This window comes from Pseudomonas sp. CFBP13508, assembly GCF_005233515.1.
Taxonomy (GTDB): Bacteria; Pseudomonadota; Gammaproteobacteria; order Pseudomonadales; family Pseudomonadaceae; genus Aquipseudomonas; species Aquipseudomonas mercuritolerans.
This window is the reverse complement of record NZ_QFZZ01000005.1, coordinates 115,344-171,326: the sequence shown is the minus strand read 5'-3', so window position 1 is coordinate 171,326 and position 55,983 is coordinate 115,344. Positions and strand designations below refer to the sequence as shown.

Sequence of the window (55,983 nt, the reverse complement as noted above, 5' to 3'; positions counted from 1 at the left end):
CACTCTTCCAGAACCAGCAAAGGCTACCGACTACTTGATCAATATGAATCTCAAGAAATACTCGACACTATTAAATCAGAACTAAAGCTCAAAAATTACGAAAAAATAATTACGAAATTGCAATCTGATGGGACTATTCAAACCCATGGCGTAAGTCGCGATTCCATTCGCGCTGCCCAGCAGTATCACAACCATCTCGTAGAGCACAAGCTAATTGATTTCGACTTAATACTAAGTACAGCCGCAGAAATACTAAAAAACCATCCCTCGATAGGTCAGAGACTATCACACCTTTTTGATTCAATATTCATTGATGAGTATCAGGACACCAATCAAACTCAATATGACATAATGCGGGAAATCCTAAAGCACGGAAGCACTAAAGTATGTTTGATCGGTGATATAGACCAAGCAATTTACACAGGGCTCGGTGCAATTGTAAAAAATAGCACTGAAATATGCGTGGAGTTTTCTCTAAAAAAAATAGAGACAATGACACTGTCTGGATGCTTCAGATCAAAGCAACAAATAGTAGATTTTTATTCTGAGTTCCAAGATCACAAAATACCTATCCAGTCCCTTCAGGATAAGAAATTCCCACTGGAAATTTTAGCGTATGACAAAGTTACAACCCGAGATGATTTACCGAAGGCTATTAGTTATATCGTCCAGAAGCATCTATCACTCGGTGTATTGCCAAGTGAAATCGCAATACTACATCCCCAATGGTACGAAGCAACATCTCTAGGTCGGGAGGTATCCAAAATTCTCCCAAATACTCCCTTCGATGCGCCGGGATTATCGCCAATACCGCACTGCCATGAAAACATATGGTACAAACTAATAAGACTGCACCACTTAAAAAAAAGCAACAAAAACTACAACAGAAGAACTCGACTTGCCAACGAAATTCTTCTAGCCCTTCAGGGAATGGCGGTCAACGTTGACGAAAACTTTGATGCACGATCACTACTCAGAACCTCGAACAGAATTCTGATTAATGAGGCCGATATCATTGGGTACATTCACTCGTTGACCCAAGCTTTCTGCGCAGCTCTAGGTATATTGGTATCCAATCATAGAGAACTTTCTGAACAGTATGACTCTCTAGTCAAGGCAACTAACACACGTATAAATAAAGATGGCATCGACAGGGATACTAGAAACCTATCAAAATACTTCAATGAATTGACCGGCGTTAAAGTAACTACATGCCATTCAACCAAGGGGGATGAATACGAGGTAGTTATATGTGCAGGTTTATTAGAAGGTAGAATACCTCACTGGGATGAAATAATAAATAAGAACCATAGCTACTCTACCTATATGGCAAGGCGCCTTCTTTATGTTATATCTTCTAGGGCTAAATCTGCCCTTTATCTGTTTTCCGAAAAAGGCATTTATACAGCAAGCAAAAATGAGTATATCCCCACAAAGCAATTAAGCATTGCAGCTTCAAAGCTCAAACTATAAGCATGCAAACGATAAACTAAAGCAACCAATTAAAACTTCTTCGGAATGCTTTTTTCGGCTGTTTAAAGCTCAAGGTATTGTCGTCAGGAATGAAGCCATGCACAATAAAGTGCGCCCCAAAAAATAGAGTTTCTTTCGACCATATCAAGATGCGACTTAATCAACGACTGTCGGGTTTTCATCGTTTGTCCCTCACTGCTGTTAGACGGCCGCAGCCCCAAGCATGGCGCTAGGTGAGTTAAGTCAGCGCTTCGGATGAAATAATTCTTAACGCCCGTTTTTCAAGAGAGTTAGGCCCATTCTGGTTCTACGAGCGAGCCAGCAAAACATTGCTCAATCCTCTTGGTGTCCTTTCTGGACTAGATAAGCAGCGATTGTGTTGGAAATGACGTTTATAGAAACAAAACGAACCATTTGCTGGGTTGCCATAAGCACTACACCGACAACTAATGGCTGTACATCGCCCGTTACACTTATATTCTCAGCCAAGTCAACAACAGGGGAACCACTGAAGCCTCGATAGTCTTGCTCTTTCCAATTAACCTCGGTAAGGCAGTAATGATTAGGAAATAATCCATCGTTCGATACCTTCCCATAAAACCCCCTTGCCTGAAGTCTGATTTCCCCTGCCTCATAGTCCACTTCTGTAGCGCAGTTAGGGTGATCATGAATTGGGTATCCAACTATGCGCAAATTGGTGCGGCGTATCAATGAAACATTTAATATGCTATCCACGTCGTCTTGATGCTGCAATGGCAGCGAGCGCTCACGCAATATTTGTATTCATTTTCAGGAATATCTTCAGAAACTACATATACGGCAATGTCTTCAAGCTCACCATCGTCCGCGCCATCAGTAGCAGTAACCATGACACCTTCAAATCGTACTGCTTTACTCGTACCAAACTCTATAGGGATCATAAGCCTGGTCTCAGATTCCTCTAGCAAAGTTTCTTGGATACAATGTCTGGCGGTAATATAAAACAAAGAGCAATATGGTGGAAACCTTACAAAAAAGCCAGTACCATAAATCCCTGGATAAGACTCTAGCCCTTTGCACTCAAGAATATTAGGGGAGATGCTCTTGTATGGCATATACACAGAAGTATTCATCATTTGCCCTTAAAAATTGTAGTGCGACGCCGCACCTATCGGATATAGTAATTAATTACTCGTAGAACGATAGGTGTTTTGATGTTGAATGTTTACAATCCTGAGCTCATCTAGCTTGATTTATCTCGAATCGAGATTGGCACTCAGCACACTCATAGGTGTGCGTATGCTCTGATACCGAACCGTCAGCACGGGTGTATCCAGATGAACGCATTTCATTTCTTGGAATATTTCGAAGATCACCTCTGCAAATTGGGCAAAACTGTATTTCCGGTTGCGGACCTGGCATATTAGTCATTCTAATTACCTATAAGACGGCTTGTATTATATATATTTGCGATTAGCATCTATCAATCATACGTATTATAACAATAGCTAAACGCCATCACAAAGTCCAATCTCAGCAAACGTTGGTGCACATTCGCTGACTTTGCAGGCTGTAAGCAATTGGTAGGGTGCCTAGGGATATTTTTAGAGATAGCAGGCTGAACTACAGAGAATAATAATCATAAAATTTAGATAGTTATGTTCTTTTTCGACTCCTGGTGCCGCACCATACAAAATAAAGCCCCTGCAGAAATGCAGGGGCTTTGTTGTTTCTGAGTCAGCCAAGAAGTCCACTACGGGGATCAGCAGTATACAAATCCCGCAACGCCTCAGGATGCTGACTTGCCACCCGCAAGAGAGTCTGCGCTGCACCCGTCGGCTGCCTGCGCCCCTGCTCCTAATCCTGCAAGGTCCGCAGACTGACACCGATCAGTTTGGCGAACGCAGTTTGTGAAACCCCCACCTTGGCGCGTGCTTCTGCTGCCGCAGAGAGCGGCACCTGTTTTACGCGCGCGGCCTTTCCGGCTTTCATCTGACGTACAGATTCCAGCAAGTCCTGCTGGAATTGCTCCAGTTCATCGACCATCGCTGATTTCCTCCTTCAGTTGCTTGAGGAAGGCTACGGGCAAGTTGTCGAGCTTTGCCTTGGTGTAGGCAATGAGCAACCAAATCGGGCCTTCAGCAAGCGAGTTGTAATAAATGATGCGTATACCGCCTCGCTTACCATGCCGCTGCAAGTGCAGCGCACCTTGCGCATACCTCCACTACCAGGCACGACATCAACAGCCACACCATAAACGTTAGTAGGGACAGACGAAATGCATGGAGCATGCCTTGGGAAATTTGTTGTTTCAGTCGCGCGCGATCCTCATCTTCATGCTTATGCCTCGCAGTATCTGCAGGAGCCAAGCAAGGCACTGATCGATGATGTGGTGAAAGTAATGGATGCGCCGCCAGACAAACCATTGATGTAAACCTTCATATAAAGCCCTCGTTGATGCGAGGGCTTTTTGCGTTTCAGGCCTGCCGAAAACATGCCCGTCTTCCCTCCTGCATCTATCCAGATAACCCGCCAGCCACTGGAGCGTTCTTGGCCAACGCATCGGCTGCCCAGCAGCCAACTGGAACTAACGCCGAGCGCAACACTCACTTACAAAGCGCGGCGCTGTGGAAGAGTCATCTCGCTTCATCACGTCAGCACAACGGACTGAATGCATGACATGGACCTAGAGACCATCGATGAACTCGACATCAAGAACGCCAAATGCCTCCCCACGTCCCCTCCACGTCAGGGACTTTGCTGACTGCCGAAATATCGCTCACGGCGCTGCATTCATCATCGTTTCGGGCAGCTCCGCGAAAGATTTTCCCATCGAACAGTTTGCCGACATCCCGATGATTACGGTGAACGGTGCGATATCCATGTTCATGGGAACAGGCATAAAGCCGTTTTTCTACGCATGCACCGATACCAGTTTTTCGCTACAACAACCTGAACTGTTTGCCTATGCGATGCGCACCAGTCAGCGTGTAGCTGTGTGGGCTAACCAGGCTCAGGAACTGATTGTTGAGCCGACAGGTGATCTCTATTTGCTCAAGAAAGCGCCCAAACCAACCTTGACTGAATGGCTACTGCGCAACAACCAGGATCTGGTACGTAATCGCGCTGTTTGGGGTAGTCGAAACCGCAGTATCGGGTTCAGCAAAAACCTGGCCCATGGTTTTTTTGATGCCCGCACAGTCTTGTATCTCGCACTCCAACTTGCCTATCACGCAGGCTTTTCAAAGGTGATTTTGGTGGGAGCGGACATGAACCAGTCCGCCGGGCGCTTTTACGAGACTGATGGAAGCTCTATCTCGCCGTGCGGCCTGGATCAGCATTTTCATTCCAGAATTCTTCCATCTCTGAAACTCATGTCCGACAAAGTCGTCGGCAAAGAGTTTGCCGTTTACAACTTGTCGCCCTCTTCGCGAATTCCTTCCAGCGTCATTCCGGGCAAAACACTCGACGAAGTCAAAGCGATAATTCAGACCTGACTGACCTCGAACACAAACGAAATTCTGCCCTCACTTGCGCTCCAGACATAGCGCAAGTGCTTGCCCTGCTTCGGAATCGATACCGCCGGCGGACGAAACGCCGCAACGCATTCATGCCCAGGCAACCGCACGCTGCTATAGAGCAAGCCCCACGACTCGGCGTCGCGCAGTTGCCGCGCGAACAGCTGTGATGGGCCATAGGCTTCAGGATCAGGCTGATGCAAATGATCAAAGCCATGGCGAACGTCATGCAGCGGTTTGACCACCTGATTGACGTAAGTGCGCATGGTCAGTTCGAGATCGGCTTCCTGTGTTGCCGCCAGGAAGCGTTGCTGGTGAAAACAGGTTTCAGCGATGGCCGCACTCTGGCTGCTGGCGGCGTAATAGACGCCGAAGGTGCCGTCACTGAAACGGCTGCGTTTGCCGACGTGAGTGAACGCGGCCATCACCGGGCTGGAACCGGGGCCGGACAGGCGATCTTCGGGACGTACGCGGGCAAGGACGCCGGCCTGTTCGACCAGCCGATCATTGGTCAGCGCTTCGATGGCGTATGCAACTTCAAGGTCTTCGGGGTCGAGGACGTCTTCGAACAGCGCGATCGGCGGGAAGCTGCTGTTGACGATGCGATACGCGCGTGGCCATGGCACATCGACCAGCTGCGGAGTTTTCAACCGCGGACTCCGTCGAGGTAGCGGCGCACATCCGCGATATCGACCACCCGGCCCGCCAGCATGTAATCAAGCGCGGTTTTGCCATTGAACGGTGCCGCGGTGTTCGGGCTGCTGACCCACTGGTAGGTGCGCTCGCGGCTATTGCTGAAGATGATGCTCAACGCCTTGTGGATGCCCATCAGATAAGAGATGCGCTCAAGGGTGTCGTGGGGCAGGCGTATGTTTGGCAGGTGTTTGTATTTATAGAATGTGGTGTTGCCGACTCCACCGAGCAGGGTGCGTTGTTGCTCAGCGCTACAGCCCCAATGCTCCATGAGGCTGAAGAAGAACTTCAACGCAACGCGGCCGGCTTCGGGGGCGTCGAGTTGTTCGTGTGGGGTGAGAACTGGGGATGAGGTAGGCATAGACGCCTCCTGATTTTTTGTCTTAGCTGAAGACTAGTACATAACTGTAATTTTTTAGTGTTTTGATACACAAACGAACGAATCGTAACAATCAAACGCAAAGAAGCCCGAGTTAAGCCGGCTTATGTATTTCTGCGCTATTGAAACAGTTCTGAATGACTCCCTAAATCCACGAACGTGATCAGGTCTGGACGTGTGTTCTAGTAAACCATCAGAAAATCGCCACCAATATGACACTCGCGGAATCCAGACCAACTCCAGTCAGCGCATGATCCAGATATTCTGCCGGTAACTGCTGCCCCAGGAACAACATTGCCATCACCTTCCGAACGTCGTTCATATCTCGCTTTCCGGCACGGTTATAACGATCCCAAGACTTCTTGAATTCAGAAGTCTGTGCACACTGTTTAGGTCGATCAGCGCGTTTTTGTGTTTTCTCCTGTTTCGCCATCAGCATTCCTCAGCATGTCGTCTATCGAGTCGAAACGCTGACGGATTTCTCGTGCTTCCATCATTGCGCGGGCCGTCTTTTCCGATGGAACTCGCACCTCGAAGGGAAGCCCCTGAGTAGCAACAACCTGTCGCAGAAAAAGTCGCATGGCGTCACTAATGCTCAGCCCGCAAGCGTTCAAGACTTCAGTGGCACGCGCTTTCAAATCCTCATCAATGCGGCAGCGCACATCGGTAGTTTTCAGTAGTGCAGCCATTTCAATTACCTCATCGTGGTTTTGTAGCTACATCAGCGCTACCTCTGCATTGTGTTCGGAGTGATTTTCGTCGGTCAACGCGAAGTTGATAGGTGGTTATCTACCACCATGGCTCGCATGCCAGACATCCATTTCAACTCCTTTGACTGTTGGGCGCTATCAGCTAAATCGTTACTTTACCCGAGACCTATCTGCGTATGACGCGGGCAAAAAGCTAGGGAGATGTAAGCTGTTTCTCTTCGAAAAGAATCTCCCCGCGCACCAAAACCACGCAATTTTTTGACCTTCATCACCCCCACTTCACCAAAAACCCCGATCCTCTGTCAGCCTCCAGCCATCGGCGGGGAAATCAATTCGCTACTAAATCCGCGACAACTATGCTCAGGTGCAGGAATATAGCCGGCATATGGCGCCGTTTCGGTCGTTTCGTAAACAACAATACCCAGCCCACTTCAGAGGGCATTACCCATGGATAGCAGAACCTTACGCAACCTCATGCGCATCGTGCAGACCGGCTCGTTGTCGGCCGCAGCCGAGCATTCGTGCCTGACCGTGCAGGCGTTGGCCGCACAGTTGAACAAGGTCGAAGAGCAGTTCGGTTTCCGCTTGTTTCGCCGTTCCAACAAGGGCCTGACGCTGACGCCACAAGGCACGGAGCTCACGCCCTACATCGACAAAGTGCTGATCGCCACTCGACAGATGGAAGAAAAGGTCGAGGCGCTGAAGGTACCCGGGCAGCGGACGTTGAAGGTGGCGTTGAACAACACCCTGTCACCTGACTTCAACCGGCGGATGATCGGACGGCTGATCGAGGTGTTTCCCGACTACCAGATGGAATTCAGCTACGCCGAGTCGATGGAAAACCTCAGCAAGCTGAGGAACGAAGATTTCGACCTTGCCGTGCTGATCGGCCCGCAGCGGCCGGGGCTGCCGAGCATCGTCCTGCCGGAGGTGCAGGTGCAGGTGGTCGGTGCGCATTGCGGTCAGGAGAACGATCCGCTGACGTTGCTGGGCAACAAGTTTCAGGTGCGTCCTGCGGAAGATTGTCCGTATTCCCACAGCTTCCTGCGTTTTCTCGACGCCGGGCTGGGCAATCACGAGAACGGCCAACGCATGGTTTATTCGTGCAGCGAAACCCTGACGCTGTCGTTGATCACGCAGATGGACGCGGTGGGTATGGTCTCGCGTGAAGCGGCTCAGAAGAACGGCCTGACGATTTTTCCCGGTTTCGAGGATTTCCTCGAAGTGCGCCTGGCGGTGAACAATCCGGAGTTGTCCCACCAGGCGCTGAACGATGTCGTTGATCTGCCGCTACATGAACGAGCCGAGCGCAATGTACGCAGCCGTCCCCACCGCCACACTGAGAAAGAGGTTTTTGCTGAAATACGCACATAGCAACGTCGGAATCGCGGCATAGAATTCCGGGCGATCGAGCTGAATCTGCCGGTCCTTGATCAACAGGGGCGTGAGGCTGATCGCAGCGACGATCGCCACCGGCAGATATTCCAGTGCGCGCGCCACGAACGGCGGCCAGTGTTCGGTGTTGATCTGCAGCGGCAAGGCGCGCGGCAGGAAGGTCACCGCCATCATCAGCACCACCACCAGAATCAGGAACGTTTGGTCAGGCATACACCCACTCCGCAGCCCACAAACGTGGCGATAAATACGTTGAAGGGCGAACTGCCGATCAGGCTCAGCGCACCCATGCAGACCACGGCGGCAGCGGCGGCAATCAGTTTGTTGCGCGTGTTGCACAGCGAGACCAGCACGTAAAGCATCATCGCCGTCAGCGCATAATCGAGCTGATATTTGATCAAGTGCGCCGCGTACTGCGCGCAGACCGCGCCAAGCAAACCGCCGAGCACCCAAGAGGTGTGGCAGAACAGGTTGAAGCCGATCAGGTAACGCACGTTGACCGGGGCGCCCGTGCCGAGCTTGACGCTATGAAAGGCGAAGGACTCATCGGTCAGGCCACCGGCGTAAGCCCAACGCTCCATGCGGCTCAAGCCCAGGGCGCGCAGGGCCTTGGCCATGTACACCGACATCAGCATGTGCCGCGCATTGATCAGGAAAGTAGTCAGCACAATGGTAGTCAGCGACGCGCCGCTGGAGATCAGCGCCAGCGCAGCGAACTGCGAGGCGCCGGCATAGACGAACAAGCACATCGCCACCGGCAGCCACATCGGCAGGCCGGCGTTGACCGCCATCAGCCCGAAGACAAACGACACGGTGAAATACCCGGCGACCACCGGGCTGGCTTCGGCAAACGTGCGCGACGGCTGATGAGTCGCCATCAGCGGCGCGCTGCCGGACCTTTCATTCATAGATCCCTCTCAAATGTTCGTTCGCCGTGAGGCTCGCAAAAACCCTGGGCGGTCCAGAATCGCTTGCCCGCGAGGTTAGCATCGTCGACGAACAGAAACATCCGCAACACCCCGACCCGTTTCATGTCGGACGACGCTGCTTCGACCAAACGCTGGCCAACGCCCTGACTGCGGTAACGCGGGCTTACGGCCAGATGGTTGATCGTGCCGCGACTGCCGAGCATGCCGCCGAGCACCGCGCCGACGATCTCGCCATCCACATCGAAAGCCAGATACGCCGTGGTGGTTTTCTGGATCAACACGCCGCGCAGGCACTTGGCGTCCTGCCATTCGCAGAACGACACTTCGTCGAACTGGCGGAAGAAGCGCTCCATGCGTTGCGCATCCTTGGCGGTGGCGCGGCGCAGTACCACCGGCGTCGAGCATTCGACGCCGTCGATTGGGGTGATCTGATTAGCGAACAATGTCGAAAGCGGTCCCGGGCCGCGAGAAGGAAATCGCCAGAATCTGCCGGTACGCCATGGCATGGGTGTGGGTATTGCGCGCCGGGGTCACGTAGTGGCGCATGTCGCGATCGAGGAAGTAGGTGGTGTCGAGAATTTCCTCGTAGGTGGTCGCCGCCAGTTGTTGCTTGTGGGTGTCGTACAAACGGCTCTCCGCACCCTCGACGTTATTGCGCCCCCAGAAGTGCACGCCGCTGAACGGATAGCCGTCGCAGTGAATACCTTCAGGGGTGATTTCCAGCTGTTTGCCGGGTTTGATCTCGATGCGGATCTGATGGATCTGGCACTGCCAGATTTCATCGTGCAACTCTTCCGGCAGCACACTTTTGTACACTTCGAAATCAGTGTCGATCAGGCTGCGCATCACCGGTGAAGAGATCACTTCCTCGGAAAAGTCTTGAAAGTGCCGCACCACGCCACCGACGTAAGCGTTGTTCTCTTTCGATTGCACATAGGGGCGATGCTCCAGTTGCTTGAGCTCGCGGGTTTTCGGGTTGTATTCAAAGTCGCTGTAACGACGGTAACGCATGCCGGCTTCGGCCTGACCGTAGTAGCTGTCAGGCTCCATGTTTTCCCAACTTTTGGTTAGTCTGACGAAGTCGGCAAAATGACCGTAGAGATTGAAGTCACCACCCTGGACGTTGACAAACTTGTCGCGCCGTAGCGATTCGCCCACTTCTCTGTTCAAAACGATCATTACCAAATTCTCCGCTGCGTTGAACGCCCTAATCTATGGGGTGGAGAATTTGCGTCCATGAGAAAGAATTTCAGGCATTTGAAGCTCTGCTTGAAACGGAATCTGCAGCCCTTGAAAAACGACTTTTACATGACAAGAACTCCGGTTATTTCCGGTTTTCACTGAAAAACCGTCGAAAAAAAACCCCGACCGAATCGGGGTTTTCTCATTTCTCTTACAGCGGATCGATCATCAGAAGATGTTGATCGGGTAGTCCACGAATACGCGCAACTCGTTACCGCTGACGTTGTACTCGCTGGATTTCTGCGACACGCGCAGGATCGAACTGCGCAACTTCACGCTCAGGTCTTTGGCCGGGCCACTTTGCACGACGTACTTGAACTGGTTGAAGATTTCGCGCTCGGTGCCGCCTTCGCTGGTGGACGTGGTGATGTTGTCGCCGCGCACGTAAGCGAAGTTGTAGCTCAGACCTGGAACGCCGAACGAACCAAAGTCCAGGCCATAGCCCAGCTGCCAGCTGCGTTCGTCTTCGGCGTTGAAGTCAGACCAGTAGGAGTTGGCCAGGTAGATAGAGTTACCACCGTCGCCGACACGACCCTGGTCTTTCTGATAGCCGCCGTAGGCATAACCCAGGTTGCTGTCGCCAGTGGAACGCTGGTGCGCCACGGTGAACGAGTGCGGGCCGGTGGCGAAGGTGGCTGCCAGGCTCCAGATCTTGTTGTCGCGACCGGTGACGATGCTTTCGCCCGGCACGGTGTTTTCGCGCACGTACGAGCTGTCCAGCTTGGTGCGATAGCCGTTGAAATCCAGGGTCAGGGACTGATCCTTGTTGAACGGAATCACGTAGTTGGCGTTCACGTACTGTTTCTTCAAGACGTCTTCAACGTCGGAGGCGTACAGCGCGCCTTTGAAATGTTCGGTGAACTGATAGCTGCCGCCCAACACGTTGATCGACTTCAGACCGCCGCTGTCACGGCCCTCATCGCTCTTGCGCGACTCGCCGGTGAAACGACCGGCGTTCAATTCCAGGCCTTGGATTTCACGGGAAGTGATCAAGGTACCGGTATAGCTTTCCGGCAGCAGACGCACGTTGTCGTAGCTCAGCACCGGCAGGGCCGGCATCTGGTCGCCATAGGTCAGTACGGTATTGGACACTCGGAACTTGACCGCAGCACCGCCCTTGGCGATGTCGTGGTTCGCGCGACCATCATTTTCCTGCTTGAAGAAGTCGATGCCGCCGGCGCCGCTACGGCCCTTTCCGCCGTCCAGGCGCAATGCGTACAGACCGAAAGCGTCCACACCGACACCGACGGTGCCTTGGGTGAAGCCCGACGAGAACGTACCGATGGCCGCTTGGCCCCATTCGGCCTTGTCCTTGTTACCGTCTTTGTAGTCACGATTGATGTAGGCGTTGCGCAACAGCACTTTCAGGCTGCTGTCTTCAACGAAACCCTTGGATTCGGCCTGGTCGTTAGCCATGGCCTGTGTAGCACTCAATATCCCCAGTGCGATCAGACTGATTCGCTTGTTCAACATTTTGTTTTCCTTATTACGGGTTGAAACGCGCTGTGTCGAACGGCTGAAACGGCGCTTTTGCACTCTTGTATTCACCCCGAAACAAAAAAGCCCGCCGACGTTAACGTCATGGCGGGCCTGCTCCTTATTTTGAGTCATGGCGGTTAGCCACAGGCGTTGGGCCGAATCGTAGCCGCGCCCTGAACAGTGTGTCAATTTCAAGAATCGTCTTTAAATAGGCGAAAAACGTCTAAGAAACGTAATTTTCTTGCTGGGCTATTGCAGAAAAATGAGGTTAAGCAGGGAGTTCTGAATTGTAGGAGCGAGCCTGCTCGCGAAATCGGTGGATCATTCGATGAAGTCATTGGCAGGGCTGACGTCTTCGCGAGCAGGCTCGCTCCCACCTTTGTATACCTGTGGATAAAAATCAGGCAAAACAAGCGCCACCATCCCGGCAGCGCTTTTACCAATCCCTATTGTTCTTATCCTTCCATCACATCCCACAAGGCTTCCAGCTCGGCCTCGCTGAACAGGCCAGCGGGGTAACGCTCGATCATCATCCGGCGCGGATCAGGTTGTCTGATCTGACGCGTTCCATTGGACTTCAACCAGTGCGCGACAAGCTGGAGCGATTCGCCGTTGACGGCCATGGGATGCACAGTCCGCTCGCTGATTACGTTCACTTCGGCGTTCATTTCAGCGCTCTCTCCCCGTTCGTGAGCGGCTACGTTATCCAAGGTTTGTGACAGAACTGTTGAAGTTCCCCGCCCTCCCTAGTGCATAAGGAGCAATACAAGAGCTATGCCAAGGCGACTCGAATGTCGACCGGCGGATACAAACAAGCCCGCGATCCTGACGGGCCGCGGGCTTGCTTTCATGCGTAGCGAGCTAATCATTGCCTCGCTGTTTTGCTAAACAACTCAAGCTGTTACGACTCAACTCACTCTTTGTGCGGCGCTGGCTGCTGTTGGGTAAGGCAGTGAATATTGCCGCCACCCAGTAACAGTTCGCGGCCCGGCACCATCACTACTTCATGATGCGGAAACAACTTCTGCAGGATTTCCCTGGCCGGGGCATCCATCGGGTCGTCGAAGCTCGGCGCGATGATGCCGCCATTGACGATCAGGAAGTTCACGTAGGAACCGGCCAGGCGCACGGACGGATTGCGCTCTTGCGAACCGTCCACCGCATCGACGCCGGCACACTCTTCTTCGGTCGCGTACAGCGGCCCCGGAATCGGCATTTTATGCACCGTGAACGGGCGGCCCTTGGCATCGGTGCTGCTTTGCAGCACTTGCATCGCGGCCTGACAGCGTGGGTAGTTCGGATCCTGCGGATCGTCGGTCCATGCCAGCAGCACTTCGCCCGGGCGCACGTAGCAGCAGAAGTTATCCACATGGCCGTCGGTTTCATCGTTGAACAAGCCATCCGGCAGCCAGATGATCTTGTTCACGGACAGGTTGTCACGCAGTACCGTCTCGATTTCTTCGCGGCTCAGGTGCGGGTTGCGATTGCGGTTGAGCAGGCATTCTTCGGTGGTGATCAGCGTGCCTTCGCCATCGACATGAATCGAACCGCCTTCGAGCACGAAACCTTCGGTGCGGTAGCGCGGGCTGCGTTCGATCTCGAGGATCTTGCCGCCGACCTGCGAATCACGGTTCCACGGCGCATACAGACCGCCATCGAAACCGCCCCAAGCGTTGAAATCCCAGTTCACGCCGCGCACTTCGCCACGGTTGTTGATGACGAAGGTCGGGCCGCTGTCGCGAACCCAGGCGTCGTCACTGGACATTTCCACCACGCGGATATTCGGCACATCGAGGCGCGCGCGGGCGTTTTCGTATTGGCCGGCGGAGACCGCAACGGTCACCGGTTCGAAACGGGCGATGGCCTTGGCCACCGCGGCGTGCGCAGCCTGCGCCGGTTTGCCGCCCAGACGCCAGTTGTCCGGGCGCTCCGGCCAGATCATCCAGGTCTGGGTTTGCGGCGCCCACTCGGCCGGCATGTAGAAGCCATCGGCGTGTGGGGTACTTTTCAATGTGGTCATCAGGACTCCAGGGAACCGTCGAGGGTTTTCAACGCGCCGTACAGATTCGGCCGGCGGTCGCGGAATGAACCCCACGCGCTGCGAATGTGTTCCAGCTCGTCGAGGTTGAACGTGTGCACAAGAATACCTTCTTCGGTTTTATTCAGCTCCTGCACTTTTTCGCCGAATTGGTTGGCGATGAAAGAAGAGCCGTAGAAGGTGATGTCGTAGCCGTCCTGCTCTTCATTGCCAATCCGGTTACTGGCAATCAGCGGCATCAGGTTGGCGCCGGCATGGCCCTGCTGCACCCGCTGCCAGTGATCGCGTGAAGAAATGGTCTTGTCGTGCGGCTCGCTGCCGATCGCGGTCGGATAAAAGAGAATTTCCGCGCCTTGCAAGGCCATGCTGCGCGCCGCTTCCGGGAACCACTGGTCCCAGCAGATGCCGACGCCGATTTTCGCGTAACGGGTGTTCCATACCTTGAAGCCGGTGTCGCCCGGGTTGAAGTAATACTTTTCGTGATAGCCCGGGCCGTCGGGGATGTGGCTCTTGCGATAAATCCCGAGGTTGCTGCCGTCGGCGTCGATGATCGCGATGCTGTTGAAGCGTGCACGCCCGGCCAGTTCGTAGAAGCTGATCGGCAGCACCACTTGCAGCTCTTTGGCGATTTTCCGGAAATGCTTGATGGCGACGTTTTCTTCAACCGTCGTTGCCAGTTGCAGGTAATCCGGATTCGGCTTCTGGCAGAAATACGGCGCCTCGAACAGTTCCTGGATGAGGATGATCTGCGCGCCTTTGCCGGCGGCTTCTCGGACCAGTCTTTCAGCGGTTTCGAGGTTGGCTTCCAGGTCCCACGAACAGGCCATCTGCGTGGCGGCGACGGTAACGATACGGCTCATGAATCATCTCCGGGCTAGTGCTTTGACGGTCGAAAAATTCGACCGAAAAGAAAACGCGCGCACCGGACAAGAGATCGCCATGCCGGAGCAATGGCAACTTTATAACCGATAAATATCGGTTTTAGAAGCTGTAAATAAAGAATCTCTCTGTCTTAACGCCAATTAACTCGATACAAATCGAACTTAAGACCAAAAACAAATGTGGGAGCGAGCCTGCTCGCGAATGCGCTGTGTCAGTCACCGCATGTGGCGACTGATACACAGCTTTCGCGAGCAGGCTCGCTCCCACAGGGGATGTGCCTTGCTTACAGGCCTTCGCTCAACACCCGTTCCAGCATTTCGACAAAGAAATCCACGCTCTGGCGCGACGTCACCATCGGTGGCTTGATTTTGAGGATGTTCAAGTCATCGCCCGTCGGCTGCATGAAAATCCCCAACTCGCGCAGGCGATCACACAGCAATGCAGTCTCGGCAGTTGCCGGTTCTAGCGTCTGGCGATTGCGGATCAGTTCCAGCCCGAGATAAAACCCGGAGCCGTGCACCGCGCCGACCAACGGATGTTTATCGATCAACGCTTCCAGGCGCGCCTTGAAGTGGCCGCCGACGACCTGGGCGTTCTCCCAGAGCTTTTCCTCTTCCATCACATCGAGCACCGCCATGCCGATCTGGCAACTGACCGGACTGCCGCCTGCCGACGAGAAGAAATAGCCCTCAGCCTCCAGCGCCTCGGCGATTTCCCGGCGAGTGATCACCGCGCCAAGTGGCTGACCGTTACCCATGCCTTTGGCCATGGTGATGATGTCCGGCACCACGCCCTGCTGTTCGAAGCCCCAGAAAAAATGGCCCATGCGCCCGTAACCGACCTGCACTTCGTCAGCGATGCACACCCCGCCCTGCGCGCGGACCTTTTCATACACCTGCGGCAAATAGCCCGGCGGTAAAGAAATACCCCCGGCATTGCCGTAGACCGGCTCGCAGATGAAACCGGCCAGTTGCCGCTTCTGCTCGGCCAGTTTTTGCAGATGATGCTCGACGCTGCGCACGTAATCCGGCGCCGAATCGGCGCCACGGAATTCGCCGCGATAAGTGTTCGGCGCCGGCACTGGGTGCACCCAGTCCGGGCGACTTTCCAGGGCCTTCGGGTTGTCGGCAATCGACGTCGATACCGCATCGGCACCGATCGTCCAGCCGTGATACGCCTCAAGCACGCTGATCATTTCGCGCCCGCCGCTGTAGGCCCAGGCCAGACGAATCGCCAGGTCATTGGCCTCGCTGCCGCTGTTGACCAGGAACACGCGATCCATGCCCTGCGGTGCAAGCTTCAGCAGGCGCTCGGAAAACTCGGCGACCGCCGCGTAGTTGAAGCGCGAATTGGTATTGAGCAACGACCACTGCCGCGCCGCGACCGCCGCCATCCGAGGGTGACCGTGGCCGAGCACGGCGACGTTGTTGAGCATGTCCAGATAGGATCGGCCGTGCATATCAATCAGGTGATTGCGCCAGCCGCGTTCAATGCGCGGCGGGTCAACGTAATAGTGTTTTTGCGTGCGGGCAAAACTGGCATCGCGGCGTTCGAGCAGGGTTTTCGCGTCCAGCTCAGGCTCGGCGTCGCAGGCCAGCCCTAGCAGAGTCGCCGGCGACGGGCACAACGCTTGCCACGCCGATGCACGGGACGGCGTGCAGAACAGCGGCGCGTCGAGCTCTGCTCCCCGGCACATCTGCACTAGCAGCGGCCCCGTGACCGCACCGAGCTTCTGGCCTCTATCCACTGCCACCCCATGTTCAAGAACAGGCGTCACGCCCCACAGGCGAACACTGAACTGCGGGCCATCGAGTTGCAGCGCACCGTTTGCCGCTTGCTTCAGAACGCCGGCGAACGGTGCTTGCACTTCGGCTCCAGCCGGCACACGCAATTCGACATGCAACGGGAACGTGTCCGGCTCAGTCGCGCTGTCTGGCCGAGTACGTGACAAGCGATACTGGCCATAACGCGTCGCCGCCAGCCCGTGCACCGCTGCGGCCTCTGTCAGCAAGCGCTGATCGATGCCCTGCTGCTCCCAGTTGCCCGCCTCGAAGTGCGGGCTCAACACGCCCAGATCGATCAGTGCGAATTCGCGCCCGACCAGCCCTGGCAACAATGGTGCAAATTCTGTGTTTTCGGCCTCTGGCACGGTCTGTCCCACGGCTGTGAGAATCGCCGCTTCCATCAGCGCCAGTGGCACCGAGGTCGCGACGCGAAAGATTTCCCACTCGTGACTGAGATTGTCGCGGCTATACGTATTGGTGGGGTCGATGCTCACCTGTTGCTCGCCACTGAGCACCAGCACCGCCGCCCGCGCCACGATCAATGGCCACAGCGCTTGCAGCTCAGCGTACTGCAACGGATTGACCGCGTGATAAGCCTTGACCGCCGGCAGGATGACAAACGGATCGCCATCGGCGTGATGCAGCAAAGCCGCACAGGTCACCGACAGATCGGTGATGCGCCAGGTGCGCACCAGATCACCGAAATCGATCACGCCCTGCAACTGCCAATGCCGCTGTGCATCGCGCGCCCATACGGCGTTGTCATCGGTGATGTCCATGTGAATCGCCTGCACCGGCAGTTTGTCCAGCAACGGCTGCAAACGGCGCTCGGCCTGCTCGGCGGCAGCGCTGATCGCCGCACCCTGCTGCGCGTCGGTGATCACCGGCAACAGATGATTGATCAACGCGCTGGCGTGACGCGCGTCCCACTGCAAGGTGCGTTCAAGGCCCGGGTGATCGAAGCCTGCCAGGGCCAGATCCATCTCGCCACAGAGTCGGCCAAACCCGGCGACCACGTCCTGGCCAAGATGATCGAAATCGGTCAACGGCTGGCCGTCGATGTACTCCAGCAAGCGCACATGCACCGTTTCGCCATTGGCTTGCAACGACAACAGATCGGCACCGTTATTGGCTGCGATGACGCGCGGCACCTTGATCGCCGAATGCTCGGCCAAGTATTTGAGCCCGGCGTGCTGGGCTTGCAGCTCCACAAGGGCGTAGTCGCCACGGCAGACTTTCAAGACGAAGCGCCCGCGCGCACTGTCGACGCGATAATTCAGATCCTGCTGGCTGCCCAGCGCCTGCAACGTGCCGCTGAACCCGTAATATTCGGCCAGCCATTGCAGCGCCTGCGCCTCTGAAACCTGCGGACCGGGCAAACTGGCGCGATGAATCAACGTGGCGAGCGGCATGAAACGACCCCTGAAATTTTATTAGGCGCTTATATCGCCATTGCATTGGCGGTTACGCAACCCCTCAAGACGTTGGCCGGTCGAACGGAAAAGGGCAATGCCGTCGCCGAAAGCCGTCCAGGCAAACTTTCCTACAAGACATTCAGATTGTGTTTCAGCGCAGCTCTGTGCAATCTGCGCCCCGAATTCACAGCACGGATGCAAGCCCAAGTCATGTCCCATCGTCGCCTCGCCCTTACCGACAAAAAGGTTCGCAACATCCCTCGCCGCTTACGTGCTTTGGCCGCTTGGGCCGCTGATTTCGAAGGTTACTTTCCAGCCAACCTGACTCTCGAGGATAAATACTGGAACTGGAAAATTCCGATTCACATGGCGATGGTCGAAGGAAAACAGGCAACGACCGATCTGAAAAGACAATGTGCCCAGCACTTGATCGACGCGGCTCAGCATCTACGCCTGGCTCGCCCGGAGCATGCGCTTGACTGCAGGGTGGTCGCAGCCATTTGTGTTCCCGGCATGTTTTCCAGCGAAATCTGTATCTATACGGATCTGGAATACCACCGCGGTCATATCCCTGCATCCGACAGCGAATACGTCGAAACCGGCAAAAGCCTGGCTCAAGAATGGGGTCTTGTGTTGCCACAGGGCATGCGCGAACGAGGTTTGCGCTACGAGGTTGAAGGCTGGGATGGGCAGACTTATGAAGAGGAACGCTGGTATTTTGGCGAGGTCGATTGACGCTCCGGCGTAGTCCGCACTCGCGCCCCGCAGCGCTTTGCGCAAGAATGTCGGCCATTCACACCTGTCTATGGAAATCCTCATGAATGTCATCACCACCGATCTGCCCGGTGTTCTGATCATCGAACCCAAGGTGTTCGGCGACGAGCGCGGTTTTTTCTACGAGAGTTTCAATGCCAAGGCGTTTCAGGACGCTACCGGTCTGGAAACGCAGTTTGTGCAGGACAACCATTCGCGCTCGCAAAAAGGCGTGCTGCGTGGCCTGCATTACCAGTTGCAGAACACCCAGGGCAAACTGGTTCGCGTGACCGCGGGTGAAGTGCTCGATGTGGCGGTGGACATCCGTCGCAGCTCGCCGCATTTCGGTAAATCGGTGGCGGTGCGCCTGTCGGCGGAAAACCATCGCCAGCTGTGGGTACCGGAAGGTTTCGCTCACGGTTTCGTGGTGCTGAGCGAGTTCGCCGAGTTCCTCTACAAGACCACCAACTATTACGACCCGACCTCCGAACGCAGCATTCGTTGGGACGACCCGGCGCTGGGCATCGACTGGCAACTGGACGAAGCGCCGAAGCTGTCGGCCAAGGACCAGGCGGCCGCGCTGCTCAAGGACGCTGACGTCTTCGCCTGAGGCCGGGCATAATGCGCCTGTCCCTACAGGCGTATCCGGCACATGAAACCACCGCTCCCCCGCAGACCTCGCTGGCGCAGCCTCGCACTGTTGGCCCTGTGCCTGGCGCCGCTACTGTGGCCGCTGGAACATCTTGCCGAGCGCTATTACCGCAGCGAACTCGCCGGGCAGAACCGCCAGACCCTCGATCTGTACGTGGCCAACCTGCTCGGCACCCTGCATCGCTACGAAGTGTTGCCGCAGATTCTCGGCGATCTGCCGGCCCTGCGCGCGGTGCTTGGTGCGCCGGACGACGGCGTGACCCAAGGCAACGCCAATCGCCTGCTGAAAAACATCGCCGCGCAGACCGGCGCCGAAGTCATGTACCTGATGGACACATCCGGCCAGACGCTGGCGGCGTCGAACTGGGACAAACGCGACAGCTTCGTCGGCCGCAACTTCGCGTTCCGCCCATATTTCAGCGAAGCCATGGCCGGGCGCCTCGGACGCTTCTTCGGCCTCGGCACCACTTCCGCCAAACGCGGCTACTTCTTCGCCGCTGCTGTGCGCAACGGCGAGAAAATCATCGGCGTGCTGGTGATCAAGGTCGACCTCGACCATACCGAAAGCCTGTGGGGCAAAACCCCGGAACAACTGTTGGTAACCGACCACAACGGCGTGGTCATTCTCACCTCGCGCCCGGAATGGCGCTTCCGCTCCACCCGCGAGTTGAGCGAAACCGAGCGCGCCGCGATCACTGCGATCCAGCCCTACCCGACCCGCGAACCCCGACCGCTGAATCTAAGCCCGGACGCCTGGCTGACGCAGACCCACGACATCGCCGAAACCGGCTGGAGCGTCAGCATCCTCGCCCCGCGCACGCTGATCGATCGTCCGGTGCGCACGGTGGTCGCGATCGGCGGCGCAACGCTGTTGGTGGTCATGCTGCTGGTGGGTTTGATGATGCAACGTCGCCGGCACTATCTGGAGCGCATCGCCTTTGAGGCCAAGGCGCGCCGCGAACTGGAAGGCCGGGTTGCCGAGCGCACCAGCGATCTGGAAGGCCTCAACCGCCGTTTGAAACAGGAAGTGCTTGAGCGCGAGCACGCGCAGCAGGAGCTGGTGCGCGCCCAGGACGATCTGGTCCAGGCCGGCAAACTGTCGGCGCTGGGGACCATGTCGGCAAGCATCAGTCACGAACTCAATCAGCCGCTGGCGGCAATTCGCAGCTATGCGGAAAACGCCGAAGTGCTGCTCGATCATCAGCGCACCGAGGACGCCCGGGGCAACCTCAAGCTGATCAGCGAACTGACCGGGCGCATGGCCTCGATTATCGCCCACCTGCGCGCCTTCGCCCGCCGCGATCGTCACGCACCGGAAAGCGTCGCCCTGCAACCGGCGCTGGACGATGCGCTGGCATTGCTGGCCAAACGTCGGCGCAGCATGGAGGTCGAACTGATTCGCGACTTGCCCGCCGCGACGCTGTGGGTCGAGGCCGGCGAAACCCGATTACGCCAGGTGCTCGGCAATTTGCTGGCCAACGCCCTCGATGCGCTGACCGAAAAAGGCCCGCCGCGCAAATTGTGGCTGAGTGCCGAAGCCACCGCCGACGGCGTCAATCTGTACATTCGCGACAACGGCCCCGGGTTCTGCATGGAAGCCCTTGGCCGCGCCAGCGAGCCCTTTTACACCACCAAGACCCGCACCCAGGGTCTGGGTCTGGGGCTGGCCATTTGTGAAACGCTGATGCGCGCCTTTGGTGGCGAGCTGTCGTTCGCCAACCACAAGCAAGGCGGCGCCCTGATCACCCTGCGCCTGCGCGCCGGTGCGCCCGGAGTCAGCCTGCAACCGTCCGAGGATCGAAGTGCATGACCATCGACAATCGCATCCAGGTAGTGTTGATCGACGACGATCCGCACTTGCGCCAGGCCCTCGGCCAGACGCTGGACCTGGCCGGCCTGAAAATCCTGCCGCTGTCCGAAGCCAAGGGCCTGGCCGCGCAACTTGAGCGTGACTGGCCGGGGGTGGTGGTCAGCGACATCCGCATGCCGGGCATGGACGGCCTCGAACTGTTGAGCGAGTTGCATGCACAGGATCCCGAGCTGCCGGTGCTGCTGATCACTGGCCATGGCGACGTACCGCTGGCAGTGCAGGCGATGCGCGCCGGCGCTTACGATTTTCTGGAAAAACCCTTTGCCAGCGATGCGCTGCTCGACAGCGTCCGTCGCGCCCTCGCGCTACGGCGGCTGGTGCTGGACAACCGCAGCCTGCGTCTGGCCTTGAGCGACCGCAACGAATTGAGCGCGCGACTGGTCGGCCATTCGACGCCGATGCTGCGTCTGCGTGAGCAGATCGGTGCGCTGGCGGCGACCAAGGCTGACGTGCTGATCCTCGGCGAAACCGGCGCTGGCAAAGAGGTGGTTGCCCGCGCGCTGCACGACTTGTCGAGCCGCCGCAACGGTCCGTTCGTGGCGATCAACGCCGGCGCGCTGGCGGAATCGGTGGTGGAAAGCGAGCTGTTCGGTCACGAACCCGGCGCCTTCACCGGGGCGCAAAAACGCCGCATCGGCAAATTCGAATTCGCCAACGGCGGCACGCTGTTTCTCGACGAAATCGAAAGCATGAGCATGGACGTGCAAGTGAAACTGCTGCGCATGCTGCAGGAGCGCGTTGTTGAACGCCTGGGCGGCAATCAGTTGATCCCGCTGGACATCCGCGTCATCGCCGCGACCAAGGAAGATCTGCGCCAAGCGGCGGATCAGGGTCGCTTCCGCGCCGACTTGTATTACCGCCTCAACGTCGCACCGCTGCGCATCCCGCCGCTGCGCGAAAGGGGCGAAGACGCACTGGTGCTGTTCCAGCACTACGCCGATGAAGCCAGCGTCCGCCACGGCTTGCCGCCCCATGAGCTGCAACCGGCACACCGCGCCCTGCTGCTGCGCCACACCTGGCCGGGCAATGTGCGTGAACTGCAAAATGCCGCCGAACGCTTCGCCCTCGGGCTTGAACTGGCACTGGACAACAGCGCTGATGGCAGCGGCGGCACGCCGGTAGAAGTGGTCAGTGGCGGCCTCAGCGAGCAAGTGGAAAACTTCGAAAAATCGTTGATAGCCGCTGAACTGGCGCGCTCGCACAGCTCGGTGCGCAGCCTCGCCGAAGCCTTGGGTATTCCGCGCAAGACCCTGCATGACAAGCTGCGCAAACACGGTCTGAATTTCGGCGACAGCAGCCACGGGGAAGACCACGAATGAGCAGCGCAAGCGAATACCTGCAAACGGTGCTGCATCACGACATTCCGCTGACCGCCGAGATGGGCCTCGAAGTGCTTGAGTGGCGTGAGCAGCAATTGAGCCTGCACCTGCCGCTTGCGCCCAACGTCAATCACAAGAGCACCATGTTTGGCGGCAGCCTCTACTGCGGCGCGGTGCTGGCCGGTTGGGGCTGGTTGCATTTACGTTTGAAGGAAGAAGGGATTGCCGACGGACATATCGTCATTCAGGAAGGACAGATCAGTTATCCGCTGCCGGTGACCGGGGACGCCGTGGCCATCTGCCCGGCGCCGGATGCGGCGGTGTGGAAGCGCTTTGTGGCGATGTATCGGCGATATGGGCGGGCGCGGCTGACGCTGGATACGCGGATACTGAATGCGGGAAGTGAGGACGAGGCGGTTAGATTTACCGGGCAGTACGTTTTGCACCGTTGAAGATCAACAGCCCCTCACCCTAGCCCTCTCCCGAGGGAGAGGGAACCGATACGGGGATGCTACAGATTTAAGTCGACCTGAAACTGCTTCGCCGAATCCACAATCGACTCGATCCTCCAGGTCCATGCATAGCGCCAGACAACTCGGTCGGCTCCCTCTCCTGGGGGAGAGGGAGCCGATACGGGGATGCTACAGATTTACGTCGACCTGAAACTACTTCGCCGAATCCACAATCGACTCGATTCTCCAGGTCGATGCATAGCGCCAGACAACTCGGTCGGCTCCCTCTCCTGGGGGAGAGGGAACCGATACGGGGATGCTACAGATTTACGTCGACCTGAAACTGCTTCGCGGAATCCACAATCGACTCGATTCTCAAGGTCGATGCATGGCGCCAGACAACTCGGTCGGCTCCCTCTCCTGGGGGAGAGGGCTGGGGTGAGGGGAATTGCGGATCAGGCAGTTAGCCTCGGGCCAACTCCAACAACCGTCCGCGCCACGCAGCCTTCGCCGGCAGCGCCAGAAAGAACTCGTTCAACAGTGATTCTCGCGGCGGATAACTGAACGCCTCGCCGCTCAGATCCAGCACCTCGCCCCCCGCGCCTTCCAGCACGCCCTGAGCTGCCGCCGTGTCCCACTGCGAAGTCGGCGCCAGGCGCGGATAGCAGTCGGCAGCACCTTCGGCCAACAGACAGAACTTCAAGGAACTGCCGATATTGGCCAGTTGCAACTCACCAAGACTGGCGCTCAACCCGGCCAGCAAACGCTCTTGCTCGGGACTTGAATGGCGACGGCTGGCCACCACAGTAAACGCCTCGCCCGGTGCAGGCACATCACGCACCTGAATCGCCGTCGGCGTACCACCTTCGTCGCCACGCCAGGCTCCAAATCCGGCACCGCCGACGTAAAAACGACCGTTGGTCGGCATCGTCACCACACCAAATACCACCCGGCCATTTTCGATCAGCGCGATGTTGACGGTGAATTCCTCGCTACCGCTGATGAACTCCTTGGTACCGTCCAGCGGATCCACCAGCCACCAGCGCTGCCAACCGGCGCGCACGCTCTGCGGGATATCGGCGTCCTCTTCGGACAGCACTGGAATGCTCGGATCAAGGGCCGTCAGCCCCGCAACGATAAGGTGATGCGCAGCCAGGTCGGCGGCCGTCACCGGCGAATCATCGGACTTGGCCGTGACTTCAACGCCTGCACGCCAGAATGGCAAAATCGCCTCGCCAGCCTGCAATGCCAGCTCAACCACTGGTGCCATCAGCGGATGGGGAAAACTCATCGACGTCTCACTCATCGCTGAATACCCCGCGCTGGCTCAGCAGATCACGGGTCAAATATAGTGCCGCCAATGCGCGGCCTTCGGTGAATTGCGGATTGAGCGCCAGCGCCGACAGTTCGCGCAGGTTGACCTTGTCGACCCGCATCGGCTCCGGCTCATCGCCTTCCAGCCGTTCTTCGTAGAGGTCGGTGGCCAGTACCACTTGGATCTTCTGGCTCATGTAACCGGGCGACAGCGACAGCTCGGTCAGATGTTCCAGTTGACGCGCGCCATAACCGGCCTCTTCCTTGAGTTCCCGCTCGGCCGCCGCCAGCACGTCCTCGCCCGGCTCGATCAGGCCTTTGGGCAGAGACAGTTCGTATTCGTCGGTGCCACCGCAGTATTCCTCGATCAGCACTGCATGTTCGGCATCAAGCATCGCGACGATCATCACCGCGCCGTAGCCAGCGCCTTTGCCAACCAGACGCTCGTAAGTGCGCTCCACGCCATTGGAAAATCGCAGCTTGAGTTCTTCGACGCGAAACAGGCGACTGGTGGCGACGATCTCGCGGGCGAGTACGGTGGGTTTCTGGCGCATGCAAAGCTCCTTGGCGTGAACGCGCTACTATAACGCGGCTTTCCCGATTGTTTGCGTCGGATATCTTTTCACCGTTCGAGACGTTGCCATGCCTTCTTTACCGTGGTCCGACATCGATACCGTTCTGCTCGACATGGACGGCACGCTGCTGGATCTGCACTTCGACAACCATTTCTGGCTCGAGCACCTGCCCCAGCGCTACGCCGAACTGCACGGCATCAGCCGGGCCATGGCCGAGCTGGAATTGCAGCCATTGTTCGAGCGCCATGCCGGCCAGTTGCAGTGGTACTGCCTGGATTTCTGGAGCGCGGAACTGAAATTGTCGGTGCGTGAACTGAAACAGGAAACCGCCCACTTGATCGCCCTGCGCGCGGATGCCGATACCTTTCTCGACGCAATCAAACGCGCCGGCAAACGGGTGATCATGATCACCAACGCGCACCGCGATTCGCTGTCGTTGAAACTGGAACGGATCGAACTGGCACCATACTTCGAGCGGCTGATCAGCTCGCACGACTATGGTTATCCCAAGGAGAACCCGCAGTTCTGGGATGCCTTGCAGGCCGACATCGGATTTGATCCGGCGCGCAGCCTGTTTATCGATGACACCTTGCCAATCCTGCGCAGCGCACGGGGTTTTGGCGTGGCGCATTTGCTCGCGGTTAAGGAACCGGACAGCCGCAAAGGGCCGAAGGACACGGCAGAATTTGCCGCAGTCGAAGACTACCGCGATCTCATTGCCGGACTCTGATCCCTGCAGGAGCTGCCGAAGGCTGCGATCTTTTGATTTGCGTTTTTTAAAGTCAAAGTCAAAAGATCGCAGCCTGCGGCAGCTCCTACATGGGCAGCGCGTTATTTTGGAATGCGCAGCTTTTGCCCCGGATAAATCTTGTTCACATCCTTGAGCATCGGTTTGTTGGCTTCGAAAATCTTCTCGTACTGGTTGGCATTGCCATAGACACGCAGGGAAATCGCACTGAGCGTGTCACCTGCTTTGACCTCGACAAACTCTGCCGCAACCACCACCGGCCCGGTCACGGTGATCTGATCATCCACACTGCCCACGCCAGCAATGTTGCCCACCGCGAGCACAATCTTTTCCTTCTCTTCCTGACTCGCCACCTCACCGGTGATTGTCACTTTGTCCCCATCCACGGTCGCCTGCACATTGGGATTGCCCAGTCCGACCTTGCTGATATGTTCCTTCAACTGCTCGCTGGCATTGGCGTTTCCGGGAGTCAACAGATCAAGCAGTTTCTCACCGGCTTCTTTGACAAAACTCAAAAGGCTCATTGCATTCACTCCATGTAATAAAGGGTCAGTCGTCCAAGCCTAGACCACCCTGGCCAAACCCGGTTCCAGTCCGACCAATGACGCTGCCGCGCCGCAGACGGTAGAATCGCCACACCCCGCCAACCGCCCGGAGCGAAGATGGACATCAAGCAACTGAAATTCCTCATCGCCCTCGACGAAACCCGCCATTTCGGCCAGGCCGCCGCGCGCTGCCACATCACCCAGCCGACCCTGTCGATGCGCTTGCGCAGCCTCGAAGAAGAACTCGACCTGCCATTGGTCAATCGCGGCCAGCGCTTTGAAGGCTTCACCGCACCGGGCGAACGCGTGCTGGCGTGGGCGCGTACGGTGCTGGCGGCTTACGACGGCTTGCAGGCGGAAGCGGCGGCCTGTCGCGGCAACCTGATCGGTACGCTGCGCCTGGGCGTGGTGCCGCTGTCGAGCTTCGATCCCTTGCCGCTGATGCAACGTCTGCATGCGGCGCACCCGGACCTGCGTTTCGAGCTGTCTTCGCTGAGCTCCGAACAGGTGCTCGAACACCTGGCGAACAACCGCATCGACATTGGCGTTTCGTATCTGGAACGTCTGGACAGCGAGCGCTTCGATTCGCTGGCCTTTAACGAGACGCGCATGGGCCTGCTCTATGACGAGCGCTCGTTCAACTTCGGCGAAGAACCCCTGAGCTGGGAATCGCTGATCGAATTGCCGCTGTGCATGCTCACCAGCGGCATGCACTTTCGCCAGTCCATCGACCACAACTTCCACAGCCGCGGCCTGACCCCGCAGCCGCTGCTGCAAACCGACGCCGTGCATCAACTGCTGCAAGCGGTACACGGCGGCTTTTGCTGCGCAATCATGCCCCTGGACGGCGGCGCGGAAACCCTCGCCGATCACCTGCGCCTGCAACCGATCGAGAACGCCCACACCCTCGCGCCGCTGGGGCTGATCATGCGCCGGGGCGCGCCGCGTTCAGCGCTGGCGGAAGCTTGTTTCGCGCTTTATCAGAAATCGCCAAAAGACGCTTGATCGACGGCATCTATCGGTAGATCGGTAATAGCGATTAGACGCGACAACTTGCCGCGCCTAGTCTTGACCTAGATCAAACCGTCGGTGATGCCATGAACGCCAAGCGCCCAGCCTGCGCGGCGCCAGCAATTGAAACGCCCGCGCCTGCCGCCAGCCAGACCTACAGCTACAGCGATTTACCCCTTGAGGCATCGGCCAGCACCGCGCTGGCCGAGGAAGTCGCGTTGGCGATCGCCTACAACGGCATCAGTCAGGCAGTGATGCTGGTTACACCGACCGATCTTGAAGATTTCATCGTCGGTTTCAGCCTCGGCAGCGGCATCATCGAAGACGCCAGCGATATCTACGATCTGCAACTGACAGGCTCAGGCTCGGCGCAATACGCGCAGGTGACCATCGCTAACCGTGCGTTCTGGAACCTCAAGCAACAGCGTCGGCAGTTGGCCGGCACCAGCGGTTGCGGATTGTGCGGCGTCGAAGCCGTCGAACAGGCGCTGCCCGATCTCAAGGTATTGCCGGGCGCAGCCTTGCCACCGATCGAATGGCTCGACGGTTTGCGCCAGCGCATCGGCGCGTACCAGCCGCTCGGTCAGCACTGCGGCGCGGTGCATGCGGCGGTGTTCATGAATGCCAGCGGTGAATTGCTGCTCGGCCGCGAAGACATCGGCCGCCATAACGCCCTCGACAAGCTGATCGGCGGGTTGATCCGCCAGAAGATTTCCACCGAAGGCGGCCTGGCGATTGTCACCAGCCGTTGCAGCCTCGAATTGATCCAGAAAGTCTTGCGTGCCGGCATCCAGACCCTGGTCAGCCTGTCGGCACCCACCGGCCTCGCCGTGCAATGGGCCCGGCGCCACAACCTCAATCTCATCCACCTGCCGCAGAAAAGTGCGCCGCGGGTGTACAGCCCCGCGATGGAGAATCAAGCGTGAGCCAACATCATCAAGCCGACCAGAAACCTGTCCCGCGCTACAAGCCTTACAAAGGTGCCGCTGGCGGCTGGGGCGCCCTGATCAGTGTGGCCCAGGCGTGGCTGACCAGCGACAACGCCCTGAAAAACCTGCGCATGATGCTCAAGACCAACCAGAACGGCGGCTTCGACTGCCCGGGTTGCGCCTGGGGTGATTCGCCGGAGAGCGGCATGGTCAAGTTCTGCGAGAACGGCGCCAAAGCGGTGAACTGGGAAGCGACCAAGCGTCGCGTCGATGCGAAATTCTTCGCCAAGCACAGCGTCACTTCCCTGCTGGAACAAAGCGATTACTGGCTGGAATATCAGGGTCGCCTGACTGAGCCGATGGTCTACGACGCCGAATCCGATCGCTACAAGCCGATCTCTTGGGAAGATGCCTTCGCCCTGATCGGCAAGCACCTGCGCAATCTGCCAAGCCCGGATCAGGCGGAGTTCTACACCTCGGGGCGCGCCAGCAACGAAGCGGCGTATCTGTATCAGCTGTTCGTGCGAGCTTACGGCACCAACAATTTTCCTGACTGCTCGAACATGTGCCACGAGGCCAGCGGCGTGGCGTTGGCGCAGAGCGTCGGGGTCGGCAAAGGCACGGTGACCTTCGACGACTTCGAACACGCCGACGCGATTTTCGTCTGGGGCCAGAACCCCGGCACCAACCATCCGCGCATGCTCGAACCGTTGCGTGAAGCGGTGAAACGCGGCGCCCAAGTGGTGTGCATCAATCCGCTGAAAGAGCGCGGTCTGGAGCGTTTCCAGCATCCACAGCACCCGATCGAAATGCTCACCAACGGCGACAAGCCGACCAACACCGCGTATTTTCGCCCGGCTCTCGGCGGCGACATGGCGGTGCTGCGCGGCATGGCCAAGTTCCTTCTGCAATGGGAGCGCGATGCACAGAAGGCTGGCGAGCCGGCGGTGTTCGACCATGATTTCCTCAATGCTCACAGCGCTAACGTGCTGGAGTATCTGGCCATCGTCGACGACACCTCGTGGGAGCAGATCGTCGAGCAGTCCGGCCTGACCCTGGTCGAGATCGAGCAAGCCGCGCGCATGTACGCCAAAGGCAAGAACGTGATCATGTGCTGGGCCATGGGCATCACCCAGCACCGTCATTCGGTGCCGACCATTCAGGAAATCGCCAACCTGATGCTGCTGCGCGGCAACATCGGCAAACCGGGCGCCGGTCTGTGCCCGGTGCGCGGCCACAGCAACGTACAGGGCGACCGCACCATGGGCATCAACGAGCGTCCACCGGTGGCGTTCCTCGATTCCCTGGAACGTCGCTTCCAGTTCAAGGTGCCGCGGCATAACGGTCACAACGTGGTCGAGGCAATCCATGCAATGGCCGAAGGTCGCGCCAAGGTGTTCATCGGGCTGGGCGGCAACTTCGCCCAGGCCACGCCGGATAGCTCGCGCACCTTCGAAGCGCTGAGCAACTGTGACCTGACCGTGCAGATCAGCACCAAGCTCAACCGCAGCCACCTCGCTCACGGCAAAGACGCGCTGATCCTGCCGTGCCTGGGCCGCACCGACATCGATATCCAGACTGAAGGCCCGCAAGCGGTGACCGTGGAAGACTCGTTCAGCATGGTCCACGCCTCCAACGGCCAGTTGCAGCCGCTGTCGAACCAGATGCGCTCGGAACCATCGATCATCGCAGGCATCGCTGCCGCCACTCTCGGCAGCCAACCGGTGGACTGGAACTGGCTGGTAGCCGATTACGGGCGCATTCGCGAACTGATCGCCGACACCATCCCGAATTTCAAAGACTTCAACGACAAGATCAAAAACCCGGGCGGCTTCTATCTGGGCAATTCCGCCGGGGCACGCAAGTGGAATACGCCATCAGGCCGGGCCAACTTCCGCGCCAACCAGTTGCCGAAAGATCTGGTTCACGAACGCACCCGCGCCACCGGCCAGGTGCCGGATCTGATCCTGCAATCGATGCGTTCCCACGATCAGTACAACACGACGATCTATGGTCTCGATGACCGTTATCGTGGTGTGAAGGGCCAGCGTGACGTGTTGTTCGCCAACGAGGCCGACATCATTCGTCTGGGCTTCCGTCCGGGACAGAAGGCCGACATCGTGTCGATCTGGGACGACGGTCGCGAGCGCCGGGTGAAAGGTTTTACATTGTTGGCGTTCGATATTCCTGCGGGGCAGGCGGCGGCGTACTATCCGGAAGTCAACCCGCTGGTGCCGCTGGAAAGTACGGGGGATGGCAGCCACACGCCGACGTCGAAGTTCATTGCGATCCGGCTGGAAGCGGCGGGTGAGAGCGGGTTGATCATGGCTAAATCCGCTTAACCGCGGAGCCAGATCCGGCCCCTTCGCGAGCAGGCTCGCTCCCACAATTGGAATACGTTTCAAATGTGGGAGCGAGCCTGCTCGCGAAAGCGATCGACCTAGCAACAGATCTGCCGTGGCGAAGATTTTCGACCGCCCACAAAAAAGGCCGTTTTTGCATAAAAACGGCCTGTCCGAAGTAGCTAAAGACCGGCGAAAATCGGTTAAGTTCCGGTGAAAAAACAGTAACTTGCAATCTTGTATACAAGTCGTGTTATTCGTCGGATTTTGATTGTCACGCCCAATGCAGAGCCTCAGGATCGGCGCCGTCATCCCTTTGAGGCTCATCCTCTATGAAGTTCTCCTCGATTCTCTTGTTGTCCCTTGGCCTGGTCAGTGGCTTCGCTTCTGCCGGAGGCACCGCCGAAGCCGGCGTGGGCGGCGCATTGGGCGGGGTTCTTGGCTCGGTCGTCGGTCAGTCTATAGGCGGCAATACAGGTTCAACCATCGGCGCGGCCCTGGGCGGCGCGGGTGGTAGTGCGGTCGGCGCTGACCGTCACAGCCGTGGCGAAGCGGCCATCGGCGGCGCACTGGGTGCTGCTGGCGGTAACGTGGTTGGCCGCAGTCTCGGCGGCACCACCGGCAGCCTGATCGGCTCCGCCGCAGGTGGCGGTGCTGGTGGTGCGCTGGGTAACTACATGGGCCGCGATGACGACGATGGTCGTCACTACGATCGCCGTTACGATGACCGTCGCTACTACCGTGACCGTGGTCATCCGGGTCGCGGTCACGCCTACGGCCACCGCAAGCACCACAAGTACTATCGCCACCGTTAAGGCGAAGGCTTGAACGAAAATCGCAGCCCTTGTGGCTGCGATTTTTTTTGCGCGTCTAGATCACCAGCCGCTCCAGCGTCCCACGCAAACCTGCCGGAATCGGCACCGGCTGATTGGTAGCCCGATCGACAAACACATGCACGAACCGTCCCGCCGCACACGCCTCGCTTTCGCCAACCTTGAACACAGCCAGTTCGTATTGCACCGAACTGTTGCCCAGCTTGCCGACCCGCAGCCCGATCTCGATCAAATCCGGAAAAGCGATCGAGGCAAAGTAATCGCAGGCCGAACTGACCACGAATCCCACCACTTCGCGTCATGAATATCCAGGCCACCGACCTGAATCAGGTAGGTGTTCACCGCCGTGTCGAAGAAGCTGTAGTAGGTGACGTTGTTGACATGACCGTAGGCGTCGTTGTCGTGCCAGCGTGTGGTGATGGGCTGGAAGTGGGGATAGTCGGTGCGCTGTGGTGTCGGGTTGGACATTGATCAGGGATTCCCAAGGCTATTTGCTAATTCAAAATATCGGCACAGCTTTCGCGAGCAGGCTCGCTCCCACATTGAAACGCGATAGTCTGTGAGAGCGAGCCTGCTCGCGAAGACGTCAGCACGGCCGACAAGTGTCAGCGATCAGCAAACCCCTTCCCCTGCGCCGCCAGCTCGCCAATCAACCGCGCCGGCTTCCACTGGTCGCCCTGGCGCGTCTCCAGCGCCAGCAAACGCTGATGAATATCCGCCAGCCCTTGCTGATCTGCCCAGGCCATTGGCCCGCCCTTCTCTGCTGGAAAACCATAACCGTTCAAATACACCAGATCGATGTCATGGGCCGAGCCGGCGATGCCTTCCTGCAGGATCTTCGCGCCCTCATTGACCAGCGCCAGCAAACAACGCTCAAGTATTTCTTCAGCACCGATGTCGCGACGCTGGAAACCCAGCTCTTCACTGACCCGCAGCACCAATACATCGACCTCGGGATCATGCTCGGCCTGGCGACTGCCCGGCTCATAGTGGTAGTAGCCGTTACCAGACTTCTGCCCGAACCGGCCCATTTCGCACAGACGGTTATCGATCTGAACCTGCGGCGCATCCTGCCCTTTACCAGCGAGCTCCCGAGCACGCCACTCCAGATCGATGCCGACCACGTCGTACATGCGAAACGGCCCCATGGCGAAGCCGAAGCCTTGCAGCGCGGCGTCAATCTGGTGTGGATAAGCGCCCTCGAGGAGCATCTTGCGCGCTTCAAGTACATACGGATGCAGCATGCGATTGCCGATGAAACCGTGGCAGTTGCCCGACACCACGCTGACCTTGCCCATGCGTTTGCCGAGCGCCAGCGCTGCCTCCAGCGCCGCTGGCGAGGTCTGCGCACCTCGCACGATTTCCAGCAGTTTCATGATGTGCGCCGGGCTGAAGAAGTGCAGACCCAGCACCTGTGCCGGGCGCCGGGTCGCAGCCGCGATGGCGTCGATGTCCAGTGCCGAGGTGTTGCTCGCCAGCAGAGCCTCAGGTTTGAGCAGGCCATCGAGTTCGCGAAAGATCTTCTGCTTCAGCTCGAGGTTCTCGTACACCGCTTCGATCACCAGATCGACGTTGCGGATCGCCGCGTAATCCGCCGCTGCAGATACGCGAGCCATTCGCGCATCCGCCTCGGCCTGATCAATGCGGCCCTGGCGCACGTTGTGGGCATACGTCTCGGCGACCGTTGTCAGCGCTTGCTCGAGCATCTGTGGATTGTTGTCCACCCACTGCACGCTCACGCCGGCACTGGCCAGACACATGACGATGCCGCGGCCCATGGTGCCCGCACCGATTACCGCCGCCTGCTGAATATCGAAGGATGTCTGGCTCATGTTGTTCTCTTGTGGGTGGCCCGAAGACAGAATCCAACCTTAGTCAGGCAGCAGCGCTTTTTGAAGTTTATTAGCGTGATGATCGACATTCAGCGGATGGATAGAGTCCCCGCTTGATGACACTTGACGTAGGAGCTGACGAAGGCTGCGATCTTTTGATCATGAAAAATCAACATCAAAAGATCGCAGCCTTCGGCAGCTCCTACAGGGGTCAGAGGTGCTCTTGCGCCCAATCGCGTACCTGCGCGTAAGGGTACTCTTCCAACGCAGCAAAACCCGGTATCGCCCGCGCCTTGAGTTTGGTGAACAACGGCACGCTGATTCCGCAGAGGAACCGCGTAAGGCGCTCGGCCGTCGGAAGCATGCCTGTGTGCTGCTCATGCCTGTGGATAAGTTCACCGCACAATTGCGCGAAATTTTTATCCACAAGCGGCGGCAACACTGGCGGCTCAGGCAACCGCGCAACCCGGCCATGACATACCGAACAATGGCCGCATCGCTGAGGGGCATTGTGATCTCCGAAATACTCGGCCAAGCGATAACCCAGACAGCGTTCGGTGGCGAACACGTCAAGCATGGCGTGAATTCGCGCCACCTCAGTCCGTTCATGGCGAGTGAAATACTCGTGGAGCTCAGCGCTGAGGGCGTCGCTGTCAAAATCACTTTGCAGCAGATTGTAGACCTCGGTCATCTGCTTGCTCTCAAGCTCGACCCAGCCCTTTTCCTGGAAGTAATCCAGCGCTGTCACCACTCGATTGCGCTCGGCGGAATACTGCGAGTACATCGCCTCGAAATCTACCGTGGCCCAGGTGCGTGCTCGCGTAGACGTCCGGATGAGCGCCGCGACGAAATCGCTGCGCTCGCCTTCGAAGCGCTGGAGCAATGCTTCAGGCTCAAGCAGATATTTGAAGCGATACTCAGCGTAATAGGCGTAACGCGGCGCAATCAGACCTCGCAGCTCCAACTGCACCAGCAAAGTCTTCAACGGCAACGAGCGAATATTGCTCTGATCCGAGAGTGGCCCAAGCAGAAACTCCCATTGTCCTTCCGGAACTGAGGCATTGAGCTCTTCGAGCACATAGCCAATCCCGTCGCGCTCGGGCGTATCACCGTAGACGAAGTTTTCCAGCACATTGAGGCTGTCGCGGTTAGCCAGTACCAGGCAGTCGGAGGGCTGTCCGTCGCGTCCGGCACGGCCGATTTCCTGGCTGTAGTTTTCGATGGATTTGGGCAGATCGAAATGCACCACGTTGCGGATGTCGCTCTTGTCGATGCCCATGCCGAAGGCAATGGTGGCGACAATGCAATTGGACTGCCCGGCCATGAAGCGGCGTTGAATGTCTTCACGCTGATCGTGGGGTAAACCTGCGTGGTAAGCCTCGGCCTGGATACCGTTGCGCTCGAGATGCTCGGCAATGTGTTCGGCGGTCTTCTGCAACGTGACATAGACAATGCTCGGTTGCCCTGGGCGTTCGCTCATCCATTCGACCAGACGCCGACGTTTGTCCTGACCGCGTACAGGCTCGACCAGCAGGTTGAGGTTGGGCCGATAGAAACCGGTGGTCACTACATCGTCCGGAGCAATGGCGAATTTGGCCTGCATGTCGGCGATGACTTTTGGTGTCGCCGTGGCGGTCAGCAGCAAGGCCTGCGGGATGTTGAACTGGCGCTGGTAGTCCGGCAATTTCAGGTAGTCGGGCCGAAAGTTGTGGCCCCATTCCGAGATACAGTGAGCTTCGTCGACTACCAGCAACGAGATCGGCACCTGCTGCAAGAAGTTGCGGAACCGCTCGTTTTTCAGACGCTCGACGGAAATCATCAGAATCTTCAATTCACCCGAACGCGCACGGGCCATGACGTCGTTGGCATCCTCACGGCTTTGTGCCGAATCGATGCTGCCCGCGGAGATACCGTGGCGCTTGAGAAACGCCAGTTGATCCTGCATCAACGCCAGCAACGGCGAAACCACCAATGTCAGGTGTGGCAGTAAAAGCGCCGGCAGCTGATAGCAAAGCGATTTGCCGGAGCCGGTGGGAAAGATCGCCGCCGCGGATCGCCCCGCCAGCACCGCGCTGACAGCGGCCTCCTGACCGGGGCGAAACTGTGGATAACCAAAAACCTGTTCCAGGGTGTGGTGCATTTACTGTCACTCCTTTGACTGCTGCCATGCCCAAAGCCTAGCGGGCGATTTCAGCGAGTCGAGAAAAGGTCGGGATCCAATCGATTCGAAATGATACATCGGATCAGCGATTTGACGCGTTGCAGATATTAATTGCACTACAGGCGCTCTGCAAAAACACCGCCCCATACAATCAAGGCAATTCTGAGAACTTACAAACACAGAAACAACCAAACCGTTTATCAATACAACCAACTGGAACTAACGTGACTGCTCTTATTCACTCGAAAGAGCAAAAGCATGACAACTTTAACCATTTTCTTTTGCGGTACCGGCTCCAACAAATTCGATATCAATCATAAAAGTTTTTGGGACGGCGAAGTTGTATCCACACTCGCTGCACACCACACCGGCCGTGAGTTCGCTGAATGGATCGTGGTCGACGGGCCTGGCAGCGGCAACCTGCAGGCCGATGATCTGTTCACCAAAACCAAGGAATACGGGCTATCCGGAACGCTGTTTGGTAAAGGCTGGGAGGAAAACGTCCAGCACGCTGTGAATATCATCAAAGGCAAGTGCGACTGGCAACGGCAACAACTGACCGAGAAGGAATATAACCGACTCAAAAGCGCCGGCATTCCCATTGACGATGTAAAAGTCGAGGGCTCGTGGCTCTGGCGCAAATACAACTATGGCGACCGCAGTATCACCCAACAAAAGTTACAGGAACAGATCATCAAGACTTTCCGCAAGGACGGTATTATTCCAACCACAGTCAATCTGGTCGGCTGGAGTCGGGGCGGCATCAGTTGCCATATGCTCGCCAATGCAATGTACAAGGATCCTGCACTCAAACATATTCCGGTGAACATCTTTGCCATTGATCCAGTTCCGGGCATCGGCAACTTTCAGGAAAACCGCGTCAAACTCCAATCCAACGTCAAGGAATACATCGCGTTCTATGCCCGCGACGAGCGCTCAAAAGGCTTCAGCTGCGTGATCCCGCAAACCGCCACTGGCACCAAAACCTCGATCTATCCAATGGCCGGCCGCCACGCCACCCTCGCTGGCAACGCCACGGCGCTCGGCGGCGAGCCCATCAACAGCAGCGACCTCAACGCGCTGATCGAACCCGGCCGCATCGTTCGCCATCTCGCCGAGACCTGCCTCAAGCGCTGGGGCGTGCCGCTGAGCAAAACCCTCAATCTGACCGATGCCGATCTGCTGCGCCTCACTGGCGCCATCGTCAGCGACGAGGCCCGCTACAAGAAGATGCACAGCCAGTCCTACACCTATTTCACCGAGCTGGACAAAGGCGAGCGCTCTGTCTCGCTGGGCAGCAAAGGCGTGCCGTTTTCAGCAGTCAAAGGCACGATCTACCGCCCGGCAACCGGACTGACCACAAGCCTGCTGGATATTTCCGGTTACCAGCATCTGCGTTGAAAGGCGTTGAACAATCGGTAGCAACGTCTGGCGCTTTGTTCGTCCCGTTCCTACTTCACGCGATGCCTTGTCGGCTATCGCGAGGTGGTGGTGCGAACCTATAGTCGTGGGTGTCGCTGCTTTGATCAGCGACACCCACATCACCCACGCTCTGTACCTGCTGACAGGACGGCTGCGAGCTGCTGCAAGTCGCGCAGACACAGATGCTCAACTGGAAAGCCCCTGCCTAAGGCGAGCAGCCTGATCGCCGCCATCATCTGTCGGCGACCAGGCACCAGTCATCGTTATCAACACTTCAGCATTGCCTGAAAGTAAGTCACTGGCGTACATTGACCATGATTTTTATTGAGACTTCAGTCTTCACCCGCCGAGTAAGAGAGTTACTGGACGACGATGCCTACGCCACCTTTCAAAAGCAGTTGGTCGCAAACCCGTCTATTGGCGATGTAATCGAAGGAACCGGCGGGGTGCGTAAAGCACGAGTCGCCTCCAAAGGCCATGGAAAACGGGGTGGCGCACGGGTTATCTACTACCACTTCGTTTCAGCATCACAGATCGCGTTGTTGATGATTTATCCAAAAAACGAGCAGCAGGATCTTACCCATGACGAACGGAAAGCACTGAAGGCCATGATTGGAAACTGGAGGTAACCATGAGCAAGTTTTTTGATGAGCTGATGGAAAGCGTGCAGGAAATGGATGAGATTCTTCGGGGTGAAAAAAAGCCGTCCCGCGAATTCCATGTGGATGCATTACAGGTTAAACAGATTCGCAAAGCGACGGGAATGACGCAGGCAAAGTTCGCAGCCTTGATCGATGTCCAATTGGGAACGTTACGCAATTGGGAGCAAGGTCGTCGTCAGCCGACTGGCCCGGCCAAAGCACTACTCAAGGCCATTCATAACGATCCTGTCCATGTGCTGAGTGCACTGGCTGATTGACACATAGCCAGGGCAAGCCACGTCTTTGAGTCCAACCAAGCTGCATTTCAGATCGGAAATAAAAAACCGCCCCCAAAGGGCGGTTTTTTATTCACTGCAAACCGCTACTTACAACTTCGGCCCAGCCGCCTTGATCGCGTCGCTCACTTCGAACTTCTTGAAGTTCTCGATGAACAGACCGGCCAGTGCTTTCGCTGCCTCGTCGTACGCTGCCTTGTCAGCCCAGGTGTTGCGTGGGTTGAGCAGGTTGGTGTCGACGCCCGGAACGGCCAGTGGCACGTCGAGGTTGATGGTGTCGAGGTGCTCGGTGGCGGCACCGATCAGTGCGCCGCTCTGGATCGCGGCGATCACTGCGCGGGTGGTCGGGATGTTGAAGCGTTGGCCGACGCCGTAGCCGCCGCCGGTCCAGCCAGTGTTGACCAGATAGACCTTGGAGCCGAAGCCGCGGATGCGCTTGATCAGCAGTTCGGCGTATTCGCCAGCCGGACGCGGGAAGAACGGTGCGCCGAAGCAGGTGGAGAAGGTCGACTTGATGCCGCTGCCCGAACCCATTTCAGTCGAGCCCACCAGCGCGGTGTAGCCGGACAGGAAGTGGTAGGCCGCTTGTTCTTCGTTGAGGATCGACACCGGCGGCAGTACGCCGGTCAGGTCGCAGGTCAGGAAGATCACTGCGTTTGGCTCGCCACCCAGGTTCTTCTCGGAACGCTTGGCAACGTGCTCCAGCGGGTAGGCGGCGCGGCTGTTCTGGGTCAGGCTGACATCGGCGTAGTCGGCGTGCTTGGCGTCGTCGATAACCACGTTTTCCAGCACCGCGCCGTGCTTGATGGCTTTCCAGATGACCGGCTCGTTCTTCTCGGAGAGGTCGATGCACTTGGCGTAGCAACCGCCTTCGATGTTGAACACCACACCCTCGCCCCAGCCGTGTTCGTCGTCACCGATCAGGTAACGGCTTTCGTCGGCCGACAGGGTGGTTTTACCGGTGCCCGACAGACCGAAGAACAGGGTCACGTCGCCGTCTTCGCCGATGTTGGCAGCGCAGTGCATTGGCAGCACGTCAGCGGCTGGCAGCAGGAAGTTCTGCACCGAGAACATGGCTTTCTTCATCTCACCGGCGTAACGCATGCCGGCGATCAGCACTTTCTTCTGCGCGAAGTTGATGATCACGCAACCGTCGGAGTTGGTGCCGTCACGCTCAGGCACGCACTCGAAGTTGGCGACGTTGAGCACTTGCCATTCTTCACGGCCAGCCGGGTTGTACTGGGCCGGGTTGATGAACAGGCAACGACCGAACAGGTTCTGCCAGGCAGTCTGCGTGGTCATTTTCACGGCCAGGTAGTGATCTTCCGCCGCACCTACATGCACGTGGGAAACGAAGTGCTCTTGCGCGTTGTTGAAGGCCTCGACGCGAGCCCACAGGGCATCGAACTTGTCGGCCGGGAACTTGCGGTTGATCGGGCCCCAGGCAATAGCGGCCTGGGTGGAAGGCTCTTCAACGATGAAACGGTCGACTGGCGAACGGCCGGTGCGGTGACCGGTGCGAACAACCAGAGCGCCGGTATCGGCAAGCTCGCCTTCACCGCGATTCAGGGCTTCTTTTACCAGATCATCAACACTCAGATCGGTGTACACGGCGTTATTGGCTTGCGTCATGAGGTTCCCCGTCGGCCAGTGGCCGAGTGTGCTCCAAACGTTTTGTAGTAGAAAGTCGTGCACTACTACCGCGAAAAAAGTGGGCCGGATTATGCCAGAAAAGCCCAAAAAGAGTAGGGTCCTCCCGTCGTAACGGCGATATTCCGTCATTGCGCAGTGAATTTACCTGCGCTGAACCGTTTTAGTGACGGGTATCTGACGGCGTATCGACGCCCGCGCCAGCGAACAGTTGAGCGATATCAGCCGCGTCGAACAGGTACTGCTGATTGCAGAACTGGCAATCAATCTCGACTTTTCCGCCCTGCTCGGCTGCCAGCGCCAGCGCATCTTCCAGCCCAAGACTGACCAGCGCATTGCCGGAGCGTTCCCGAGAGCAGCTGCAACTGAAGCGCAGATGCTGCACATCGAACAGGCGCACCTGCTCCTCGTGATAGAGGCGGTGCAGCACGGTTTCGTTGTCCAGGCTCAGCAGCTCATCGGCGCCCAGAGTGCCGGCCAGCGCGGTGATGTGCTGCCAGCTAGCGGCGCGATCTTCTTCATCTTTCAGGCGATCGGCGGGGAGTTGTTGCAGCAACATGCCACGTGCGCGACGGCCGTCGGCGAACAGCTTGAAGCGCGTGCCGACTTGCTGCGACATGACGAAATAGTTGGTGAAGCAATCGGACAGTGTTTCGCCGTCGAGATCGACAATGCCCTGATAGCGCTGGCCAACGGTCGGATCGACGGTGAGGGCCAGAACGCCGTTCGGCATCAGATCGCTGAGGGTGGCGTCTGCGGCGATCTGCTCGGGGTCGTAACGCGCCAGGCCACGGATCTCACGCTCGCTGGAGCATTCGATCATCAGCAATGGGATCGGCCCTTCCGAGCGTGCCTGCAAGATCAGCAAGCCATCGAACTTCAGAGTGCCAACCAGCAACGAGGCAGCCGCCATCAACTCGCCGAGCAACTGCGCGACCGGCTCCGGGTACGGGTGTTTGGCGAGGACTTCGGCGTAGCTGCGCTCCAGCGCTACCAGTTCGCCGCGAGTGTCGCTGTCATCGAAGATGAAGCGTTGAGTGAAATCGGTATCCGCTAAGTCGGTCATAGGTCTGGGTATCTGAATGTGATGACAAAATGGTTACAAAACGTGAAAATTTGCGCTTGCTGGCACTTTTTTTGGGGCCGGCGCTTTTTCGCCATGGGAGGCATTTTATGAACAATCCGGGTTTGTTCCAATCAAGGTGGAACCTCGGCCGGCTGGTTCTGTGTAACGTAGTGCCGTTGGCGCTACTGGCTTTCTGGTTATGGCCTACGGGTCAGATGCTGTGTGTGATTTTCGACGAGTGGCTGTTCCGCTCGCTGAATGCACCGCTGGCCAGCAACCCGATATGGCTCCACATCTGGGCAATTGCAAGTCTGCGCCCGTTCGACATCGTCGTCGGACTGATTCTGTTGACGCTGCTGATCAAGGGCGACTGGGTCTTCAGGGCGATCGACGTGCGTCGCGCGTTCTTCGGTTTTTTCTCGATACTGTTACTGATGGTGTTGATCCGCGCGCTGTTTTCCAAATTTGCCGATCACATGGGCTGGCAGCACAGCAGCCCGTCAATGGTGCTTGAGGGCGCCGTGCACATCAGCGATTACTTTCCGCACCTGGAAAAAACCTGGGAGCTGAAGGACCGTTCGGGCCAGAGCTTCCCCGGTGATCATGCTTCGGTGCTGTTGATCTGGGCTCTGTTCATGGGCGTCTTCAGTCGCACGATCGGGCAGTTCTTGACGGTCTGGGGTCTGGCAGTGCTGTTCATGATGCCGCGCCTGGTGGCTGGCGCGCATTGGGGTCAGGACGACTACATCGGCGGCTTGCTGCTGGCGGTGTGGGCGTTGGGCTGGGGTTACTACACGCCGTTTGCCTATCACGCGTCGAACCTCTGGTTGAAGCTGACCGCGCCGATTTTCGCGTTGCTGGGCAAGCTGCCGATGGTGTCGCGGATGAGTGTAATTTCCGCCCGGTAAATGGTGGAGCCTCGAAAAGATCGCAGCCTTCGGCAGCTCCTACAGGGATCGCATTCCAACTGTAGGACCTGCCGCAGGCTGCGATCTTTTTACTCGTCGTTGCTACCGCGAAATTTGAACAGATCCCGCCGCTGCTTCTTGCTCGGCTTGCCATCGGTGCTCACGCCCAACGACCCTGCCTTGCGCATCGCCGCAGCTGCTTCACGCTTGGCAATACTCGCTTCGGTCTCGGCATACAAGGTCTGCGCCTCGGGCGCGCCACGACGCACGATCGACAAAGCTTCCACCCTCACCGTACGCACTTCGAAGCCGGTGCGAATCTCGAACTCATCGCCAATGCGCGGCTCCTTGCCCGGTTTGCAGCGTTCGCCGCGACAGTGCACCTTGCCACTTTCAATCGCCGCTTTGGCCAAGGCCCGGGTCTTATAGAAACGCGCCGCCCATAACCACTTATCGAGACGGACTTTGTCGTCCTCCTCCTGCTTCTGTCCCATATGAATTCCTCGCTCAGCCAGTAGTCGGAACTGTACTACCGTTTCTGTCGGGCGCAAGAACCCGGCCCACCAGATAGACTGTGATCTTCGCCGCCTGACCGGCCTGGAGTGACCGAGTGACAAAATTTCCGACTTCATTGACCTCACCCAAGGGCGGTTGCCAGGGCTGTCAGCAGAGCGAGCCGCTGGACTTCGATTTTGCCTTCGCCTATCAGCCAATTGTCGACCTGCGCGACCAATCGGTATTCGCCCACGAAGCGCTGGTGCGAGGCGTGGCCGGTGAGGGTGCGCTGTCCGTGTTAAATCAGGTTACAGAAGACAACCGCTACCGCTTCGACCAGCTCTGCCGGACTCGCGCCATCGAAGGTGCGGCCAGTCTTAATATGCAGACACACTTGTCGATCAACTTTTTGCCCAACGCCGTCTACCGTCCAGAGCTATGCATTCGCAGCACACTGGAGGCCGCACGAAAACACAACTTTCCGATCGACCGGCTGATTTTCGAAACCCTGGAAATTGAGCACGTAGATAATTATCGCCATTTGACCAATATTCTGCGTGAATACCGCGAATTCGGCTTCAAGACCGCCATCGACGATTTCGGTGCCGGCTATTCGGGGCTCAATCTGCTGGCTGATTTCCAACCGGACCTGATCAAACTCGACATGGCGCTGATCCGCGATGTTGACCAGGACCGTGTCCGTCAGGTGATCGTGCGGGGGATTGTCACAATGTGTGCGGAGTTGGACGTTACAGTCATTGCCGAAGGCATAGAAAGCGCCGGGGAACGGGATTTCCTTGCGGACTGTGGAATATTTCTGATGCAGGGCTACTGGTTCGCCAGACCTGCATTCAAAGCGTTGGCCCAGGTGCCGGACGAGGCCTGGAAGCGTTAACCCTTGGTTTTTTTCCTTGAAGACATTTGATCATTTGACCGTTGTCGGTCTGCGCGAGTGGGTGGCGCTCCCGGGCCTGGGAGTCGCGGGCCTGCGCGCCAAAATCGACACCGGCGCCAGCACCTCCAGTTTGCACGCCACAGATATCGAACCGTTCGAACGCGACGGCGAGAAATGGGTGCGCTTTACTGCGCATCTCGGCACGGTGGTGCAGTTGCGTCACCGGCGCTGCGAAGCCCCGCTGGTCACACGCAAAACCATCAAAAGCTCCAACGGCCATGCGCAGGTGCGCTACGTGATCAGCACCACGCTGGCCCTGGGTGATCGGGTCTGGCCGGTGGAGTTCACCCTGGCCTGCCGCAAGTCCATGCGCTATCGCCTGTTGCTCGGTTCCAAAGCCCTGATCGATGGCCAGTTGGTGGTCAATCCGGGCATCAAGTATGTACAAGACAAGCCGGTGTTCCCGGTATCTACCTCCTCCACAGGTGTTGCATGAAGATCGCTGTGCTGTCGCGTAATCCGCGTCTGTATTCCACCCGCCGTCTGGTCGAAGCCGGAATCGAGCGCGGGCATGAAATGGTGGTGATCGACACCTTGCGCGCCTACATGAACATTGCCAGCCACAAGCCGCAGATCCATTACCGCGGCAAACCGCTGGAAGGTTTCGACGCGGTGATCCCGCGGATCGGCGCGTCGGTGACGTTCTACGGCTGCGCGGTGTTGCGTCAGTTCGAAATGATGGGCGTGTTCCCGCTCAACGAGTCGGTGGCCATTGCCCGCTCGCGGGACAAATTGCGTTCACTGCAGCTGCTGTCGCGGCGCGGCATCGGTTTGCCGGTCACCGGTTTTGCCCACTCGCCGGACGACATTCCCGACCTGATCGCCATGGTCAACGGCGCACCGCTGGTGATCAAAGTGCTCGAAGGCACCCAGGGCATTGGCGTGGTGCTGTGCGAAACAGCCACGGCGGCAGAGTCGGTGATCGAGGCGTTCATGGGCCTGAAGCAGAACATCATGGTCCAGGAATACATCAAGGAAGCCGGCGGCGCCGACATCCGCTGCTTCGTGGTCGGCGACAAGGTGATCGCGGCAATGAAGCGCCAGGCCAAACCGGGAGAATTTCGTTCCAACCTGCATCGCGGCGGCAGCGCCAGCCTGATCAAGATCACCCCGGAAGAACGCATGACCGCGTTACGCGCTGCCAAGGTCATGGGGCTGGCAGTGGCGGGTGTGGATATCCTGCGTTCCAATCACGGGCCGCTGGTGATGGAAGTAAACTCGTCGCCGGGACTGGAAGGCATCGAGACCACCACTGGCAAGAATGTCGCCGGGATCATCATCGAGCATCTTGAAAAGAATGGCGGGCCAAATATGACCCGCACCAAGGGCAAGGGGTAGAGAAGCAGCTGCTAGCGGCAAGCTTCAAGCGGCAAGTGAAAAGCGCTCTTGCTTGTAGCTTGCAGCTTGCAGCTTGTAGCTGCTTCTAAACCGCATCTCGGGGCAACATCAACCCCAGCGGCAATCTCACGCGGGCCTCAAGTCCACCCCCGGACCGGTTACGCAATTCGACATTGCCGCCATGCATCGCCGCAATCCGTTTGACGATCGCCAGCCCCAGCCCGGTGCCTTTGCCGCCCCGTGCCCGATCACCTCGGGTAAACGGGTTGAAGATTGCCTCAAGCTCGGACGGATCAATCCCCGCGCCACGGTCCATCACGCTCAGGACCACATACGGCGCGCTGGTATCGCCGGACACATAAGCCGCCACTTCAACACCGGTGCCGGCATGGTTCAAGGCGTTGCCGATCAGGTTGTTGAGCAGGCGTTTCATCGACACTCGACGCAGCGGAAACGGCTGGATCGGTTCCAGGCGCAGGCGCACTTTCTCTTCGTTCTGGTTGTACGGCGCGGCGACTTCGCGCACCAGATCGCTGAGGTCGACTTCTTCCACCGACTCGTCGCGACCGTCACGGATGAACGCGAGGAACTGGTCGAGAATCGCGTCCATGTCCTCGATGTCGCGGACCATGTCGTCGGTAAGGTCGGTGTGATCGCCCATCAGTTCCAGCGACAGGCGCAAGCGCGTCAGCGGTGTGCGCAAGTCGTGGGAAACCCCGGCCAGCATCAGCTCGCGCTCGCGTCCGGCCTGTTCAACGTCCTCGGCCATCTGGTTGAAGGCGCGATAAACCTCGGTCATTTCGCTGGGTGTGTCGCTGATCGGCAGGCGCACGCTGCGGCCTTGGCCAAGTTGCCGCGCGGCATACACCAGGCGCTTCAACGGCTGGTTGAGCTGGCTGACGAAAATCCATGCCGACGCTGTGGACAACAGGCCGATGGCGAGGAACCAGCCGAGCACGTTCCAGATCTTCTGCCCGCGCAACGGATGTGGATACAACGGCACTTTGAGCCAGCCATCGCCCAGGCTCGGTGCCCTCACCCACAGTGCCGGCGGCGAATGCATGCGCAAACGCACCTCGGTGTCGGCACCCAGTTCCGCCTGCATCTGACGTTGGTAGATTTCGCTGTACGGCCAGTGCTGCTCGCCTTCCGGCACACCGGCGCCGACCACACGAATCAGGGTCGCAGCATCGGCAATTTTTGCGCGGTTTTCTTCATCGGCGGCCCAATAGGCACGTAGCGTCAGAGCGACACCATGGCTGTATTGGCGATCCACCAGCACGTCCTCGTTCATCAACAGATAAACCAGGGTCAGCGCCTTGGAAAACAGCACGACGATCAGCACCAGCCAGAGGGTGCGGGAGAAAAAACTTTGGGGGAACCAGACGGGGGTTTTCATCTTTAACCGCTACACACTTGCAGGAGCGAGCAATGCTCGCATATTGCGGATTGCGAGTCTGTGGCAATGGCCGTGCGACCAGAGCCTTGCAGACCCGCTCCTACAAATCACCGATCACTTGGTGGCGGTGCCATCCGGTACGAACACGTAACCCACGCCCCAGACGGTCTGGATGTAGCGCGGTTTCGACGGATCGGGTTCGATCATCCGGCGCAGACGCGAGATCTGCACGTCGATGGAGCGCTCCAGCGCATCCCATTCGCGACCACGGGCCAGGTTCATCAGTTTGTCGCGGGTCAGTGGCTGACGCGCGTTCATCACCAACGCCTTGAGTACCGCGAACTCACCGGTGGTGAGCATGTGCACTTCCTCGCCGCGCTTGAGCTCGCGGGTCGCCAGCGACAACACGTAATCTCCGAACGTGACGTTTTCGTCTTCGCTGCCCGGTGCGCCCGGTACCGGTGCGGCCTGACGGCGCAATACCGCTTTGACCCGCGCCATCAGCTCGTCCGGGTTGAACGGCTTGGCCAGGTAATCGTCGGCGCCCAGTTCAAGGCCCTTGATACGGCTCAGCTCATCGCCCTTGGCGGTGAGCATGATGATCGGAATCTGGTTGTTCGCGCCACGCAGGCGGCGGCAAGCGGTCAGGCCGTCTTCGCCCGGCAGCATCAGGTCGAGGACGACCAGATTGAACACTTCACGCGCCAGCAGACGGTCCATCTGCTCGGTGTTCGGAACGGTACGGGCACGGTAGCCCTTGCTGACGAAGAAACGCTCCAGCAGGCTGCTCAGCCCCGGATCGTCATCAACGATTAGAATTTTTTCGCCTTCAGCCGTTTGTGCAGTGCTGCTCATTGGATGCTCCTTTTAGCTCGGCGCGCATTATGGCGTAGCTGCCGTTATACGCACCGTGTGCATTGTTAGCAGATTTTTCCTTCACTGCCAGAAAACCGGGGTTTATGCCTACAGGCTGCGACGCCCCCGAATGACAGAACGCTGGTTATAATGCGCGGCGTTTTGCGCCAGGCAACGTCTGAATCGTTACCGTAAGTGGCCGGTATTTTTTCCGGCCCTGTGCAGCAACTGTTCGATTTCACGGGTCAATGGGCAGCCTCTTGATCCAGGCAGCGGCAATTTTCCAGCCGCTCAATCAGCCTCCAGGCCTTTATCTGCGCGCCTGTGAGCCTGCTTTCAAACTATGTCAGGTGGTTTTATGGACAGCATCAACAGCCGCATTGCCGAGGAACTCGGCGTACGCCCACAACAGGTCGAAGCGGCCGTCGCGCTACTCGATGAAGGTTCTACCGTCCCCTTCATCGCCCGTTACCGGAAAGAAGTCACCGGCAGCCTCGATGACACCCAGTTGCGTCATCTGGAAGAGCGCCTGCGCTACCTGCGAGAACTCGACGAACGGCGCATCAGCATCCTCGCCAGCATCGAGGAGCAAGGCAAACTCACCCCTGCCCTCGAGCGCGACATCAAGCTCGCCGACACCAAAACCCGTCTCGAAGACTTGTACCTGCCGTACAAGCAGAAGCGCCGGACCAAGGGCCAGATCGCCCTCGAAGCCGGCCTTGGCGAACTGGCCGACGGCTTGTTCAACGACCCGAACCTGTCGCCGGAGACCGAAGCCGCGCGCTTCGTCGACGCCGAAAAAGGCGTGGCCGATGTGAAGGCTGCACTGGAAGGCGCCAAGTACATCCTCATGGAGCGCTTCGCCGAAGACGCCAGCCTGCTGGAAAAGCTGCGTAATTTCCTCAAACAGGAAGCGATCCTCAGTGCCCGCGTTATCGCTGGCAAGGAAGAGGAAGGCGCCAAGTTCCGCGATTACTTCGAACACGATGAGCCGCTGAAAAGCATGCCGTCGCACCGCGCCCTCGCCATTTTCCGTGGCCGCAACGAAGGCATTCTCAGCTCCGCGCTGAAAGTCGGCGATGAGCTGCCCGGCACCATGCACCCGTGCGAAGGCATGATCGCTCAGCAGTTCGGCATCCAGAACCAGAACCGCCCGGCGGACAAATGGCTCGGTGAAGTGGTGCGCTGGACCTGGAAGGTCAAGCTCTACACCCACCTGGAAACCGACCTGCTCGGCGAGTTGCGCGATGGCGCCGAAACCGAAGCAATCAACGTGTTCGCGCACAACCTGCACGACCTGCTGCTGGCCGCTCCGGCCGGCCCGCGCGCGACCCTGGGCCTCGACCCGGGCCTGCGTACCGGCTGCAAGGTGGCCGTGGTCGACTCCACCGGCAAGCTGCTCGACCACGCCACGGTTTACCCGCACGTGCCGCACAACAAATGGGATCAGACCATCGCCATCCTCGCCGCTCTATGCGCCAAGCATTCGGTGGACCTGATCGCCATCGGCAACGGCACTGCCAGCCGCGAGACCGACAAGCTGGCGATCGAGCTGATCAAAAAATACCCAGCGATGAAGATGACCAAGGTCATGGTTTCCGAAGCCGGCGCCTCGGTGTACTCGGCCTCGGAACTGGCGGCCAAGGAATTCCCGGATCTGGACGTGTCGATCCGTGGCGCCGTATCGATCGCCCGTCGCCTGCAGGATCCGCTGGCCGAGCTGGTGAAGATCGATCCGAAATCCATCGGCGTCGGCCAGTACCAGCACGACGTCTCGCAGCTGAAACTGGCGCGCGGTCTGGACGCCGTGGTCGAGGACTGCGTGAACGCCGTGGGCGTGGATGTGAACACTGCCTCCGTGGCCTTGCTGGCGCGAATCTCCGGCCTCAACGCAACGCTGGCGCAGAACATCGTTGCTCACCGTGACGAACACGGTGCGTTCAAGACTCGTGCGGCGTTGAAGAAAGTTGCGCGTCTGGGCGAGAAAACCTTCGAACAGGCCGCCGGTTTCTTGCGCGTAATGAACGGCGATAACCCGCTGGATTCCTCGGCGGTGCACCCGGAAGCCTATCCGCTGGTGCAGCGCATTGCCGCTGAAACCGACCGCGACATCCGCTCGCTGATCGGCGATGCCGCGTTCCTCAAGCGCCTGGATCCGAAGAAGTTCACCGACGAAACCTTCGGTCTGCCGACCGTCACCGACATCCTTCAAGAACTGGAAAAACCCGGTCGCGATCCACGTCCGGAGTTCAAGACTGCCGAATTCCAGGAAGGCGTCGAGGACCTCAAGGACCTGCAACTGGGGATGATCCTTGAAGGCGTCGTCACCAACGTTACGGCGTTCGGTGCGTTCGTCGACATCGGCGTGCATCAGGACGGTCTGGTGCACATTTCGGCGCTGTCGGAGAAGTTCATCAAGGACCCACGCGAAGCGGTCAAGGCCGGTGACGTGGTGAAAGTGAAGGTCATGGAAGTCGACATTCCGCGCAAACGCGTCGGCCTGTCGATGCGCATGAGCGACACTCCCGGCGAGAAAATCGACGGCGCCCGTGGCTCGCGTCCGGGCTCGGCACCGCGCCAGTCTTCGGGCAACGCGCCGCGCAAGGAAACCGCTACCGCCGCGCCGGTGAACAACGCGATGGCCTCGCTGTTCGCCAACGCCAAACAGTTGAAGAAACGCTGATGGACATGCCGGCCGGGCTCGTCGAGAGCGCGTTTTTCAAGCTGTTGGGCTGCCGCCTGCACAGCCTCGAAACCGGGGTGGCGCAAGTCGCCCTGGCGCTTGAGCCCGAGCTGCGCAACCGCGGCGGCAAACTGCACGGCGGCGCGCTGTTCAGTCTGGTCGACATTGCCATGGGCCTGGCCTGCTCCAGCAGCCATGGCTTCGATCAGCAGAGTGCGACCATCGAATGCAAGATCAACTACATCCGCGCCGTTTCCGAGGGCGAGGTGCTGTGCACGGCGCGGGTGATCCACCCGGGCCGGCGCACGCTGGTGGTCGAAGCCGAGGTGATGCAGGGCGACAAACTGGTCGCAAAAGCGCAAGGCACCTTCGCTGTCCTGTAGATGTTGCTCATCATTTTGAGTTAATTTCGGCGCAATGAATCCTGTGGAAGCGAGCCTGCTCGCGAAGACGGTGTGTCAGTCGACGATGAAATTGACTGCAAAACCCTCTTCGCGAGCAGGCTCGCTCCCACAGGGATTGTGCAGTTCTTGACTGACCGGCAAATGGCCTGCCGCTACAAACCAGGCGATAACGCCAGTTTCAACTTCACCCTTGTAGACCGTCCTGCCCACCCCCATATTGGGGCGACTGACGCGTGAAGGAATCCAAATTGAGCGAACTTCTCAACCGCCGCCTGGCTCTGCTCGGCGAGCGCGCTAACCTCTCTCTGCTCAAGCAGTGCCTGCACGGTATCGAACGTGAATGCCTGCGCGTGACCAGTGAAGGTCGCCTGGCGCAAACGCCGCACCCCGAAGCCCTGGGTTCCGCGCTGACCAACGAACAGATCACCACCGACTACTCCGAGTCGCTGCTGGAATTCATCACGCCTGCCCTGCCGGATCCTGCCGATACGCTGGCGAGCCTGGACAAGATTCATCGTTTTGCCTACAGCAAACTCGGCAACGAGTACCTGTGGAGTCCATCGATGCCGTGCCCGCTGCCGGCCGAGGAAGACATCCCGATCGCTTATTACGGCACCTCCAACATCGGTCAGCTCAAGTACGTCTATCGCAAGGGCCTGGCCCTGCGTTACGGCAAGACTATGCAGTGCATTGCCGGGATTCACTACAACTTTTCCCTGCCGGAACAGCTCTGGCCATTGCTGCGCGAAGCCGAAGGTTTCGTCGGCACCGATCGCGATTTCCAGTCGGTGTCCTACATCGCGCTGATCCGCAACTTCCGCCGTTTCAGCTGGCTGCTGATGTACCTGTTCGGTGCCTCGCCGGCGCTGGACGCCGGTTTCCTGCGCGGGCGTTCGCATCAGCTCGAACAGCTCGATCCGGACACCCTCTATCTGCCGTACGCGACCAGCCTGCGCATGAGCGATCTCGGTTATCAGAGCAACGCCCAGGCCGGCCTGACACCGTGCTACAACGACCTGGCGAGCTACACCGACAGCCTGCGCGAAGCGGTGGCCACGCCCTACGCACCATACGTCGAAGTCGGCACGCACAAGGATGGCGAGTGGGTGCAGCTCAACACCAACATCCTGCAGATCGAAAACGAGTACTACTCCAACATCCGCCCGAAACGCGTGACCTACACCGGCGAGCGGCCGATCCAGGCGTTGATGGCGCGCGGCATCCAGTACGTCGAAGTGCGCTGCCTGGACATCAACCCGTTCCTGCCGATGGGCATCGACCTCACCGAATCGCGCTTCATCGACGCGTTCCTGCTGTATTGCGCGCTCAACGACAGTCCGTTGCTGACCAACACGTCGTGCGGCAATGCCACATCGAACTTCCTCAGTGTCGTGAAAGAAGGTCGCCGTCCGGGCCTGCAATTGCAGCGTGATGGTGAGCCGGTCGAGATGAAGCAGTGGGCGGCCGAACTGCTCGAGCAGATTGCTCCGCTGGCGGCGATGCTCGATCAGAGCGTTGGCGGCGATGCCCACAGCAAGGCTTTGGATGCGCAACTGGCCAAGGTCAGTGATCCGTCCCTGACACCGTCCGCGCAGGTGTTGGCGGCGATGGCTGAGCACAAGGAAAGCTTTGCGCAGTTCTCGTTGCGTCAGAGTCAGGCGCATGCAGAGTTTTTCCGTAGCGAGCCACTGGCGGCGGATGAGCAGGCGAAGTTTGAGGAGTTGGCGCGTACGTCGCTGGCAGCGCAGGCTGAGCTGGAGCAGAACGAGGTGGGGGATTTTGACGTGTTTGTCGGTTCGTATCAGGCGAGCATCCTCGCGATCAGCAACTGAAGAGCCCCTCACCCTAGCCCTCTCCCAGAGGGAGAGGGGACTGACCGGGTTGTTGATGCGAAGTACGCCGACCTGAAATACCGAGCCGAACTCAGGCCTTGAAAAGCACAGAGATCGGCCCCCTTTCCCCCTCGCCCCCTTGGGGGAGAGGGCTGGGGTGAGGGGGCAAAGATCGAACGTCGAACGCAAGATCCAAATTATCCACAATCCCCCGCGCCTTAGATTTTTCCGCTCATAAGCTCATTCTAAAAAGTTATTTATTTACCGATTCTTAGATCATTTAGTCTCCTTTCACGCCGACGCTCGGTCGCCTGATATGGAGCTCTTCAATGAAACTGAATTTCCCGCTTCGCCTGCTCGCCGTAGCCTCTCTGGCTGCCGCGAGTTTTCTGGCTCAGGCCGCCGACCTCACCGTCGCCTACCAAACCACCGTTGACCCAGCGAAAGTCGCTCAGGCCGACGGCGCTTATGAAAAAGCCACCAAGGCCGACATCAGTTGGCGCAAATTCGATAACGGTGCCGACATCATTGCCGCTATCGCTTCCGGCGATGTGCAGATCGGCTACCTCGGTTCAAGTCCGCTGACCGCCGCGATCACCCGCAAAGTCCCGGTCGAAACTTTCCTCATCGCCACTCAGATCGGCGCCGCCGAAGCACTGGTCGCCCGTGACGGCTCCGGCATCAAGACCCCGCAGGATCTGATCGGCAAGAAAATCGCCGTGCCGTTTGTGTCCACCGGGCACTACAGCCTGCTCGCCGCGCTCAAGCACTGGAACATTGATCCGTCGAAAGTCACCGTGCTCAACCTCGCGCCGCCAGCGATCATTGCCGCGTGGAAACGCGGTGACATCGACGCCACTTACGTGTGGGACCCGGCGCTGGGCGTGGCCAAGGAAAACGGCAAAGTGCTGATCACCTCCGGCGAGCTCGCCAAGTTCGGCGCGCCGACCTTCGATGCGTGGATCGTGCGCAAAGACTTCGCCGAGAAGCACCCGGAAATCGTCACCGCGTTCGCCAAGGTCACCCTCGACGCCTACGCCGATTACCGCAAAGACCCGAAAGCCTGGCTCGCCGATCAAGCCAACGTCGACAAACTGGTGAAGCTCTCCGGTGCCAAGGCCAGCGACATTCCGCTGCTGCTGCAGGGCAACGTCTACCCGCTGGCGGCGGATCAGGTCAGTGACCTCGGCGCGCCGACCACCAAAGCCATCACCGACACCGCCGCGTTCCTCAAGGAGCAAGGCAAGGTCGAAGCCGTGCTGCCGGACTACGCGCCTTACGTCAGCGCCAAATACATCACCAACTGATCGGAGATAACCGCGATGGCCTTGCTACAGCTGGAGCGCATCAGCGCACAGTACCCGGGCAGCCCCGAGCCGGTGCTGGCGGATATTTCTCTGACCCTGGGGCCGCAGCAGTTGCTGGTCGCCCTCGGCCCGTCCGGCAGTGGCAAGACTTCGCTGTTGAACCTGATTGCCGGCTTCGTCGAACCGAGTGCCGGGCGCATCACCCTCGACGGCGTGCCGGTCAAAGGCCCGAGCGCCGAACGAGGCGTAGTGTTTCAGGACGACGCCTTGCTGCCCTGGCAGGACGTGCTGGCCAACGTTGCCTTCGGCCTCGAGCTGGCCGGTGTCGGCAAGGACCAGCGGGAAAAAATCGCCCGGGAAATGCTCGCGCTGGTCGATCTCGCCGGCTTCGAAGACCGGCGCATCTGGCAATTGTCCGGCGGCCAGAAACAACGCGTCGGCCTCGCCCGCGCCCTCGCCGCCGACCCGCGCGTGTTGCTGATGGACGAGCCTTTCGGTGCGCTTGATGCATTCACTCGAGAACAGATGCAGGAGCTGCTGCTGCAAGTCTGGCAGCGCACCGCCAAGCCGGTTTTCCTGATTACCCACGACATTGAAGAGGCAGTGTTCCTCGCCACGGACCTGATTCTGCTGGCGCCGAATCCGGGGCAGATCGTCGAGCGTCTGCACCTGGATTTCGGTCAGCGATACGCCGCAGGTGAATCGGCCCGCGCGATCAAATCCGATCCGCGCTTTATCGAAACCCGCGAACACGTGCTGAGCAAAGTCTTCTCGCAACGCAGCGCCGTACCCCGGCAGGAGCGCGCATGAGCAGTTACGACGTTTCCGCTGCGGCGGTGAAAACGCCTTCGGTGAAAATCCCCGTGCGCCGCAGCCTCAGCACTCGCTGGATCAGCCTGCTGACCCTGTTCGGCCTGTTGACGATCTGGTGGGCGGTGACCGCGACCGGCCTGATCGAACCGCTGTTCTTGCCGCCCCCCTCCGCCGTGCTGCAAAAGGGCTGGTTGCTGGCGACTTCCGGATACATGGATTCGACTTTGTGGCAGCACCTCGGCGCCAGCCTCAGCCGCATCGGCCTTGGACTCTTTTTCGCCATCCTGACCGCCGTGCCGGTGGGCATTGCCATCGGCGTCAACCGCATCGCTCGCGGTGTACTCGATCCGCTGATCGAGTTCTACCGCCCGATCCCGCCGCTGGCGTATCTGCCGCTGATCGTGATCTGGTGCGGGATCGGCGAGTTGTCGAAAGTGCTACTGATCTATCTGGCGATTTTCGCGCCGATTGCAATTGCCACCGCGACGGGTGTGCGCACGGTTGATCCAGCAAAACTGCGCGCGGCGCAGTCGTTGGGCGCGACGCGCGCACAGTTGATTCGCCATGTGGTTTTGCCGAGCGCTCTGCCGGACATTCTCACCGGCGTGCGCATTGGTTTGGGGGTTGGCTGGTCGACGCTGGTCGCCGCTGAACTGATCGCGGCCACCAGTGGCCTGGGCTTCATGGTGCAGTCGGCGGCGCAATTTCTGGTCACCGACGTGGTGGTGCTGGGGATTCTGGTCATCGCCCTGATCGCCTTCGCCATGGAAATGGGCTTGCGCGCATTGCAGCGCAGACTGGTGCCTTGGCACGGCCAGGCGCACTAAATCGCCTTGTGAAAATTCCCCTGTGGGAGCGAGCCTGCTCGCGAAAGCGTCAGATCAGTCACTGCACTGTCGCCTGACACTCTGCATTCGCGAGCAGGCTCGCTCCCACAAAAGCATGACACTCCGAATTCGACGAGAACGACCATGAGCACCCTCGACATCACCCCGTTAAGCTCGGCCCTCGGCGCGCAGATCAGCGGCGTCGACATCAGCCAGCCGCTGAGCCTGGAACACCGCGACGCGATCGAGCAGTCGCTGCTTAAATACCAAGTGCTGTTCTTCCGCAACCAGCCGATCGAGCCGGCGCAACAGGCACGCTTCGCGCATTATTTCGGCGACCTGCACATTCACCCGATCTACCCGAACGTGCCGGAACAACCGGAAGTGCTGATCCTCGATACCGCCGTCACCGACGTACGCGACAACGCGATCTGGCACACCGACGTAACCTTTCTGCCGACGCCGGCGATGGGCGCGGTGCTCAGCGCCAAGTTGCTGCCGGAGTTTGGTGGCGACACCTTGTGGGCCAGCGGCATCGCGGCATATGAAGCGTTGTCGGCGCCGATGAAAACCCTGCTCGAAGGGCTGACAGCGACCCACGATTTCACCCGATCGTTTCCGCTCGAGCGCTACGGCAATACGCCTGAGGCGCTGGCGCAGTGGGAAGAAGCACGGCGCAAGAATCCACCGCTGTCGCACCCGGTGATTCGCACGCATCCGGCCAGTGGAAGGCGATCGCTGTTCGTCAATGAAGGATTTACCTCGAAGATCAATGAGCTGTCGGAAACCGAGAGCGAGGCGATCCTCAAATTTCTCTTTGCCCACGCGACCCGGCCGGAATTCACCATTCGCTGGCGCTGGCAGAAAGACGACATCGCCTTCTGGGATAACCGCGTGACCCAGCATTACGCGGTGGACGATTACCGACCGGCGCGGCGGGTGATGCAGCGGGCGACGGTGTTGGGGGATGTGCCGTTTTTTCGTTGAGCCTGATCAAGATCAAAAGCCCCTCACCCTAGCCCTCTCCCAGAGGGAGAGGGGACTGACCGAGCTGATTGCGCGAACTACATCGACCTGAAATATCGGATTGAACTCAAGTTTTAAAAAGCATAAAGATCGGCTCCCTTTCCCCCTCGCCCCCTTGGGGGAGAGGGCTGGGGTGAGGGGGTTGGATCTTGCTGACCCAACCCAATCTTGATCACTCCGCCGTCGAAGGCTTCTCCCACAGATTGATCCCGCCCTCTTGGGCAAACCGGTCAATCTCCGCCAGCTCTTCAACACTGAAATCCAGATTCTTCAACGCTCCGACGTTCTCGATGATCTGCTCCGGCCGGCTCGCGCCGATCAGTGCCGAGGTCACCCGTGGATCACGCAGTGTCCACGCCAGTGCCAGTTGCGCCAGACTCTGGCCGCGACGCTGGGCGATCTCGTTCAACGCTCGCACGTGAGCAATGTTTTCTTCGGACAAATGCGACGCCTGCAACGAACCGCCGCCCGGGCGATTGACTCGCGCATCGGCCGGTACGCCGTTGAGATATTTGTCGGTGAGCAAACCCTGCGCCAGCGGCGTGAAGGCGATGACGCCAGTGCCGAGTTCGTCAGTGGTATCGAGCAGATCCTTTTCCACCCAGCGGTTGAGCAGGTTGTACGCTGGTTGATGAATCAGCAGCGGCACTTTCCACTCTTTCAGCAGCGCGGCCATCTCGCGGGTTTTCACGCCTGAGTAAGACGAGATACCGATGTACAGCGCCTTGCCCTGCTGCACGGCGGTGGCGAGGGCGCTGGCGGTTTCCTCCAGCGGAGTGTCCGGGTCGAAGCGGTGCGAATAAAAGATGTCCACG

The 55,983-nt window shown here is 58.4% G+C and carries 53 protein-coding genes and 4 pseudogenes (2 of these 57 running past the window's edge); 28 read left to right on the top strand and 29 right to left on the bottom strand.

Features of this window, described 5'->3' with window-relative positions:
- Positions 1-1,473, top strand: the 3' portion of a protein-coding gene (locus tag PspCFBP13508_RS15985) for an ATP-dependent helicase (protein ID WP_137215083.1). The gene continues 294 nt to the left of window position 1, outside the view; only the last 1,473 of its 1,767 coding nucleotides appear in the window; its start codon lies beyond the left edge, outside the window; its stop codon occupies positions 1,471-1,473.
- A 333-nt stretch (positions 1,474-1,806) separates the two neighbouring features.
- Here the strand turns inward: PspCFBP13508_RS15985 and PspCFBP13508_RS15980 are convergent, their stop codons facing one another.
- The 4 genes and pseudogenes from PspCFBP13508_RS15980 to PspCFBP13508_RS27815 form a co-directional block, all read right to left on the bottom strand.
- Positions 1,807-2,208 carry a hypothetical protein gene (locus PspCFBP13508_RS15980; RefSeq protein WP_137215082.1) on the bottom strand — a complete coding sequence of 134 codons (402 nt, stop codon included), beginning with the start codon at positions 2,206-2,208 and terminating at the stop codon, positions 1,807-1,809.
- Positions 2,193-2,585, bottom strand: coding sequence for a hypothetical protein (locus PspCFBP13508_RS15975; protein WP_137215081.1), 393 nt, complete (start codon positions 2,583-2,585; stop codon positions 2,193-2,195). The genes PspCFBP13508_RS15980 and PspCFBP13508_RS15975 overlap by 16 nt, the downstream gene beginning before the upstream one ends.
- 604 nt (positions 2,586-3,189) lie before the next feature.
- Positions 3,190-3,498: pseudogene (locus PspCFBP13508_RS15970) on the bottom strand (helix-turn-helix domain-containing protein).
- A pseudogene (locus PspCFBP13508_RS27815) lies at positions 3,488-3,702 on the bottom strand (transcriptional regulator); the annotation flags it as partial. The pseudogenes PspCFBP13508_RS27815 and PspCFBP13508_RS15970, both read right to left, overlap by 11 nt.
- A 28-nt stretch (positions 3,703-3,730) precedes the next feature.
- Here PspCFBP13508_RS27815 and PspCFBP13508_RS15960 point away from each other — a divergent pair.
- Together PspCFBP13508_RS15960 and PspCFBP13508_RS15955 are read left to right on the top strand one after the other, a co-directional pair.
- On the top strand, positions 3,731-3,886 hold the full coding sequence (locus PspCFBP13508_RS15960; protein ID WP_241669526.1) for a DUF3077 domain-containing protein: 156 nt from the start codon (positions 3,731-3,733) through the stop codon (positions 3,884-3,886).
- A gap of 265 nt (positions 3,887-4,151) precedes the next feature.
- Positions 4,152-4,949 (top strand): lipopolysaccharide biosynthesis protein, encoded by a 798-nt coding sequence (locus PspCFBP13508_RS15955; protein ID WP_137215080.1) that lies wholly within the window; start codon positions 4,152-4,154, stop codon positions 4,947-4,949.
- Here PspCFBP13508_RS15955 and PspCFBP13508_RS15950 read toward each other — a convergent pair.
- The 4 genes and pseudogenes from PspCFBP13508_RS15950 to PspCFBP13508_RS15935 all read right to left on the bottom strand — a co-directional run bounded on the left by PspCFBP13508_RS15950 (position 4,940) and on the right by PspCFBP13508_RS15935 (position 6,731).
- Positions 4,940-5,620: an RES family NAD+ phosphorylase gene (locus tag PspCFBP13508_RS15950; RefSeq protein WP_178084495.1), complete on the bottom strand. Its 681-nt coding sequence runs from the start codon at positions 5,618-5,620 to the stop codon at positions 4,940-4,942. The genes PspCFBP13508_RS15955 and PspCFBP13508_RS15950 overlap by 10 nt on opposite strands.
- Positions 5,617-6,024 carry an MbcA/ParS/Xre antitoxin family protein gene (locus PspCFBP13508_RS15945; RefSeq protein ID WP_137215079.1) on the bottom strand — a complete coding sequence of 136 codons (408 nt, stop codon included), beginning with the start codon at positions 6,022-6,024 and terminating at the stop codon, positions 5,617-5,619. Before PspCFBP13508_RS15945 ends, PspCFBP13508_RS15950 begins: the two co-directional genes overlap by 4 nt.
- Before the next feature lie 137 nt (positions 6,025-6,161).
- Positions 6,162-6,475, bottom strand: a pseudogene (locus PspCFBP13508_RS15940) (type II toxin-antitoxin system YafQ family toxin).
- Entirely contained in the window at positions 6,441-6,731 is a 291-nt protein-coding gene (locus tag PspCFBP13508_RS15935; protein WP_125917396.1) for a type II toxin-antitoxin system RelB/DinJ family antitoxin, read from the bottom strand. The pseudogene PspCFBP13508_RS15940 and the gene PspCFBP13508_RS15935 overlap by 35 nt, the downstream one beginning before the upstream one ends.
- 468 nt (positions 6,732-7,199) lie before the next feature.
- On the opposite strand from PspCFBP13508_RS15935, the gene PspCFBP13508_RS15930 reads away from it, so the two are divergent.
- A complete protein-coding gene (locus tag PspCFBP13508_RS15930) occupies positions 7,200-8,126 on the top strand; it encodes a LysR family transcriptional regulator (protein ID WP_041477504.1) in 927 nt (308 codons plus the stop codon).
- Here PspCFBP13508_RS15930 and PspCFBP13508_RS15925 read toward each other — a convergent pair.
- From PspCFBP13508_RS15925 to PspCFBP13508_RS15885, 9 genes are all read right to left on the bottom strand, one after another.
- Positions 8,043-8,360: an AzlD domain-containing protein gene (locus PspCFBP13508_RS15925; protein WP_024011198.1), complete on the bottom strand. Its 318-nt coding sequence runs from the start codon at positions 8,358-8,360 to the stop codon at positions 8,043-8,045. The two genes, PspCFBP13508_RS15930 and PspCFBP13508_RS15925, sit on opposite strands and share 84 nt — an antisense overlap.
- On the bottom strand, positions 8,339-9,055 hold the full coding sequence (locus PspCFBP13508_RS15920) for an AzlC family ABC transporter permease (protein WP_016772152.1): 717 nt from the start codon (positions 9,053-9,055) through the stop codon (positions 8,339-8,341). The genes PspCFBP13508_RS15925 and PspCFBP13508_RS15920 overlap by 22 nt, the downstream gene beginning before the upstream one ends.
- Positions 9,052-9,429 (bottom strand): GNAT family N-acetyltransferase, encoded by a 378-nt coding sequence (locus PspCFBP13508_RS15915; RefSeq protein ID WP_042608609.1) that lies wholly within the window; start codon positions 9,427-9,429, stop codon positions 9,052-9,054. Before PspCFBP13508_RS15915 ends, PspCFBP13508_RS15920 begins: the two co-directional genes overlap by 4 nt.
- A 79-nt stretch (positions 9,430-9,508) precedes the next feature.
- The gene (locus PspCFBP13508_RS15910; protein ID WP_130912516.1) at positions 9,509-10,255 is read right to left on the bottom strand and encodes a 2OG-Fe dioxygenase family protein; all 747 of its coding nucleotides are present in this window, start codon (positions 10,253-10,255) and stop codon (positions 9,509-9,511) included.
- A 231-nt stretch (positions 10,256-10,486) separates the two neighbouring features.
- Positions 10,487-11,791: an OprD family porin gene (locus PspCFBP13508_RS15905; protein WP_137215078.1), complete on the bottom strand. Its 1,305-nt coding sequence runs from the start codon at positions 11,789-11,791 to the stop codon at positions 10,487-10,489.
- A gap of 461 nt (positions 11,792-12,252) precedes the next feature.
- Positions 12,253-12,465 (bottom strand): hypothetical protein, encoded by a 213-nt coding sequence (locus PspCFBP13508_RS15900; RefSeq protein ID WP_016772156.1) that lies wholly within the window; start codon positions 12,463-12,465, stop codon positions 12,253-12,255.
- Positions 12,466-12,710: 245 nt separating this feature from the next.
- Positions 12,711-13,817, bottom strand: a complete 1,107-nt coding sequence (gene aguA, locus PspCFBP13508_RS15895) for an agmatine deiminase (protein ID WP_137215077.1) — start codon at positions 13,815-13,817, stop codon at positions 12,711-12,713.
- Positions 13,817-14,695, bottom strand: a complete 879-nt coding sequence (gene aguB / locus PspCFBP13508_RS15890; protein WP_073471536.1) for an N-carbamoylputrescine amidase — start codon at positions 14,693-14,695, stop codon at positions 13,817-13,819. The genes aguA and aguB overlap by 1 nt, the downstream gene beginning before the upstream one ends.
- 305 nt (positions 14,696-15,000) lie before the next feature.
- The gene (locus PspCFBP13508_RS15885; RefSeq protein WP_137215076.1) at positions 15,001-17,913 is read right to left on the bottom strand and encodes an aminotransferase; all 2,913 of its coding nucleotides are present in this window, start codon (positions 17,911-17,913) and stop codon (positions 15,001-15,003) included.
- On the opposite strand from PspCFBP13508_RS15885, the gene PspCFBP13508_RS15880 reads away from it, so the two are divergent.
- The 5 genes from PspCFBP13508_RS15880 to PspCFBP13508_RS15860 all read left to right on the top strand — a co-directional run bounded on the left by PspCFBP13508_RS15880 (position 17,890) and on the right by PspCFBP13508_RS15860 (position 22,961).
- Complete coding sequence (locus PspCFBP13508_RS15880; RefSeq protein WP_241669524.1) at positions 17,890-18,651, top strand: DUF3916 domain-containing protein; 762 nt, start codon at positions 17,890-17,892, stop codon at positions 18,649-18,651. The genes PspCFBP13508_RS15885 and PspCFBP13508_RS15880 overlap by 24 nt on opposite strands.
- An 82-nt stretch (positions 18,652-18,733) precedes the next feature.
- The gene (gene rfbC, locus PspCFBP13508_RS15875) at positions 18,734-19,279 is read left to right on the top strand and encodes a dTDP-4-dehydrorhamnose 3,5-epimerase (RefSeq protein WP_110644793.1); all 546 of its coding nucleotides are present in this window, start codon (positions 18,734-18,736) and stop codon (positions 19,277-19,279) included.
- Positions 19,280-19,321: 42 nt separating this feature from the next.
- Positions 19,322-21,130 carry an ATP-binding protein gene (locus PspCFBP13508_RS15870; RefSeq protein WP_130910038.1) on the top strand — a complete coding sequence of 603 codons (1,809 nt, stop codon included), beginning with the start codon at positions 19,322-19,324 and terminating at the stop codon, positions 21,128-21,130.
- Positions 21,127-22,509: a sigma-54 dependent transcriptional regulator gene (locus PspCFBP13508_RS15865; protein WP_137215075.1), complete on the top strand. Its 1,383-nt coding sequence runs from the start codon at positions 21,127-21,129 to the stop codon at positions 22,507-22,509. The genes PspCFBP13508_RS15870 and PspCFBP13508_RS15865 overlap by 4 nt, the downstream gene beginning before the upstream one ends.
- Positions 22,506-22,961, top strand: coding sequence for a YiiD C-terminal domain-containing protein (locus PspCFBP13508_RS15860; RefSeq protein ID WP_137215074.1), 456 nt, complete (start codon positions 22,506-22,508; stop codon positions 22,959-22,961). Before PspCFBP13508_RS15865 ends, PspCFBP13508_RS15860 begins: the two co-directional genes overlap by 4 nt.
- Before the next feature lie 463 nt (positions 22,962-23,424).
- Here PspCFBP13508_RS15860 and cysQ read toward each other — a convergent pair whose 3' ends face one another.
- Together cysQ and nudE are read right to left on the bottom strand one after the other, a co-directional pair.
- Positions 23,425-24,252, bottom strand: a complete 828-nt coding sequence (cysQ, locus tag PspCFBP13508_RS15855; protein WP_130910859.1) for a 3'(2'),5'-bisphosphate nucleotidase CysQ — start codon at positions 24,250-24,252, stop codon at positions 23,425-23,427.
- A 7-nt stretch (positions 24,253-24,259) separates the two neighbouring features.
- Positions 24,260-24,829: an ADP compounds hydrolase NudE gene (nudE, locus tag PspCFBP13508_RS15850; RefSeq protein ID WP_137215073.1), complete on the bottom strand. Its 570-nt coding sequence runs from the start codon at positions 24,827-24,829 to the stop codon at positions 24,260-24,262.
- 88 nt (positions 24,830-24,917) lie between these two features.
- On the opposite strand from nudE, the gene yrfG reads away from it, so the two are divergent.
- Entirely contained in the window at positions 24,918-25,580 is a 663-nt protein-coding gene (gene yrfG / locus PspCFBP13508_RS15845; protein WP_137215072.1) for a GMP/IMP nucleotidase, read from the top strand.
- A 101-nt stretch (positions 25,581-25,681) separates the two neighbouring features.
- Here the strand turns inward: yrfG and lysM are convergent, their stop codons facing one another.
- Positions 25,682-26,122, bottom strand: coding sequence for a peptidoglycan-binding protein LysM (gene lysM / locus PspCFBP13508_RS15840; RefSeq protein WP_122601389.1), 441 nt, complete (start codon positions 26,120-26,122; stop codon positions 25,682-25,684).
- Positions 26,123-26,260: 138 nt separating this feature from the next.
- Here lysM and PspCFBP13508_RS15835 point away from each other — a divergent pair, with 138 nt between their 5' ends.
- From PspCFBP13508_RS15835 to PspCFBP13508_RS15820, 4 genes are all read left to right on the top strand, one after another.
- A complete protein-coding gene (locus tag PspCFBP13508_RS15835; protein WP_016772169.1) occupies positions 26,261-27,148 on the top strand; it encodes a LysR family transcriptional regulator in 888 nt (295 codons plus the stop codon).
- Positions 27,149-27,240: 92 nt separating this feature from the next.
- On the top strand, positions 27,241-28,080 hold the full coding sequence (gene fdhD, locus PspCFBP13508_RS15830) for a formate dehydrogenase accessory sulfurtransferase FdhD (protein ID WP_130910856.1): 840 nt from the start codon (positions 27,241-27,243) through the stop codon (positions 28,078-28,080).
- Positions 28,077-30,425, top strand: a complete 2,349-nt coding sequence (locus tag PspCFBP13508_RS15825) for an FdhF/YdeP family oxidoreductase (protein WP_137215071.1) — start codon at positions 28,077-28,079, stop codon at positions 30,423-30,425. The genes fdhD and PspCFBP13508_RS15825 overlap by 4 nt, the downstream gene beginning before the upstream one ends.
- Before the next feature lie 332 nt (positions 30,426-30,757).
- On the top strand, positions 30,758-31,240 hold the full coding sequence (locus PspCFBP13508_RS15820; protein WP_137215070.1) for a glycine zipper domain-containing protein: 483 nt from the start codon (positions 30,758-30,760) through the stop codon (positions 31,238-31,240).
- A 55-nt stretch (positions 31,241-31,295) separates the two neighbouring features.
- On the opposite strand, the pseudogene PspCFBP13508_RS15815 reads toward PspCFBP13508_RS15820, so the two are convergent.
- The 3 genes and pseudogenes from PspCFBP13508_RS15815 to PspCFBP13508_RS15805 form a co-directional block, all read right to left on the bottom strand.
- Positions 31,296-31,726 (bottom strand): annotated as a pseudogene (locus PspCFBP13508_RS15815) (thioesterase family protein).
- A gap of 137 nt (positions 31,727-31,863) precedes the next feature.
- On the bottom strand, positions 31,864-33,090 hold the full coding sequence (locus PspCFBP13508_RS15810) for a 3-hydroxyacyl-CoA dehydrogenase (RefSeq protein ID WP_137215069.1): 1,227 nt from the start codon (positions 33,088-33,090) through the stop codon (positions 31,864-31,866).
- 211 nt (positions 33,091-33,301) lie between these two features.
- Positions 33,302-35,230, bottom strand: a complete 1,929-nt coding sequence (locus PspCFBP13508_RS15805; RefSeq protein WP_137215068.1) for an ATP-dependent DNA helicase RecQ — start codon at positions 35,228-35,230, stop codon at positions 33,302-33,304.
- A gap of 279 nt (positions 35,231-35,509) precedes the next feature.
- Between PspCFBP13508_RS15805 and PspCFBP13508_RS15800 the strand changes: the two genes are divergently transcribed.
- The 3 genes from PspCFBP13508_RS15800 to nadS all read left to right on the top strand — a co-directional run bounded on the left by PspCFBP13508_RS15800 (position 35,510) and on the right by nadS (position 37,592).
- The gene (locus tag PspCFBP13508_RS15800; RefSeq protein WP_137215067.1) at positions 35,510-36,652 is read left to right on the top strand and encodes a hypothetical protein; all 1,143 of its coding nucleotides are present in this window, start codon (positions 35,510-35,512) and stop codon (positions 36,650-36,652) included.
- A 335-nt stretch (positions 36,653-36,987) separates the two neighbouring features.
- Complete coding sequence (locus PspCFBP13508_RS15795; RefSeq protein ID WP_130910162.1) at positions 36,988-37,302, top strand: type II toxin-antitoxin system RelE/ParE family toxin; 315 nt, start codon at positions 36,988-36,990, stop codon at positions 37,300-37,302.
- A gap of 2 nt (positions 37,303-37,304) precedes the next feature.
- A complete protein-coding gene (gene nadS / locus PspCFBP13508_RS15790) occupies positions 37,305-37,592 on the top strand; it encodes a NadS family protein (protein WP_064363398.1) in 288 nt (95 codons plus the stop codon).
- A 108-nt stretch (positions 37,593-37,700) separates the two neighbouring features.
- Here nadS and PspCFBP13508_RS15785 read toward each other — a convergent pair whose 3' ends face one another.
- Positions 37,701-39,242 carry a phosphoenolpyruvate carboxykinase gene (locus PspCFBP13508_RS15785; RefSeq protein WP_016772179.1) on the bottom strand — a complete coding sequence of 514 codons (1,542 nt, stop codon included), beginning with the start codon at positions 39,240-39,242 and terminating at the stop codon, positions 37,701-37,703.
- Positions 39,243-39,423: 181 nt separating this feature from the next.
- Positions 39,424-40,326, bottom strand: coding sequence for an Hsp33 family molecular chaperone HslO (gene hslO / locus PspCFBP13508_RS15780; RefSeq protein WP_137215066.1), 903 nt, complete (start codon positions 40,324-40,326; stop codon positions 39,424-39,426).
- Between the two features lie 107 nt (positions 40,327-40,433).
- Between hslO and PspCFBP13508_RS15775 the strand changes: the two genes are divergently transcribed.
- The gene (locus tag PspCFBP13508_RS15775; protein WP_137215065.1) at positions 40,434-41,234 is read left to right on the top strand and encodes a phosphatase PAP2 family protein; all 801 of its coding nucleotides are present in this window, start codon (positions 40,434-40,436) and stop codon (positions 41,232-41,234) included.
- An 89-nt stretch (positions 41,235-41,323) separates the two neighbouring features.
- Here PspCFBP13508_RS15775 and PspCFBP13508_RS15770 read toward each other — a convergent pair whose 3' ends face one another.
- Complete coding sequence (locus PspCFBP13508_RS15770) at positions 41,324-41,728, bottom strand: S4 domain-containing protein (RefSeq protein WP_122698817.1); 405 nt, start codon at positions 41,726-41,728, stop codon at positions 41,324-41,326.
- A gap of 116 nt (positions 41,729-41,844) precedes the next feature.
- Between PspCFBP13508_RS15770 and PspCFBP13508_RS15765 the strand changes: the two genes are divergently transcribed.
- From PspCFBP13508_RS15765 to rimK, 3 genes are read left to right on the top strand one after another with little or no spacing between them, the layout of a single operon-like run.
- Positions 41,845-42,624: an EAL domain-containing protein gene (locus tag PspCFBP13508_RS15765; RefSeq protein ID WP_122881279.1), complete on the top strand. Its 780-nt coding sequence runs from the start codon at positions 41,845-41,847 to the stop codon at positions 42,622-42,624.
- Between the two features lie 34 nt (positions 42,625-42,658).
- A complete protein-coding gene (locus tag PspCFBP13508_RS15760; RefSeq protein WP_172667902.1) occupies positions 42,659-43,120 on the top strand; it encodes an ATP-dependent zinc protease in 462 nt (153 codons plus the stop codon).
- Positions 43,117-44,022 (top strand): 30S ribosomal protein S6--L-glutamate ligase, encoded by a 906-nt coding sequence (rimK, locus tag PspCFBP13508_RS15755; protein ID WP_024011184.1) that lies wholly within the window; start codon positions 43,117-43,119, stop codon positions 44,020-44,022. The genes PspCFBP13508_RS15760 and rimK overlap by 4 nt, the downstream gene beginning before the upstream one ends.
- Positions 44,023-44,107: 85 nt before the next feature.
- Here the strand turns inward: rimK and PspCFBP13508_RS15750 are convergent, their stop codons facing one another.
- Both PspCFBP13508_RS15750 and ompR read right to left on the bottom strand, forming a co-directional pair.
- Positions 44,108-45,421, bottom strand: a complete 1,314-nt coding sequence (locus PspCFBP13508_RS15750) for an ATP-binding protein (protein ID WP_016770645.1) — start codon at positions 45,419-45,421, stop codon at positions 44,108-44,110.
- 114 nt (positions 45,422-45,535) lie between these two features.
- On the bottom strand, positions 45,536-46,276 hold the full coding sequence (gene ompR, locus PspCFBP13508_RS15745; protein WP_137215064.1) for a two-component system response regulator OmpR: 741 nt from the start codon (positions 46,274-46,276) through the stop codon (positions 45,536-45,538).
- A gap of 358 nt (positions 46,277-46,634) precedes the next feature.
- Between ompR and PspCFBP13508_RS15740 the strand changes: the two genes are divergently transcribed.
- The 7 genes from PspCFBP13508_RS15740 (at position 46,635) to tauD (ending at position 55,129) form a co-directional block, all read left to right on the top strand.
- Positions 46,635-48,959, top strand: a complete 2,325-nt coding sequence (locus PspCFBP13508_RS15740; RefSeq protein ID WP_056787091.1) for a Tex family protein — start codon at positions 46,635-46,637, stop codon at positions 48,957-48,959.
- Positions 48,959-49,342: a PaaI family thioesterase gene (locus PspCFBP13508_RS15735; RefSeq protein ID WP_071174065.1), complete on the top strand. Its 384-nt coding sequence runs from the start codon at positions 48,959-48,961 to the stop codon at positions 49,340-49,342. The genes PspCFBP13508_RS15740 and PspCFBP13508_RS15735 overlap by 1 nt, the downstream gene beginning before the upstream one ends.
- A 269-nt stretch (positions 49,343-49,611) precedes the next feature.
- Complete coding sequence (gshA, locus tag PspCFBP13508_RS15725; RefSeq protein WP_137215063.1) at positions 49,612-51,195, top strand: glutamate--cysteine ligase; 1,584 nt, start codon at positions 49,612-49,614, stop codon at positions 51,193-51,195.
- A gap of 329 nt (positions 51,196-51,524) precedes the next feature.
- Entirely contained in the window at positions 51,525-52,502 is a 978-nt protein-coding gene (gene tauA / locus PspCFBP13508_RS15720) for a taurine ABC transporter substrate-binding protein (protein WP_137215062.1), read from the top strand.
- Between the two features lie 15 nt (positions 52,503-52,517).
- Complete coding sequence (tauB, locus tag PspCFBP13508_RS15715; protein ID WP_137215061.1) at positions 52,518-53,312, top strand: taurine ABC transporter ATP-binding subunit; 795 nt, start codon at positions 52,518-52,520, stop codon at positions 53,310-53,312.
- A complete protein-coding gene (tauC, locus tag PspCFBP13508_RS15710; protein WP_137215060.1) occupies positions 53,309-54,142 on the top strand; it encodes a taurine ABC transporter permease TauC in 834 nt (277 codons plus the stop codon). Before tauB ends, tauC begins: the two co-directional genes overlap by 4 nt.
- A gap of 144 nt (positions 54,143-54,286) precedes the next feature.
- Entirely contained in the window at positions 54,287-55,129 is an 843-nt protein-coding gene (tauD, locus tag PspCFBP13508_RS15705; RefSeq protein ID WP_137215059.1) for a taurine dioxygenase, read from the top strand.
- A 211-nt stretch (positions 55,130-55,340) separates the two neighbouring features.
- Here tauD and mgrA read toward each other — a convergent pair whose 3' ends face one another.
- Positions 55,341-55,983 carry the 3' portion of an L-glyceraldehyde 3-phosphate reductase gene (mgrA, locus tag PspCFBP13508_RS15700; RefSeq protein WP_130912073.1) on the bottom strand. Its footprint extends 395 nt past the window's final position, so 643 of the gene's 1,038 nt are visible here — the last part of the coding sequence; its start codon lies beyond the right edge, outside the window; it ends in the stop codon at positions 55,341-55,343.

Excerpts from the sequence above, each read along its gene's own strand:
- PspCFBP13508_RS15975 (WP_137215081.1), bottom strand. The coding sequence starts at position 2,585 with ATGAATACTTCTGTGTATATGCCATACAAGAGCATCTCCCCTAATATT.
- PspCFBP13508_RS15960 (WP_241669526.1), top strand. The coding sequence starts at position 3,731 with ATGCATGGAGCATGCCTTGGGAAATTTGTTGTTTCAGTCGCGCGCGAT.
- PspCFBP13508_RS15955 (WP_137215080.1), top strand. The coding sequence starts at position 4,152 with ATGAACTCGACATCAAGAACGCCAAATGCCTCCCCACGTCCCCTCCAC.
- PspCFBP13508_RS15945 (WP_137215079.1), bottom strand. The coding sequence starts at position 6,024 with ATGCCTACCTCATCCCCAGTTCTCACCCCACACGAACAACTCGACGCC.
- PspCFBP13508_RS15935 (WP_125917396.1), bottom strand. The coding sequence starts at position 6,731 with ATGGCTGCACTACTGAAAACTACCGATGTGCGCTGCCGCATTGATGAG.
- PspCFBP13508_RS15930 (WP_041477504.1), top strand. The coding sequence starts at position 7,200 with ATGGATAGCAGAACCTTACGCAACCTCATGCGCATCGTGCAGACCGGC.
- PspCFBP13508_RS15925 (WP_024011198.1), bottom strand. The coding sequence starts at position 8,360 with ATGCCTGACCAAACGTTCCTGATTCTGGTGGTGGTGCTGATGATGGCG.
- PspCFBP13508_RS15920 (WP_016772152.1), bottom strand. The coding sequence starts at position 9,055 with ATGAATGAAAGGTCCGGCAGCGCGCCGCTGATGGCGACTCATCAGCCG.
- PspCFBP13508_RS15915 (WP_042608609.1), bottom strand. The coding sequence starts at position 9,429 with ATGGAGCGCTTCTTCCGCCAGTTCGACGAAGTGTCGTTCTGCGAATGG.
- PspCFBP13508_RS15910 (WP_130912516.1), bottom strand. The coding sequence starts at position 10,255 with ATGATCGTTTTGAACAGAGAAGTGGGCGAATCGCTACGGCGCGACAAG.
- PspCFBP13508_RS15905 (WP_137215078.1), bottom strand. The coding sequence starts at position 11,791 with ATGTTGAACAAGCGAATCAGTCTGATCGCACTGGGGATATTGAGTGCT.
- PspCFBP13508_RS15900 (WP_016772156.1), bottom strand. The coding sequence starts at position 12,465 with ATGAACGCCGAAGTGAACGTAATCAGCGAGCGGACTGTGCATCCCATG.
- aguA (WP_137215077.1), bottom strand. The coding sequence starts at position 13,817 with ATGACCACATTGAAAAGTACCCCACACGCCGATGGCTTCTACATGCCG.
- aguB (WP_073471536.1), bottom strand. The coding sequence starts at position 14,695 with ATGAGCCGTATCGTTACCGTCGCCGCCACGCAGATGGCCTGTTCGTGG.
- PspCFBP13508_RS15880 (WP_241669524.1), top strand. The coding sequence starts at position 17,890 with ATGAATCAACGTGGCGAGCGGCATGAAACGACCCCTGAAATTTTATTA.
- PspCFBP13508_RS15885 (WP_137215076.1), bottom strand. The coding sequence starts at position 17,913 with ATGCCGCTCGCCACGTTGATTCATCGCGCCAGTTTGCCCGGTCCGCAG.
- rfbC (WP_110644793.1), top strand. The coding sequence starts at position 18,734 with ATGAATGTCATCACCACCGATCTGCCCGGTGTTCTGATCATCGAACCC.
- PspCFBP13508_RS15870 (WP_130910038.1), top strand. The coding sequence starts at position 19,322 with ATGAAACCACCGCTCCCCCGCAGACCTCGCTGGCGCAGCCTCGCACTG.
- PspCFBP13508_RS15865 (WP_137215075.1), top strand. The coding sequence starts at position 21,127 with ATGACCATCGACAATCGCATCCAGGTAGTGTTGATCGACGACGATCCG.
- PspCFBP13508_RS15860 (WP_137215074.1), top strand. The coding sequence starts at position 22,506 with ATGAGCAGCGCAAGCGAATACCTGCAAACGGTGCTGCATCACGACATT.
- cysQ (WP_130910859.1), bottom strand. The coding sequence starts at position 24,252 with ATGAGTTTTCCCCATCCGCTGATGGCACCAGTGGTTGAGCTGGCATTG.
- nudE (WP_137215073.1), bottom strand. The coding sequence starts at position 24,829 with ATGCGCCAGAAACCCACCGTACTCGCCCGCGAGATCGTCGCCACCAGT.
- yrfG (WP_137215072.1), top strand. The coding sequence starts at position 24,918 with ATGCCTTCTTTACCGTGGTCCGACATCGATACCGTTCTGCTCGACATG.
- lysM (WP_122601389.1), bottom strand. The coding sequence starts at position 26,122 with ATGAGCCTTTTGAGTTTTGTCAAAGAAGCCGGTGAGAAACTGCTTGAT.
- PspCFBP13508_RS15835 (WP_016772169.1), top strand. The coding sequence starts at position 26,261 with ATGGACATCAAGCAACTGAAATTCCTCATCGCCCTCGACGAAACCCGC.
- fdhD (WP_130910856.1), top strand. The coding sequence starts at position 27,241 with ATGAACGCCAAGCGCCCAGCCTGCGCGGCGCCAGCAATTGAAACGCCC.
- PspCFBP13508_RS15820 (WP_137215070.1), top strand. The coding sequence starts at position 30,758 with ATGAAGTTCTCCTCGATTCTCTTGTTGTCCCTTGGCCTGGTCAGTGGC.
- PspCFBP13508_RS15810 (WP_137215069.1), bottom strand. The coding sequence starts at position 33,090 with ATGAGCCAGACATCCTTCGATATTCAGCAGGCGGCGGTAATCGGTGCG.
- PspCFBP13508_RS15805 (WP_137215068.1), bottom strand. The coding sequence starts at position 35,230 with ATGCACCACACCCTGGAACAGGTTTTTGGTTATCCACAGTTTCGCCCC.
- PspCFBP13508_RS15800 (WP_137215067.1), top strand. The coding sequence starts at position 35,510 with ATGACAACTTTAACCATTTTCTTTTGCGGTACCGGCTCCAACAAATTC.
- PspCFBP13508_RS15795 (WP_130910162.1), top strand. The coding sequence starts at position 36,988 with ATGATTTTTATTGAGACTTCAGTCTTCACCCGCCGAGTAAGAGAGTTA.
- nadS (WP_064363398.1), top strand. The coding sequence starts at position 37,305 with ATGAGCAAGTTTTTTGATGAGCTGATGGAAAGCGTGCAGGAAATGGAT.
- PspCFBP13508_RS15785 (WP_016772179.1), bottom strand. The coding sequence starts at position 39,242 with ATGACGCAAGCCAATAACGCCGTGTACACCGATCTGAGTGTTGATGAT.
- hslO (WP_137215066.1), bottom strand. The coding sequence starts at position 40,326 with ATGACCGACTTAGCGGATACCGATTTCACTCAACGCTTCATCTTCGAT.
- PspCFBP13508_RS15775 (WP_137215065.1), top strand. The coding sequence starts at position 40,434 with ATGAACAATCCGGGTTTGTTCCAATCAAGGTGGAACCTCGGCCGGCTG.
- PspCFBP13508_RS15770 (WP_122698817.1), bottom strand. The coding sequence starts at position 41,728 with ATGGGACAGAAGCAGGAGGAGGACGACAAAGTCCGTCTCGATAAGTGG.
- rimK (WP_024011184.1), top strand. The coding sequence starts at position 43,117 with ATGAAGATCGCTGTGCTGTCGCGTAATCCGCGTCTGTATTCCACCCGC.
- PspCFBP13508_RS15750 (WP_016770645.1), bottom strand. The coding sequence starts at position 45,421 with ATGAAAACCCCCGTCTGGTTCCCCCAAAGTTTTTTCTCCCGCACCCTC.
- ompR (WP_137215064.1), bottom strand. The coding sequence starts at position 46,276 with ATGAGCAGCACTGCACAAACGGCTGAAGGCGAAAAAATTCTAATCGTT.
- PspCFBP13508_RS15740 (WP_056787091.1), top strand. The coding sequence starts at position 46,635 with ATGGACAGCATCAACAGCCGCATTGCCGAGGAACTCGGCGTACGCCCA.
- PspCFBP13508_RS15735 (WP_071174065.1), top strand. The coding sequence starts at position 48,959 with ATGGACATGCCGGCCGGGCTCGTCGAGAGCGCGTTTTTCAAGCTGTTG.
- tauA (WP_137215062.1), top strand. The coding sequence starts at position 51,525 with ATGAAACTGAATTTCCCGCTTCGCCTGCTCGCCGTAGCCTCTCTGGCT.
- tauB (WP_137215061.1), top strand. The coding sequence starts at position 52,518 with ATGGCCTTGCTACAGCTGGAGCGCATCAGCGCACAGTACCCGGGCAGC.
- tauC (WP_137215060.1), top strand. The coding sequence starts at position 53,309 with ATGAGCAGTTACGACGTTTCCGCTGCGGCGGTGAAAACGCCTTCGGTG.
- tauD (WP_137215059.1), top strand. The coding sequence starts at position 54,287 with ATGAGCACCCTCGACATCACCCCGTTAAGCTCGGCCCTCGGCGCGCAG.